The sequence below is a fragment of the Neoaquamicrobium microcysteis genome, from assembly GCF_008180155.1.
GTDB lineage: Bacteria > Pseudomonadota > Alphaproteobacteria > Rhizobiales > Rhizobiaceae > Aerobium > Aerobium microcysteis.
On the sequence record NZ_VSZS01000060.1, the window covers coordinates 1 to 55,562 of the forward strand.

The 55,562-nt window shown below is 63.6% G+C and carries 60 protein-coding genes (1 of these 60 running past the window's edge); 22 read left to right on the forward strand and 38 right to left on the reverse strand.

Annotation, left to right across the window (positions count from 1 at the left end; genetic code table 11):
- Positions 1-72 precede the first annotated feature (72 nt).
- From FY036_RS08285 to FY036_RS08325, 9 genes are all read right to left on the reverse strand, one after another.
- Complete coding sequence (locus tag FY036_RS08285) at positions 73-2,346, reverse strand: O-antigen ligase family protein (RefSeq protein WP_148914256.1); 2,274 nt, start codon at positions 2,344-2,346, stop codon at positions 73-75.
- 4 nt (positions 2,347-2,350) lie between these two features.
- Positions 2,351-3,052: a hypothetical protein gene (locus FY036_RS08290; RefSeq protein ID WP_148914257.1), complete on the reverse strand. Its 702-nt coding sequence runs from the start codon at positions 3,050-3,052 to the stop codon at positions 2,351-2,353.
- Positions 3,053-4,261: a DegT/DnrJ/EryC1/StrS family aminotransferase gene (locus tag FY036_RS08295; RefSeq protein WP_235897588.1), complete on the reverse strand. Its 1,209-nt coding sequence runs from the start codon at positions 4,259-4,261 to the stop codon at positions 3,053-3,055.
- 1 nt (position 4,262) lies between these two features.
- Positions 4,263-5,195, reverse strand: coding sequence for a GDP-L-fucose synthase family protein (locus FY036_RS08300; RefSeq protein ID WP_235897589.1), 933 nt, complete (start codon positions 5,193-5,195; stop codon positions 4,263-4,265).
- A gap of 11 nt (positions 5,196-5,206) precedes the next feature.
- Positions 5,207-6,295, reverse strand: a complete 1,089-nt coding sequence (gene gmd / locus FY036_RS08305; protein WP_148914258.1) for a GDP-mannose 4,6-dehydratase — start codon at positions 6,293-6,295, stop codon at positions 5,207-5,209.
- Positions 6,296-6,300: 5 nt separating this feature from the next.
- Positions 6,301-7,554 carry a hypothetical protein gene (locus FY036_RS08310; protein WP_148914259.1) on the reverse strand — a complete coding sequence of 418 codons (1,254 nt, stop codon included), beginning with the start codon at positions 7,552-7,554 and terminating at the stop codon, positions 6,301-6,303.
- Positions 7,551-8,870 (reverse strand): lipopolysaccharide biosynthesis protein, encoded by a 1,320-nt coding sequence (locus FY036_RS08315; RefSeq protein ID WP_161601117.1) that lies wholly within the window; start codon positions 8,868-8,870, stop codon positions 7,551-7,553. The genes FY036_RS08310 and FY036_RS08315 overlap by 4 nt, the downstream gene beginning before the upstream one ends.
- Complete coding sequence (locus FY036_RS08320) at positions 8,867-9,646, reverse strand: WecB/TagA/CpsF family glycosyltransferase (protein WP_161601118.1); 780 nt, start codon at positions 9,644-9,646, stop codon at positions 8,867-8,869. The genes FY036_RS08315 and FY036_RS08320 overlap by 4 nt, the downstream gene beginning before the upstream one ends.
- Positions 9,647-9,755: 109 nt before the next feature.
- A complete protein-coding gene (locus FY036_RS08325; RefSeq protein ID WP_148914262.1) occupies positions 9,756-10,361 on the reverse strand; it encodes a sugar transferase in 606 nt (201 codons plus the stop codon).
- Positions 10,362-10,921: 560 nt separating this feature from the next.
- On the opposite strand from FY036_RS08325, the gene FY036_RS08330 reads away from it, so the two are divergent.
- Positions 10,922-11,254, forward strand: coding sequence for a hypothetical protein (locus tag FY036_RS08330; RefSeq protein WP_148914263.1), 333 nt, complete (start codon positions 10,922-10,924; stop codon positions 11,252-11,254).
- 89 nt (positions 11,255-11,343) lie between these two features.
- Here the strand turns inward: FY036_RS08330 and FY036_RS08335 are convergent, their stop codons facing one another.
- On the reverse strand, positions 11,344-12,258 hold the full coding sequence (locus tag FY036_RS08335; protein ID WP_148914264.1) for a LysR family transcriptional regulator: 915 nt from the start codon (positions 12,256-12,258) through the stop codon (positions 11,344-11,346).
- Between the two features lie 174 nt (positions 12,259-12,432).
- On the opposite strand from FY036_RS08335, the gene FY036_RS08340 reads away from it, so the two are divergent.
- Together FY036_RS08340 and amaB are read left to right on the forward strand one after the other, a co-directional pair.
- Positions 12,433-13,611, forward strand: a complete 1,179-nt coding sequence (locus tag FY036_RS08340) for an acyl-CoA dehydrogenase (protein ID WP_148914446.1) — start codon at positions 12,433-12,435, stop codon at positions 13,609-13,611.
- A 73-nt stretch (positions 13,612-13,684) separates the two neighbouring features.
- Positions 13,685-15,193 (forward strand): L-piperidine-6-carboxylate dehydrogenase, encoded by a 1,509-nt coding sequence (amaB, locus tag FY036_RS08345; protein ID WP_148914265.1) that lies wholly within the window; start codon positions 13,685-13,687, stop codon positions 15,191-15,193.
- Between the two features lie 40 nt (positions 15,194-15,233).
- Here the strand turns inward: amaB and FY036_RS08350 are convergent, their stop codons facing one another.
- From FY036_RS08350 to FY036_RS08370, 5 genes are all read right to left on the reverse strand, one after another.
- The gene (locus tag FY036_RS08350) at positions 15,234-16,349 is read right to left on the reverse strand and encodes an ABC transporter ATP-binding protein (protein WP_148914266.1); all 1,116 of its coding nucleotides are present in this window, start codon (positions 16,347-16,349) and stop codon (positions 15,234-15,236) included.
- Positions 16,350-16,380: 31 nt separating this feature from the next.
- Positions 16,381-18,060, reverse strand: a complete 1,680-nt coding sequence (gene bglA / locus FY036_RS08355; RefSeq protein ID WP_148914267.1) for a beta-galactosidase BglA — start codon at positions 18,058-18,060, stop codon at positions 16,381-16,383.
- Positions 18,061-18,064: 4 nt separating this feature from the next.
- The gene (locus FY036_RS08360; RefSeq protein WP_148914268.1) at positions 18,065-19,219 is read right to left on the reverse strand and encodes a carbohydrate ABC transporter permease; all 1,155 of its coding nucleotides are present in this window, start codon (positions 19,217-19,219) and stop codon (positions 18,065-18,067) included.
- A gap of 1 nt (position 19,220) precedes the next feature.
- Complete coding sequence (locus FY036_RS08365) at positions 19,221-20,234, reverse strand: carbohydrate ABC transporter permease (RefSeq protein WP_148914269.1); 1,014 nt, start codon at positions 20,232-20,234, stop codon at positions 19,221-19,223.
- 145 nt (positions 20,235-20,379) lie between these two features.
- Positions 20,380-21,735 (reverse strand): ABC transporter substrate-binding protein, encoded by a 1,356-nt coding sequence (locus tag FY036_RS08370; RefSeq protein WP_148914447.1) that lies wholly within the window; start codon positions 21,733-21,735, stop codon positions 20,380-20,382.
- A 324-nt stretch (positions 21,736-22,059) separates the two neighbouring features.
- Here FY036_RS08370 and FY036_RS08375 point away from each other — a divergent pair, with 324 nt between their 5' ends.
- On the forward strand, positions 22,060-23,082 hold the full coding sequence (locus FY036_RS08375) for a substrate-binding domain-containing protein (protein WP_148914448.1): 1,023 nt from the start codon (positions 22,060-22,062) through the stop codon (positions 23,080-23,082).
- 6 nt (positions 23,083-23,088) lie between these two features.
- Here the strand turns inward: FY036_RS08375 and FY036_RS08380 are convergent, their stop codons facing one another.
- Positions 23,089-23,520, reverse strand: a complete 432-nt coding sequence (locus FY036_RS08380; protein ID WP_148914270.1) for a Fur family transcriptional regulator — start codon at positions 23,518-23,520, stop codon at positions 23,089-23,091.
- A 189-nt stretch (positions 23,521-23,709) separates the two neighbouring features.
- Between FY036_RS08380 and FY036_RS08385 the strand changes: the two genes are divergently transcribed.
- From FY036_RS08385 to FY036_RS08400, 4 genes are read left to right on the forward strand one after another with little or no spacing between them, the layout of a single operon-like run.
- Complete coding sequence (locus FY036_RS08385; RefSeq protein ID WP_148914271.1) at positions 23,710-24,597, forward strand: metal ABC transporter substrate-binding protein; 888 nt, start codon at positions 23,710-23,712, stop codon at positions 24,595-24,597.
- A complete protein-coding gene (locus FY036_RS08390) occupies positions 24,594-25,529 on the forward strand; it encodes a manganese/iron ABC transporter ATP-binding protein (protein ID WP_328593099.1) in 936 nt (311 codons plus the stop codon). Before FY036_RS08385 ends, FY036_RS08390 begins: the two co-directional genes overlap by 4 nt.
- On the forward strand, positions 25,523-26,383 hold the full coding sequence (locus FY036_RS08395) for a metal ABC transporter permease (protein ID WP_328593100.1): 861 nt from the start codon (positions 25,523-25,525) through the stop codon (positions 26,381-26,383). Before FY036_RS08390 ends, FY036_RS08395 begins: the two co-directional genes overlap by 7 nt.
- A complete protein-coding gene (locus FY036_RS08400) occupies positions 26,380-27,258 on the forward strand; it encodes a metal ABC transporter permease (RefSeq protein ID WP_148914273.1) in 879 nt (292 codons plus the stop codon). The genes FY036_RS08395 and FY036_RS08400 overlap by 4 nt, the downstream gene beginning before the upstream one ends.
- Here FY036_RS08400 and FY036_RS08405 read toward each other — a convergent pair.
- The 6 genes from FY036_RS08405 to FY036_RS08430 form a co-directional block, all read right to left on the reverse strand.
- Entirely contained in the window at positions 27,189-28,190 is a 1,002-nt protein-coding gene (locus FY036_RS08405) for a proline racemase family protein (protein ID WP_148914274.1), read from the reverse strand. The genes FY036_RS08400 and FY036_RS08405 overlap by 70 nt on opposite strands.
- Positions 28,187-28,996, reverse strand: coding sequence for an isocitrate lyase/PEP mutase family protein (locus FY036_RS08410; RefSeq protein ID WP_148914450.1), 810 nt, complete (start codon positions 28,994-28,996; stop codon positions 28,187-28,189). The genes FY036_RS08405 and FY036_RS08410 overlap by 4 nt, the downstream gene beginning before the upstream one ends.
- 190 nt (positions 28,997-29,186) lie before the next feature.
- Complete coding sequence (locus FY036_RS08415) at positions 29,187-29,750, reverse strand: type 1 glutamine amidotransferase domain-containing protein (protein WP_148914275.1); 564 nt, start codon at positions 29,748-29,750, stop codon at positions 29,187-29,189.
- A 77-nt stretch (positions 29,751-29,827) separates the two neighbouring features.
- The gene (locus FY036_RS08420) at positions 29,828-30,493 is read right to left on the reverse strand and encodes an HAD family hydrolase (protein WP_148914276.1); all 666 of its coding nucleotides are present in this window, start codon (positions 30,491-30,493) and stop codon (positions 29,828-29,830) included.
- A complete protein-coding gene (dut, locus tag FY036_RS08425) occupies positions 30,490-30,960 on the reverse strand; it encodes a dUTP diphosphatase (protein ID WP_148914277.1) in 471 nt (156 codons plus the stop codon). The genes FY036_RS08420 and dut overlap by 4 nt, the downstream gene beginning before the upstream one ends.
- Positions 30,961-31,032: 72 nt before the next feature.
- On the reverse strand, positions 31,033-31,503 hold the full coding sequence (locus tag FY036_RS08430) for an Lrp/AsnC family transcriptional regulator (RefSeq protein ID WP_148914278.1): 471 nt from the start codon (positions 31,501-31,503) through the stop codon (positions 31,033-31,035).
- Between the two features lie 114 nt (positions 31,504-31,617).
- Between FY036_RS08430 and FY036_RS08435 the strand changes: the two genes are divergently transcribed.
- From FY036_RS08435 to FY036_RS08455, 5 genes are all read left to right on the forward strand, one after another.
- Positions 31,618-31,866 carry a DUF6356 family protein gene (locus FY036_RS08435; RefSeq protein WP_148914279.1) on the forward strand — a complete coding sequence of 83 codons (249 nt, stop codon included), beginning with the start codon at positions 31,618-31,620 and terminating at the stop codon, positions 31,864-31,866.
- Entirely contained in the window at positions 31,838-32,638 is an 801-nt protein-coding gene (locus FY036_RS08440; RefSeq protein WP_148914280.1) for a class II glutamine amidotransferase, read from the forward strand. Before FY036_RS08435 ends, FY036_RS08440 begins: the two co-directional genes overlap by 29 nt.
- A 66-nt stretch (positions 32,639-32,704) precedes the next feature.
- Positions 32,705-33,643 (forward strand): glutaminase, encoded by a 939-nt coding sequence (locus tag FY036_RS08445; RefSeq protein WP_148914281.1) that lies wholly within the window; start codon positions 32,705-32,707, stop codon positions 33,641-33,643.
- 87 nt (positions 33,644-33,730) lie between these two features.
- Complete coding sequence (locus tag FY036_RS08450) at positions 33,731-34,831, forward strand: DNA alkylation repair protein (protein ID WP_148914282.1); 1,101 nt, start codon at positions 33,731-33,733, stop codon at positions 34,829-34,831.
- Between the two features lie 72 nt (positions 34,832-34,903).
- Positions 34,904-36,496 carry a peptide chain release factor 3 gene (locus FY036_RS08455; protein WP_148914283.1) on the forward strand — a complete coding sequence of 531 codons (1,593 nt, stop codon included), beginning with the start codon at positions 34,904-34,906 and terminating at the stop codon, positions 36,494-36,496.
- 55 nt (positions 36,497-36,551) lie between these two features.
- Here FY036_RS08455 and FY036_RS08460 read toward each other — a convergent pair whose 3' ends face one another.
- Positions 36,552-37,070, reverse strand: coding sequence for a hypothetical protein (locus FY036_RS08460; protein ID WP_235897590.1), 519 nt, complete (start codon positions 37,068-37,070; stop codon positions 36,552-36,554).
- 61 nt (positions 37,071-37,131) lie between these two features.
- On the opposite strand from FY036_RS08460, the gene FY036_RS08465 reads away from it, so the two are divergent.
- A complete protein-coding gene (locus FY036_RS08465) occupies positions 37,132-38,328 on the forward strand; it encodes an OpgC family protein (protein ID WP_148914284.1) in 1,197 nt (398 codons plus the stop codon).
- 9 nt (positions 38,329-38,337) lie between these two features.
- Here FY036_RS08465 and FY036_RS08470 read toward each other — a convergent pair whose 3' ends face one another.
- From FY036_RS08470 to FY036_RS08485, 4 genes are all read right to left on the reverse strand, one after another.
- Positions 38,338-38,658 (reverse strand): protease inhibitor I42 family protein, encoded by a 321-nt coding sequence (locus FY036_RS08470; protein ID WP_148914285.1) that lies wholly within the window; start codon positions 38,656-38,658, stop codon positions 38,338-38,340.
- 80 nt (positions 38,659-38,738) lie between these two features.
- The gene (locus FY036_RS08475; protein ID WP_148914286.1) at positions 38,739-39,164 is read right to left on the reverse strand and encodes a RodZ family helix-turn-helix domain-containing protein; all 426 of its coding nucleotides are present in this window, start codon (positions 39,162-39,164) and stop codon (positions 38,739-38,741) included.
- 76 nt (positions 39,165-39,240) lie between these two features.
- Entirely contained in the window at positions 39,241-39,453 is a 213-nt protein-coding gene (locus tag FY036_RS08480; protein WP_148914287.1) for a peptidase M6, read from the reverse strand.
- A 71-nt stretch (positions 39,454-39,524) separates the two neighbouring features.
- A complete protein-coding gene (locus tag FY036_RS08485) occupies positions 39,525-40,628 on the reverse strand; it encodes a C1 family peptidase (RefSeq protein ID WP_148914288.1) in 1,104 nt (367 codons plus the stop codon).
- A 450-nt stretch (positions 40,629-41,078) separates the two neighbouring features.
- Between FY036_RS08485 and FY036_RS08490 the strand changes: the two genes are divergently transcribed.
- Together FY036_RS08490 and FY036_RS08495 are read left to right on the forward strand one after the other, a co-directional pair.
- Positions 41,079-42,989: a DEAD/DEAH box helicase gene (locus FY036_RS08490; RefSeq protein WP_148914289.1), complete on the forward strand. Its 1,911-nt coding sequence runs from the start codon at positions 41,079-41,081 to the stop codon at positions 42,987-42,989.
- Positions 42,990-43,153: 164 nt separating this feature from the next.
- Positions 43,154-43,813 carry a peroxiredoxin gene (locus tag FY036_RS08495; protein WP_148914290.1) on the forward strand — a complete coding sequence of 220 codons (660 nt, stop codon included), beginning with the start codon at positions 43,154-43,156 and terminating at the stop codon, positions 43,811-43,813.
- A 4-nt stretch (positions 43,814-43,817) separates the two neighbouring features.
- Here the strand turns inward: FY036_RS08495 and FY036_RS08500 are convergent, their stop codons facing one another.
- Positions 43,818-44,873, reverse strand: a complete 1,056-nt coding sequence (locus FY036_RS08500; RefSeq protein WP_148914291.1) for a YeeE/YedE family protein — start codon at positions 44,871-44,873, stop codon at positions 43,818-43,820.
- Between the two features lie 195 nt (positions 44,874-45,068).
- On the opposite strand from FY036_RS08500, the gene FY036_RS08505 reads away from it, so the two are divergent.
- Genes FY036_RS08505 through FY036_RS08515 form a run of 3 tightly spaced genes read left to right on the forward strand, consistent with a single transcriptional unit; the run spans position 45,069 to position 47,294 of the window.
- The gene (locus tag FY036_RS08505) at positions 45,069-45,944 is read left to right on the forward strand and encodes a D-alanyl-D-alanine carboxypeptidase family protein (RefSeq protein ID WP_235897591.1); all 876 of its coding nucleotides are present in this window, start codon (positions 45,069-45,071) and stop codon (positions 45,942-45,944) included.
- An 11-nt stretch (positions 45,945-45,955) separates the two neighbouring features.
- Positions 45,956-46,642 (forward strand): D-lyxose/D-mannose family sugar isomerase, encoded by a 687-nt coding sequence (locus FY036_RS08510; protein WP_148914292.1) that lies wholly within the window; start codon positions 45,956-45,958, stop codon positions 46,640-46,642.
- A 34-nt stretch (positions 46,643-46,676) separates the two neighbouring features.
- Positions 46,677-47,294, forward strand: a complete 618-nt coding sequence (locus tag FY036_RS08515; RefSeq protein WP_148914293.1) for a nucleoside triphosphate hydrolase — start codon at positions 46,677-46,679, stop codon at positions 47,292-47,294.
- 5 nt (positions 47,295-47,299) lie between these two features.
- On the opposite strand, the gene ureG is transcribed toward FY036_RS08515, so the two are convergent.
- Genes ureG through ureC form a run of 6 tightly spaced genes read right to left on the reverse strand, consistent with a single transcriptional unit; the run spans position 47,300 to position 51,859 of the window.
- Positions 47,300-47,938, reverse strand: a complete 639-nt coding sequence (gene ureG / locus FY036_RS08520; protein ID WP_148914294.1) for an urease accessory protein UreG — start codon at positions 47,936-47,938, stop codon at positions 47,300-47,302.
- A complete protein-coding gene (locus FY036_RS08525) occupies positions 47,935-48,603 on the reverse strand; it encodes an urease accessory protein UreF (RefSeq protein ID WP_235897592.1) in 669 nt (222 codons plus the stop codon). Before FY036_RS08525 ends, ureG begins: the two co-directional genes overlap by 4 nt.
- Positions 48,596-49,180, reverse strand: coding sequence for an urease accessory protein UreE (ureE, locus tag FY036_RS08530; protein ID WP_148914295.1), 585 nt, complete (start codon positions 49,178-49,180; stop codon positions 48,596-48,598). Before ureE ends, FY036_RS08525 begins: the two co-directional genes overlap by 8 nt.
- Positions 49,177-49,779 (reverse strand): glutathione S-transferase family protein, encoded by a 603-nt coding sequence (locus FY036_RS08535; protein WP_148914296.1) that lies wholly within the window; start codon positions 49,777-49,779, stop codon positions 49,177-49,179. Before FY036_RS08535 ends, ureE begins: the two co-directional genes overlap by 4 nt.
- A gap of 35 nt (positions 49,780-49,814) precedes the next feature.
- Positions 49,815-50,111, reverse strand: coding sequence for a putative quinol monooxygenase (locus FY036_RS08540; RefSeq protein ID WP_148914297.1), 297 nt, complete (start codon positions 50,109-50,111; stop codon positions 49,815-49,817).
- Between the two features lie 35 nt (positions 50,112-50,146).
- Positions 50,147-51,859 (reverse strand): urease subunit alpha, encoded by a 1,713-nt coding sequence (gene ureC, locus FY036_RS08545; protein WP_148914298.1) that lies wholly within the window; start codon positions 51,857-51,859, stop codon positions 50,147-50,149.
- 188 nt (positions 51,860-52,047) lie between these two features.
- Between ureC and FY036_RS08550 the strand changes: the two genes are divergently transcribed.
- Together FY036_RS08550 and FY036_RS08555 are read left to right on the forward strand one after the other, a co-directional pair.
- A complete protein-coding gene (locus tag FY036_RS08550) occupies positions 52,048-52,506 on the forward strand; it encodes a hypothetical protein (RefSeq protein ID WP_148914299.1) in 459 nt (152 codons plus the stop codon).
- A 186-nt stretch (positions 52,507-52,692) separates the two neighbouring features.
- Positions 52,693-53,190: a hypothetical protein gene (locus FY036_RS08555; RefSeq protein ID WP_148914300.1), complete on the forward strand. Its 498-nt coding sequence runs from the start codon at positions 52,693-52,695 to the stop codon at positions 53,188-53,190.
- A gap of 22 nt (positions 53,191-53,212) precedes the next feature.
- Here the strand turns inward: FY036_RS08555 and FY036_RS08560 are convergent, their stop codons facing one another.
- From FY036_RS08560 to FY036_RS08575, 4 genes are read right to left on the reverse strand one after another with little or no spacing between them, the layout of a single operon-like run.
- A complete protein-coding gene (locus FY036_RS08560) occupies positions 53,213-53,518 on the reverse strand; it encodes an urease subunit beta (RefSeq protein ID WP_148914301.1) in 306 nt (101 codons plus the stop codon).
- A gap of 10 nt (positions 53,519-53,528) precedes the next feature.
- Positions 53,529-54,122, reverse strand: a complete 594-nt coding sequence (locus tag FY036_RS08565) for a HupE/UreJ family protein (protein ID WP_148914302.1) — start codon at positions 54,120-54,122, stop codon at positions 53,529-53,531.
- 36 nt (positions 54,123-54,158) lie between these two features.
- Complete coding sequence (locus FY036_RS08570) at positions 54,159-54,461, reverse strand: urease subunit gamma (protein WP_148914303.1); 303 nt, start codon at positions 54,459-54,461, stop codon at positions 54,159-54,161.
- 12 nt (positions 54,462-54,473) lie between these two features.
- A complete protein-coding gene (locus FY036_RS08575; protein WP_235897593.1) occupies positions 54,474-55,313 on the reverse strand; it encodes an urease accessory protein UreD in 840 nt (279 codons plus the stop codon).
- A gap of 186 nt (positions 55,314-55,499) precedes the next feature.
- On the opposite strand from FY036_RS08575, the gene FY036_RS08580 reads away from it, so the two are divergent.
- Positions 55,500-55,562 carry the 5' end (the start) of an acyl carrier protein gene (locus tag FY036_RS08580; RefSeq protein WP_148914304.1) on the forward strand. It continues 192 nt past the right edge of the window, so the window shows 63 of its 255 coding nt (coding positions 1-63); its start codon is at positions 55,500-55,502; its stop codon lies beyond the right edge, outside the window.

Here is a 55,562-nt window from a genome sequence, read left to right on the forward strand (position 1 = left end):
ACAGCGCCGCTTGCTTCATCGAGATGCAGCGGCCTAATGTGACAAACCTGATGGACCAGAGCCTCCGTTAGCTCACGCCGCCGGTTGTCCCAAAAACCCTGACGACGGACAAACTCTAGAATACTGCAGAATCTTAACGTTCCCATTAGCAAGCAACCTTGCAGCCGTAAGGCGGCCGGAACTGAAAGCTTCCGTGTCCAGACCTATACGGGCAGGCGAAACGAATGGTTGCGCAAGCGGCGTATGGCCGTGCACGAGGGTCAGCCCCTCACGCGCCTCGAAGCTGGCCTCGCTGAGCCGCACCGTCATGAGTTCGATGTCGCGATGGCGTTCGAGCGGGGTTGCCGGCAACAAACCGCCATGCACGAGAAGAAATCCCGGCAGGCTGACGCACACAGGCAGCCGTTCGACAAACTCGATATGCTGGCGCGGGATGAAGCTTTCCAGCACCTGTCGGCTCGATCTCGGCTCCTTGGCCAGCCGGTCTACCGTCGCGAGGTCGATGCCGTAGGATGCGAGCGTGTCGCGCCCGCCGAGGTCGAGCCAGACCCGTCCGGCGGCAGGATCGCGCAGGAAATTCATCATCATCTGCTCGTGGTTTCCCGCGATGCAGATCCGTCGAAAGCCTTCTGGAGGTGGCGCCAGAAGATAGTCGATGACTTGGGCCGAGCGTGGCCCCCTGTCGATGAGGTCGCCGAGCAGGACGATGATCTTCGAGCCGTCCGTGTCCGCGGCGTCGGCCGCGATGCGGGCCTCAATGCCTGAAAGCAGGTCAAGGCAGCCGTGAACGTCACCGATGGCGTAGAGGGCAGACGGCATCGTCTTGATTTGCAGGCGTTCGCGCGGCGAGGCCAATTCAGACGGTCCCGTCGGCGAGCCCCAGGACGCGAATGGCTGATTGATGACGGTGGGTTCCCGTCCTTGATGCCCCCCCTCCGCGCGATGGCTTTCGCGCGAAAGGCCGAATGCCAGCAGCATCGTGAACAGCAGCGCATTCGCCTGCATCTGCAGGCTGAAATCGACAAGGGAATGCAGCGTTGCGACGATCGCCACCCCGACCGCGATTAGCGGTGCGGCCTGTTTATCGGCCTCGGCAGCGTTCCATTGGCGGATGCAGCGCGCGACAATTACGCCAAGGATGAGAAGCGGGATCGAACCTATCAGGAGGCCGTGGTCGCTCCACAGTTCCAGATAAGTCGAATGCGCCTTGTCCCAGACGAGGCCGACATCGAGCGACGACTGGTGAAAGAGCGGAAACGCCAGCGCGAAGGTTCCACCGCCATAGCCGAGCAGCGGTCTCTCCCCGATCATCGCAACGATCTGCCGATAAAGCTCGAGCCGGACACCGGTCGACAGGTCGACGGACGAGAACCGTTCCAGCAGCCCGCCCCCCTGCGCCAGCACAAGCAGAACGCCGATGACAGCCAATGACACCGCGATCGTCCCGAGGGTTTGCCAGCGGCTGCGGCCCGACGCCGAGCGTCGCGCCTTGCTCCACCAAAGCAGGCATACGGCCGCGATGCCGCACAGCGCAGCGAAAACCCCCATCCGTGACTGGGTGGCGAGCAGGACGCTGAAGATCAGCAGGGTGCAGGCGGCATAGACCCAGGGAAAGTCGCTGAGCGACTGAGACAGGCGTCCGTTGCGCTCGCGTTGCAGCGAAGACAGGCTGAGCACAACGCCGATGATGCTGCCGAAGGCGAGGAAGGTCGCGAACGAGTTGCGGTTGACGAATGGTCCGGTCGCCGCACCGAGGTAGGTCCATTTGTCCAGAAAGAGGATCGTGTCGCCAAGATATGTAAGCGCAACGAGGCCGTAAGCGGCATAGCCTGCGATGATGAAGAGCAGGGCGGAAAGATAGGGCCGCAGGTCGCGGATCTTGGCAGCTACCTGTACGCCGACGAAAAACATCATCGCATAGCTGAGGAAGCGTAGCAGGCTGAACCACGTCTCGGGCGGCGACAGGCTGGGTGTGGAGGTGACGATGGCTTGTCCCGTCTGCGTCGTGACGGTGAAATCGCCGATGAGCCATCCAAGCATCGTCATCTGCCCGACGTGCCATGCTGCAAAGATCGCGGCCAGAATGCCGAGGAAACGTAACGATCTGGAAGAAAAGGCGAAACCACGGCCGGCGTTGGAAAGCATCAGCAGATAGGTTACGCAAAGCACGGCCGCCACGACGGCCATCATCGCCCAGAAGAAGGGTCTGTTGCCCGCAAAGGGCAGCGGCGCAAGCCCCACCACCGCGATCAGAGCCCATCCGAAACGCTTCGACGATTGCGTTGGCAGCCCGGAGCGTGCCCCGGGCCGATGGACCTTCTGCGGCTGCATGGCGGGAGCGTTCATCCGTTCACCCTCCAGCGCCGCGCGCCTGCTGGCCCGCGCGTTCGTCTACGGCGGTGCGCAGATAGTGCAGGAATGCTTCCCTCGTCTCGATCGGCACATTCTCCACCATCGCGGATATCCGCTCGCGTGACGCAGGCTTCGCCAGATAGCGCCTTACCAGGGCCTGCTGTCCGCGGTGATGCTGGAAGAGAAGCACCATGTCGGCGTCGGCGGCTTCCCGTGCTTGCGTGTCGAGGTTGTCGAGATCGTCTTCGAAGAGTTCGAACCGAAGCTCCGCCACCCAAAGTTCGTTGGGGCCGGTTGCGTGAGAAAGTGCGAGTTCCCGGTTCGCTGCGTCCCGATCGCCCAGCGAACGGCTGGCGAATGCTGCGATGAGATGGGCGTAGGCGTCTGTCGGCGCGCGCCGTAGCAACGTTTCCGACAGTTTGGCGCACCGCGCCGCAACGGCCTCACGGCGTGCTTCACTTTGAAGACGGCCATAGATCGATGTCATCGCGTTCAGGCAGTCGTCCAGCACGAAACGTCCCGAATAGGCGGAAAGGCCCGTTGCCAGCCGGTCGCCGGCGATGTTCTGAAACCGCTCCCTCTCGCCCTGTGCCTGTATCGAGAACGGCCGCAATTCGAGATAACCGGTCACGGTGCCGGCTCCGATTACCGCTCCGAGGAATGCCAGCGACAGCCAGAAGCCGGAAGGGCTCATCGCCATCTAGCTCGCGACGCGAACGGCGGCATCGAGCGCGCGTCGCAGAAGACGGAACTCCCGATCCAGCCCTCGATGGTCGTTGCCGATGAAGAACCCGTTGTGGTCGATGATCTCCGCATTGGTCATCGCGCCTGCAAGGCTGTAGTCCATGTAGCCGAGCACGCGCTTGTTCTTGGTAAAATTGCCCACCACGATCGGCCGCGTCTCGATTTCATGTTCTGTCAGAATGCGGATGACCGCCTTGCGGTCGATGCCGGACTGCGGCGCTATGACGACACTGAACCCGAACCAGCTGCTTTTGCCGATTTCGCGCTGGGTGATGAACTGCGGAAACTCGGCCATCAGCGCCTTGAATTTCTCAGCGTTGAGCCGGCGGCTTTCGATCAGGTAAGGCAACTTCTCCATCTGCGCGCGACCGATGGCGCCGCTCATTTCGAGTGGTCGCAAATTGTAGCCTGGAAGCGCGAAGTGAAACGATTCCTCGAACGGATCATCGGACTTCGTGCCCGTCACGTGGTTTTCGCGCGGAAGGTTTCGCGTCCAGCCGTGGGCACGAAGGCACAGCATGACGTGATACAGTTCCTCGTCGTCGGTGACGACCATGCCGCCTTCCATCGTGGAAATGTGGTGCGAGAAGAATGAGCTGTAGGTGCCGGCGAGTCCGAAAGTGCCAGTGAAGCGATTGCCGAATTCCGCACCCATCGATTCGCAATTGTCTTCCATCAGGATGATGTCCCGGTCACCGACGATTGCGCTTATGGCGTCGAAATCGTTCGGGTTGCCGAGCAGATTGACGGCGAGGATCGCCCGCGTGCGGTCACTGACCGCGAGGCGCAACGCGTCGAGGTCGAAGTTGAGGGTTTCGAGATCGATATCCACGAATTTCAGGTGCAGGCCGTATTGCTGCAACGGAAAATAGGTCGTGCTCCACGACACCGCCGGCACGATCACCTCGTCGCCAGGCATAAGCCGGGCTTCCTTGCGGTAGCGAAGAGCCGCGATCATCAGCAGGTTTGCTGACGACCCCGAATTGACCATCACGCAGTACCTGCTACCCATCGCAGTGGCGAACTGACGCTCGAATGCGGCGACTTCAGCCCCCATCGAGAAACTGCCGGATGCGGTGACACGCGCGATCGCTGCCAGTTCCTCCTCGTCCCATGACGAGGTGGCGAGGCGGTATCCACGTTCTGTCGGCGCCATTTGGTTCATGTCAGTGCCCTATAGTCAGATAATGGTCGTAGGTCAGGCGGATGCCCTCATCCAGAGAATGGCGCGGGGACCAGCCGAACGCGGCCTGTCGGTCCGTGGCGACAAGCTTGCGCTGCATGCCGACGGGTTTGCTTAGATCGTGGGTGAACCCGCCATCCCATTCGAGAACGCGCGCCACCGCCTCGTAGTATTCGTTGACGGAATAGTCCGAGCCGCAGCCAACATTCATCAGGTCGGGCAGGTCGTCAAAACGTTCGACGGAGGCCCAGACCGCATCGGCGAGATCGCCGGCGAACAGAAATTCACGCCGCGCCGTCCCGTCGCCCCAGATATCGACCGTCTCGCGGCCGTTCACACGGGCGTCGTGTACCTTCGCGATGACTGCGCTCACGAGATGCGAAACATTGGGGTCGAACTTATCGTAGACACCGTAGAGATTGCAGGGAATGAGCGTCTTGTACCGCAGTGTCGGCCGCGCCCGGGAAACATACAGGCAGAGCCGCGCGACCGCGATCTTGGCTATCGCGTAGCCCTCGTTGGTCGGTTCCGGTTTGCCCGACAGAATCAGGTCTTCGCTGAGCGGATTGGGCGCGTCGCGTGGATACATGCACGAACTGCCGAGATTGAGCAGCCGCGGAACACCTGCGTCTCGCGCCGCCATAACGACGTTCATCCCCATCTCGATGTTATCGACGAGCGCTTCGGTCTGATAGGCGGAATTGTAGTGGATGCCGCCCACCCTGCCAGCCGCGTGGATAACGAGATCCGGCTGGAGGTCGGCGATGTAGAGCGCAACGGCCTGCTTGTCTGTGAGGTCGAGAACCTTGCTGGAAGGCGCGACGACCTCATGCGTCGCCGCCGTGGCGTGGTCCAGCAGATTGCGCCCCACCATTCCCGAGCCGCCGGTCAGCAATATCTTCATGCGTCTGTTCACGGCGTCGACTCTCAGGATGCCGCCGCCAGCGCCGTGTCGGACGCGCCGCGCGCCAGATCATGCTGCGCCTCACGGAAATCGCTTTCCACCATCTCCGCCACCAGGTCCTCGAAGCTGGTGGCCGGGGTCCAGCCAAGGCGCTCGCGAGCCTTGGTCGCGTCACCCAGAAGCGTCTCGACCTCCGTAGGACGGAAATAACGTGGGTCCACGGCCACGATCACGCGGCCGTTCGCGTCCACGCCCTGCTCGTCCACGCCTTCTCCCTGCCAACGAATGTCCATGTCCAGCATGCGGGCGGCGATCTCGACGAACTGACGCACCGAATACTGCTTGCCTGTGGCGATGACGTAGTCGTCGGGTGTCTGCTGCTGCAGCATCAGCCATTGCATCTCGACATAGTCGCGCGCATGGCCCCAATCTCGCAGGGAATTCATGTTGCCGAGAAGCAGGCAATCCTGCATCCCCAGCTTGATCCGTGCCAGTGCCCGCGTGATCTTGCGCGTCACGAAGGTTTCGCCGCGCTGGGGCGACTCGTGATTGAACAGTATGCCGTTGCAGGCATAGATGTCGTAGGCCTCGCGATAGTTGACCGTGATCCAGTAGGCGTAGAGCTTTGCCACCGCATAGGGGCTGCGCGGATAGAACGGCGTCTTTTCCGACTGCGGCGTTTCCTGCACGAGGCCGTACAGTTCCGACGTGGAAGCCTGATAGAAGCGCGTGTGCTGGGCGAGGTCGAGGATGCGGATCGCCTCCAGCAGGCGCAGCGTGCCGAGCGCATCCGAGTTTGCCGTATACTCCGGCTCCTCGAACGACACCGCCACATGGCTTTGTGCCGCCAGATTGTAGATCTCGTGCGGCCGCGTCTTTGCGATGATGTGGATCAGGCTCGACGAGTCGGTCATGTCGCCGTGATGCAGCACGAACTGCCCGCTTTGCCCGTATTCGCCATCGAAGAGATGATCGATGCGGTCTGTGTTGAACAGCGAGGTACGACGCTTGATGCCGTGCACCTCATAACCCTTGTTCAGCAGAAACTCTGAAAGGTAGCTTCCGTCCTGCCCGGTTACGCCCGTAATCAGGGCCACTTTTCTGTCGACCATTTGGCTCACCCTCGTGTCGCGGGTTGGGGAAAGGCTTCGTGCAGCGCCGCTGCCCGCGCGGTGGGCGCCGCTTGCCCATGGCGGGCCTCGAAACGCTCCCGTTGGACCGCCAGCAGGGCGACGGCGAATGCACTGCCGAAGAGGAAGCTTATCGAGGACAGGCCGACATTGACGGCACTGTTGATCACCAGCAGCGCGGCCACGCAGGCGGCAAACCGCCTCTCGTGAAGTGTGGCGCGGGCGGGCATGCGGATCGCGTGGAAGAACCAGAAACAGAACAGAAGGAGCCCGATCACGCCCTCGCGCAGGAGTACGTCGTAGAAGGAACTGTGCGTGGCGACGAAGATGTCGTTGGGCCCCGTTCCGATCGTCCAGCCCCAAGGCATGATCTCCTCGAACCGGTGCTTGATGTATTCGGTGCCATATCCGACGCCGAGGCCGAAAGTGTCGGCCGTAGCCTGAAGCACGTCCCGCCACAGGATCGCCCGAACCGCCGTGTTGTGGTCGAGCGGATGCAACTGCACGGCAAAGAAGGGCGCGATCGCGATGAAGGACAGGCAGGCCGCCGAGATGCCGATCAGCATCAGCGTCGGGCGCCGGCTCAGCCGCAGTGCCAGCACGACCAGGCAGAAAAGCTGCGACTGGGCCGATGAACTCAGCGCGAACGCGAAAGCAATGATCGTCGCATCGACCAGCCAGTGCCTCTTCTCCCTGAACAGCAACACCAGGAAGAGCATCGCCACGATGGCGACGTCGTTCGTCAGTGTGTAGAAGAATACGTCCGTTTCAGGATCGTAGATGCCGTGCAGATGCTGGGACATCCGGCTCAGGACAGCCGCGATCAGCACCAGAGCCACGATGTTCTTTTGCAGAAAGGCGTAAGAGTATCGCAGGGCCAGTGTGAAATATGCGATCAGAATGGGCAGTACGGGCACGTAGAACCATTGACGCAGGGCCGCATTTTCGTCGTGGATTTTCGTCCACGAGGACGGCATCACCTGCGCAAGAGATAGCGTGAAGATGACCAGGCTGAACACGAAGAACGGCATGTAGCGCCCGCGTATCGGCCACACCCCGGCAAATGTCAGCGCTGCGGCGGCGCTTGCCACCGCGATCAGCAGCGGCAGTTCGCCCAGTTCGCGCAGCGAGAGCGACATCAAGCCGTAGAGGAGGCATGGAAAGCCGACCCAGAACGGCAGGGCGCCGCCAGCAAAGGGTGCAGTGGTTTTGTAGCCTAGACCTTGGGCGGAGGCGGTCATCGGCCGTTCTCGCGCAACAGCAAAGGCGATTTGCGTTCGGACATGAGAACGAGTGTGACTATGGCCGCGATCTGGGCGATAATTGTCCCCCACACGACTCCGTACGCCCCAAATTGGCCTATGAGCGGGATGCTCGTTGCAAGCGCCAGGCCTGCGGCAATGGATTGGCTGACGAGTACCGGGACTGTCCTTCCGCGCGCTCTGAATATGAAGCTCAGCATCTGGACGATGGGGTAAAGCAGCCAGAGCGCGCAATAAAGGCGAAGCAGCATCTCGTACCCATGCAGTTCTTCGCCCGAGACCTTGTCCAGTATGAATGGAGCAAAGAGGGCCACGATCGATAGAATGCTTGCCATTGCCAGCATTATCAACATCGACACCCTGCGATGGGCAACGAGTGCGTGCTCGGAGCCGTGTTGGCGAATGTCCTCGCCGAGCTTCTTCGGCAGCATGTGTTCCAGGGCCGACAGGATAGGGTTTACGACGCCTACGATAGCCTGACAGATTCTGATCGTGCCCGCGGCAAAGGGGCCGACCATGAAGGCTGCTATCAGCAATAGAGCATGGTCGCCGGCAAACTGCAGCATGCTTGACAGCGATAGCCAGCGGCCGCTGCGCGCGAAATGCGCGATATGGACTCGCGCCCGTTTATAGCTCCACGACGATGCGTGACCGGTCAGGTCAGGCAAAGCCAACACAGCAACGGCAAGTCCGTTTGAGACCGTCATCAGCAATACATACTGCGCGGTTGTTGCTTCCGCGTTAAACCATGCAAGCAAGGTGAAGACGACGAGAAGCAATCCGTAGCGAAGAAGGTCGAAACGCCATACTTTATCCGCCCTGCCGCTGAGAAAGCAGGCCCTGCGCAAGAACTCGGAAGCCGCCATCGAGGTACCGAAGGCGACGGCGAGCAGGGTCTTGTGCGCCGACCCGGCTACCAGCCACAAGACGAGATCCAGCCCCAGCGCGAGGAGCAGCAAGGCAAGGCTTATTGCCGTGATCGCAACCGACGCCGAGACGATCATGGCCGCCCTGACGCTTGCCGCCTTCTGCGAGGCGATTGACACCAGCGGCGAGGCGATCAGGGCGTTGACGACTGCGGAGATGCCGAAAGCGGTTGCGAAGTAGACGGCATAGATGCCGAATTCCGCTACGCCCAGCATCCGTATGAGATAGAGGGAGATCGCGAGATTGGCAGCACTGTTCAGCCCCTGGTTGCCGACCACGAGCCCCGCGCGGAGGAGGTAGTCAAGGCGCTCTCTGACACCGGCGACGAAAGACGGGGATGTCGGCAATATGGCGCCTGCTTCGCTCATGTGGGGACTTTGAAGCGCTGCAAAGCCATGAGTGCCACGAATTTCGGCGCCAGCACAAGATAGCGTCTCCACAAGCGCCGTGGCTCGGAGCACAGCCTGTGCAGCCATTCCAGCCCGTTTTTCTGCATCCACACAGGGGCGCGTTTGACGTTGCCCGTGTGAAAATCGAAGGTGGCGCCGACGCCGATGAAGGTCGCCGGCACTCTCTTGGCCAGTTCACCCATCAGGAATTCCTGCTTCGGCGTCGATATGCCGATCCAGACCACGTTTGCGCCCTTTGCGATCATGTCGCGGGAGACTGCTTCCAGTTCGTCTTCGGTAAGCGGACGAAACGGCGGCGTGCCGACGCCGACGATGTCGGCTTCCGGAGTAATGAGGCTGAACCTGTCGCGCAGCTCTTCCGCGACGCCGTCCTTGCCGCCATAGAAATAGTGCTTGAGCCCTGTGCCGCCGGAATGCTTGAGCACATGCATCATGAGATCGGCACCGGCGGTCCGCTCCACCGGAAGGCCGCGCGACTTGCCGGCCCATACGAGAGGCATCCCGTCGGGTGTGACGAGCGCGGCTTCGTAGTGGAGTTGACGCAGCCGCTCGTCCGTCTGCGCCTGCATGATGCCGTGCACGTCGCGGATGAAGACGAAACGCCCGCGATCGTCCCTGGCCCAGTTTACGAGTGCACGAAATGATCTGTCGACCGATGTAATCGATACCGGAACGCCGAGAACGTCGAATGTATCGAAGGCATCATCAGGCTTGGCGTGGATATTATTTTCCATTGTTGTTCTCTTTATTGTGGGTCGGCCTGCCATCACTTGATGGCGGTTGCGCCCGGGGACGCGACTTCCCGAAGGGTCTGCGGAAGTCGGGTCGGTTATTGTGACGTCGTCATAGACCTGTTCCGCCGCGCCACTCGGACGCGATGGTGCGGATGGCGATCTTGAGGTCCAGCCAGAGGCTGAACCGGCGCACGTAGATCAGGTCGAGCTCTATGCGGCCCCTTGCCTTTTCGGCATCGACCGTCGGGCCGCGATAGCCGCTGGCCTGCGCCAGCCCCGTGATACCGGGCCGCATATCGTGGCGCTGGTGGTATTCGGGCACCAGCTCTTCATAGGGCACGCCCCCGCCCAGCATGCCGATGGCGTGACAGCGCGGGCCGATCAGCGACATGTCTCCGCGCAGCACGTTCCACAGCTGGGGCAGCTCGTCCAGGTTCGTGCGTCGCAGCAGCCGGCCTAGCCGGGTGACCCGGGGATCGTTCGGGGCGGCCTGGATGATGCCCGCCGCGTCGCTGCGCTCGGCATGCATTGTGCGAAACTTCAGCACCCTGATCTTGCGGCCTCGGCGTCCCCAGCGCTCTTGCACGAAGAATGCAGGGCCAGGCGTGTCCGACATGACCAACAAGGCCAGAACGAGGAACAGGGGTGAAAGAACCAGCAGCGCCAGCGAGGAAACCGCCACGTCGATGGCGCGCTTGCACGCAAGTTGAAACATTCTCCCGCCGCGCGGTCGCAGCCGAATGCCGAAAAACCCTTCGACGTTCTGATTGGCCGGTCCGCGATGGGAACTCAAATGGCCAAGAGAGGGAGCCTGCGATGCAGCCGAGAAATCCTTATTCAGATCCCGGCTATGCTTTCCATGCGAACCCAACTCATCGTACGCAGTACCATGAAAACTCATTCTCAAGCCCGTTTAGGTCGAAGAACCTCCGCCGCACCTTGGGGGCATAAGGAGGGAAAGTAGAGGTTACTTCAGGCCGCCCGACATCCATTTACTATTTTTTAAGCAAGTGCGTCAATTAATGGCAGATTTAATTGATCGAACATCGTAAACGTGAAAGCTGTAAAACAGAGGCGGGTTAATAACTTAATTCATTCAAGAATTTTGGCGTATTTCCTCGCGACCTCATGTGATATTTTTTAGTATAACCCTCTGGCGGCAATGGTTACAAAAGGCAATACTAGAGTACGAAGCCGGCTTCGATTGCGGTCGGAAAATAGCAGCGGCGTAGAGGTGGAATTTTTGGTACGATGCCGGCTCCTGCGGAGCGTGTCGTGATCTACATTTTGCTGTATTTGGTCTTTGTTAGTGCGATCGGTATAGCTGCATCGTATTATTCGTCGGTATTTACTATAATCACAATTTCGTTTCTGATGGTGTTGCCTGCGCTTGTATCGGCGGTGCTGTACCTTGAGATTGGTGCTGGACTTATCTTGTTAATACTGTTTGCTATCGCGTATAGCGGTGGGGTAGGTCTTGGTCTCTTCGTGCGATCCCGATCCGAGGCAGTAGACTCGCAGCAGGTCGCCCCCGATGGGTCGGAGGACGCCGGCAAGGATCAGGTGATTCGTGACGGCCTCGTCCCGAATGGCGATCCCAAGACCTAAGCCCTGGTTCCCCGGTCGCGTCAGATCGAGCTGCTCTCCCGGCTAAGCGCGGGAATAATACTTGTACCTTCCCCCAACTGCCGGCCGTTTCACCGCAGTTCTGCGGTCTCCGCCTCCAGCCAGGCGCGGAAGGCTCGCAGCGGCGGGTGCTGTGCGCCACTCTGCGGCCAGATGAGGTAGTAGGCGCCCATGCCCGAGATGGGGCCGCCATGCGCGGCTACCAGCCGCCCCGCATCGATCTCGCCGGTCGCCAGAAACGCCGGCAGCAGCGCCACCCCCATCCCGTGGATCGCGGCCTGTATCATGGTCGCGAACTGATCGAACATCATGCCGCGCGCCGGCGGCGTGCCGCAGTCGTGCGCGGCGAACCAGCTCGTCCAGGCGTTGGGCCTTGTCTCGAGTATCAGCAGCGGTACCGACAGCAGATCCTCCGCCTGAGCAAAGGGATATCGCTCGTGAAAATCCGGTGAGCAGCAGGCGATCATGCGTTCATCGAAAAGCTTGAGTTGATCCGTCTCCGGCCAGTCCGGATCACCGAAATGGATCGCCGCATCGAACGTGCTCTGGGCGAAGTCGAAGCGCTGCAGACGCGTGCCGAGATTGATCGTGACGCCTGGATGGGTCGACAGGAACTGCGGCAGGCGCGGCGCCAGCCAGCGCGTCCCAAACGTCGGCAGGATGGCGAGCGACAGCGTCCCTCCGCCCGGGTTGGCGCGAAGCCCCAGCGTGGAGCGCGCGATAAGGTCCAGCGCCTTGCGCACATCCTGCGCATAGGCCTTGGCCGCGTCGGTGGGCTTGAGGCGCTTGCGCTCGCGCTTGAACAGACTGACCTCGAGCTGGTCTTCGAGCGTCTTGACCATGCGGCTGACGGCGCCCTGCGTCAGCGACAGCTCGCGCGCGGCGGCAGCGGTCGAGCCCGTCCGGCAGACCGCCTCGAAGGCGGCCAGCAGACTTATCGACGGCTGGAGCCGACGCGGTGTGCTCCAGATATGTGTATTGGACATGTTTGATCGACCAAAAAGCGTTTTTCCTGCATAATACGTGGCTCATAATATATCAAAGGCTCAGGCGCGCCGTTGGACACCCGTCTAGTGCGCCTTCTTCCAGACGATTCCGTTTCGCGAGTGATCGACATGAACATTTCCGCATCCGCAAAGCCCGCCAAGGGCGACACAGGCATGGCTCCGTTTTCCTGGGCCGACCCTTTCCTGCTTGACGACCAGCTGACGGAAGACGAGCGTCTCATCCGCGATGCGGCGGCCGCGTTTGCGGCGGAAAGCCTCGCGCCTCGCATTGAGGAAGCCTATCTGGACGAGAAGACCGACCCGGCCATCTTTGCCGAGATGGGAGCCGCCGGCCTGCTGGGCGTGACGATCCCCGAGGAGTATGGCGGCTCGGGTGCGGGATACGTCTCTTATGGGCTCGTGGCGCGTGAGGTCGAGCGTATCGACAGCGGTTACCGCTCTATGATGAGCGTCCAGTCCTCGCTGGTGATGCATCCCATCTACGCCTACGGCTCCGAAGAGCAGAAGAAGAAGTATCTGCCCAAGCTTGCTTCGGGCGAGTGGATCGGCTGCTTCGGCCTGACCGAGCCCGACGCGGGTTCCGACCCCGGCGGCATGAAGACGCGTGCGGAAAAAACCGACGGCGGCTACCGCCTCAAGGGTTCCAAGATGTGGATTTCCAACGCCCCGATCGCCGACGTCTTCGTCGTCTGGGCTAAATCCGCCGCCCACGAAAACCAGATCCGCGGCTTCGTGCTCGAAAAGGGCATGAAAGGCCTGTCCGCCCCCAAGATCGGTGGCAAGCTCTCGCTGCGCGCCTCCATCACCGGCGAAATCGTGATGGAAGACGTCGAGGTGGGCGAAGACGCCCTGCTGCCCAACGTCTCCGGCCTCAAGGGGCCGTTCGGCTGCCTCAACCGCGCCCGCTATGGCATCTCGTGGGGCGCGATGGGCGCCGCCGAGGATTGCTGGTTCCGCGCCCGCCAGTACGGCCTCGACCGCAAGCAGTTCAACCGGCCGCTCGCGCAGACGCAGCTTTACCAGAAGAAGCTCGCCGACATGCAGACCGAGATCGCGCTCGGCCTCCAGGGCTCGCTGCGCGTGGGGCGCCTCATCGATGAAGGTCGTTTCGCGCCTGAGATGATCTCGCTGGTCAAGCGCAACAATTGCGGCAAGGCTCTCGACATCGCACGCGCCGCGCGAGACATGCATGGCGGAAACGGCATCCAGATCGAGTACCACGTCATGCGCCACGCGCAGAACCTCGAGACGGTCAACACCTACGAGGGCACTCACGACGTTCACGCGCTGATCCTCGGCCGCGCGCAGACCGGTTTGCAGGCGTTTTTCTAAGTTTCGGATGACATTGCGTACGGCGCGCGCCGGTTAGGCGCGTGGCCGGCACGATATGAAAGGTTGAACCGACATGGACGTGAAGAAGGAAACGGCGGATCTGCTGGTGAAGCTGGGCGTGGACGCGGCAGCGTTGTCGGGCGGCACGATGCCTTCATACAGCCCGCTGACGGGCGAAAAGGTCGCCGATCTGTCTCCAGTCTCCTCATCCGATGCGGCAAAGGCCATCGAAGAGGCGGACGCGGCGTTCCGCCAGTGGCGTCTGGTGCCTGCGCCGCGGCGCGGCGAGCTGGTCAGGCTTCTGGGCGAGGAACTGCGCGCCGCCAAGAGCGATCTCGGCCGGCTGGTTTCCATCGAGGCAGGCAAGATCCCGTCCGAAGGGCTGGGCGAAGTGCAGGAGATGATCGACATCTGCGATTTCGCGGTCGGCCTTTCGCGCCAGCTTTACGGCCTGACCATTGCGTCGGAGCGCCCCGGCCACCGCATGATGGAGACGTGGCATCCGCTGGGTGTCGTGGGCGTCATCTCGGCCTTCAACTTTCCGGTCGCCGTCTGGTCGTGGAACGCGGCGCTCGCGCTGGTATGCGGCAATTCTGTGGTGTGGAAGCCTTCGGAAAAGTCGTCGCTCACCGCACTTGCCTGCGAGGCGATCTTCGCACGGGCGGTTGAGCGTTTCGGCGACGCGCCGGCGGGCCTCCTGAAGGTACTGATCGGCGACCGTGCCGTAGGCGAAGTGCTGGTCGACCATGCAAAGGTGCCGCTGGTTTCGGCTACCGGTTCGACGCGCATGGGCCGCGAGGTCGGGCCGCGCCTGGCGAAACGCTTCGCACGCGCTATCCTCGAGCTTGGCGGCAACAATGCCGGCATCGTCTGCCCCAGCGCCGACCTCGACATGGCCCTGCGCGCTATCGCTTTCGGTGCCATGGGTACGGCCGGCCAGCGCTGCACCACCATGCGCCGCCTGTTCGTGCATGAAAGCGTCTATGACGACCTCGTGCCGCGCCTGAAGAAGGCCTACGAGAGCGTCTCGGTCGGCAACCCGCTGGAAGGCGGCGCGCTCGTCGGCCCGCTGATCGACGAGGCCGCCTACAAGGGCATGACCGGTGCGCTCGAAAAGGCGCAGGCCGCGGGGGGCGCTGTCACGGGTGGCGAGCGTGTCGAGGTCGGTCCCGACACCGCTTTCTATGTGCGCCCCGCGCTGGTGGAGATGCCGAAGCAGGTCGCGCCGGTGACGGAAGAGACCTTCGCGCCGATCCTCTACGTGATGAAATATTCCGACTTCGATGCCGCCATCGCCGACCATAATGCCGTCGGCGCGGGCCTGTCTTCCTCGATCTTCACCCTCGACGTCCGTGAGGCAGAGAGGTTTCTCTCCGCCGACGGTTCCGATTGCGGCATCGCCAACGTCAACATCGGCACCTCCGGTGCCGAGATCGGCGGCGCCTTCGGCGGGGAGAAGGAAACGGGAGGCGGCCGCGAATCCGGCTCCGACGCGTGGAAGGCTTATATGCGCCGCGCGACCAACACGGTGAACTACTCGACGGTACTGCCGCTGGCGCAAGGCGTGTCGTTCGACATCTGACCGCCTGGCCCCGCCGTCGCCTTCTCCGTTCCGAGGAGGATCAGGCGGCGGTGGCCAGCCTCTCCCGTGCGAAGGAGCGCCCTTCGCCGTCGAAGATGTGCAGGTTTCCGACATCCGCCGTCAGTCGGATCGTCGAGCCCCGCTCGATCGGCGTGCTGCCGGGTAGCTTGGCCACCAGCGGCTCTCCATTGCGGCCGACATCGACATAGAGAAGCTGAACCTCGCCCAACTGCTCGAGATAGTCGATCCGGCCCTCGAACAGTACGCCGCCATCGGCATCGGTCGCGATGCTGAGATCTTCGGGCCGCACCCCGAAGCTGATGGCCGAGCCTTCGGCATCCTTCGGCGTCGCGGTGGGCACATGCGCAACCGTGCCGCCGGCAAGCCGCACCGCCGTGGGCGATCCTGCCCGTTCGATGGTTGCCGGCAGGATGTTCATCGACGGCGAACCGATGAACTGCGCGACGAAGAGATTGCCGGGATGGCAGTAGAGCTCCATCGGCGAGCCGACCTGCTCGACATAGCCGTCTTTGAGCACGACGATGCGGTCGGCCAGCGTCATGGCCTCCACCTGATCGTGGGTCACGTAGATCATGGTGGTTTCCGGCATCGACTCCTTCAGCTTGGCGATCTCGATGCGGGTCGCCACGCGCAGGGCGGCGTCGAGGTTCGACAGCGGCTCGTCGAACAGGAACACCTTCGGATTGCGGCAGATGGCGCGGCCGATGGCGACGCGCTGGCGCTGGCCGCCCGACAGGGCCTTGGGCAGTCGGTCCAGATATTTCGTCAGCTGCAGTATTTCGGCGGCCTGCTTCACCCGCTCGTCGATCTCCGCCTTGCTGGCCTTGGCGATCTTCATGCCGAAGGCCATGTTGTCGTAGACCGTCATGTGCGGATAGAGCGCATAGGACTGGAACACCATCGCGATGCCGCGCTTCGATGGCGGCACGTCGTTGACCAGGTCGCCGGCGATCTCCAGCCGGCCGTCGGTGATGTCCTCCAACCCCGCGATGGTTCGCAGCAGGGTGGACTTGCCGCAGCCCGACGGTCCGACGAAGACGATGAACTCGCCGGACTTTATGTCGAGATTGATGCCGTGCAGGATTTCGAGATTGCCGTAGGCTTTCCGGACATCCTTGAGCAGAAGATCGGCCATGGGTTCCTCCTCCCGTTTTTTCCCTTGTCGTTCAGGCGATCCTGCCGAACCACGCGTCGTAGGCGCCGAGCCTGATCGTTCCTTCGGCGCTTGCGCCCGAAAAGCCGTGCCCCGGTACCGATACCGGCGACATGCCGTCGGCCAGCGTCAGCGCGGCATCGCTGCCGCCCAGGTTGAAGACGCACAGCAGTTGCTCGTTGCCGTGGCGGCGTGTGAAGGCGACGATGTCTCCATCCGTGTCGAGAAAGCCGATCGACCCTTTCGAGAGCGCCGGGTGCGCCGCGCGAAACGCCAGCATGCGGCGATAGTGTTCCAGCAGTGAGCCGTCTTCACCCGCCTGCGTGTTCACTGCCAGCGTAAGGTGCTCGGCGGGCACCGGCAGCCAAGGTCGAGCGGTCGAGAAGCCTGCATTGGGCTGGTGCGAATCCCACGCCATAGGCGTGCGGCAGCCGTCGCGACCCTTGAACTCTGGCCAGAAGCGGATGCCGTAGGGGTCCTGCAAATCCTCGAAGGCGAGGTCTGCTTCCGGCAGGCCAAGTTCTTCGCCCTGATAGATGCAGACCGACCCGCGCAGGCTCATAAGCAGGGCCGACACCACCTTCAGATAGGCGGTGCGGTCTGCTTCCGTCGCAGCCCAGCGCGAGGCATGGCGCATCACGTCGTGGTTGGAGAACGCCCAGCACGACCAGCCGTCGCCGGCGACGCGGTCGAACTCCTCCAGCACCGTGCGCACCCGTGCGGCGCTGATCTTGTCTGGCGCGAGGAAATCGAAGGAGTAGCACATATGCACGCGGTCGCCGCCGGCGGTGTAGTCGGCCACAACCTGAAGCCCGCGCTGAGCGTCGCCCACTTCGCCGACCGCTGCTGCTGCCGGATACTCATCCAGAAGCGCGCGGAAACGCTTGAGGAAGGCGATGTTCTCCGGCCGGCTCTTGTCGAAGACATGGTCCTGCCAGTTGTAGGGGTTCACCGCCGGAGCGGTGGAATAGTCGCGCGATTCAGGTGCCAGCGGCGGGTTGTCCTCCAGCCCTTGGCTGTGGAAGTAGAAATTGATGGTGTCCAGCCGGAAACCGTCTACCCCACGCTCCAGCCAGAAGCGCGTCACGTCGAGAAGCGCGTTCTGGACTTCGCCATTGTGGAAGTTCAGGTCGGGCTGCGAGGCAAGGAAGTTGTGCATGTAATATTGTTGCCGGCGTGAATCCCACTCCCATGCCGAGCCGCCGAAGATCGACAGCCAGTTGTTGGGCGGCGTGCCGTCCGGCTTGGCGTCTGCCCAGACGTACCAGTCGGCGCGGGCGTTGTCGCGCGAGCCGCGGCTTTCCCTGAACCACGCATGCTGGTCAGACGTGTGCGACAGGACGAGATCGATCATCACCTTGAGGCCGAGCCTGTGCGCCTCCGCAATGACGGCGTCGAAATCCTCCAGCGTGCCGAAAAGCGGGTCGACGTCGCGATAGTCCGACACGTCGTAGCCGAAATCGGCCATGGGCGACTTGAAGAAAGGCGATATCCAGATTGCGTCCGCCCCGAGGCTGGCGATGTGCGGCAACCTAGTCAGGATGCCGCGCAGGTCGCCGACGCCGTCGCCATCGGAGTCCTGGAACGAGCGCGGATAGATCTGGTAGATGACGGCTCCGCGCCACCAGTCGCGATCTGGCTTTGCCATCGGCTCCGCGCCTTCCCTGTCCTGCATCTGGATTGCAGCCTGCATGTAATCAACCACCCTTGACCGAGCCCGCGAGCAGCCCGCGGACGAAATAGCGTTGCAGCGAGAAAAACACGATTAGCGGCACGATTATGGTGATGAACGCGGATGTCGTGAGAATTTCCCAATCGCCGCCGCGTGAGCCGAGCAGCGCGTTGAGCTTACCCGTCAACACCAGCTGGTTCGAACCGGAGCCCAGGAACACCATGGCGACGAGCAGGTCGTTCCAAACCCACAGGAACTGGAAGATGGCGAACGAAGCCAGCACCGGGAAGGAAAGCGGCAGCACGATCTTCACGAAGATTTCGAAATCGCTCGCCCCGTCGATGCGCGCCGATTCCATGATCTCGCGCGGCAGGCCGGCGATGTAGCTGCGCAGCAGATAGATGGCGAAGGGCAGGCCGAAGCCGGTATGCGCCAGCCAGATGCCCAGATAGGTCTTGGCCGGCACGCCGAAGAACGTGCCGACGCCGTTATAGAGCTTGAGCAGCGGTATCAGCGACATCTGCAACGGCACGACCAGCAGGCCGATCACCACCGCGATCAGGATCGCGCGGCCGGGAAATTTCATCCATGCCAGCGCATAGGCCGCGAAGGCCGCGATGAGGATCGGGATGATGGTGGCCGGGATCGTTACCGTCAGCGAATTGATGAAGGACCGGCCGATGCCCTCCGAGAACAGCACGGTTCGGTAGTTTTCCGTCGTGAAGCGCGGCGGCGTCGCCGCCTCGAAGAATATGCGCTGACCGCGATTGCCCTCGAAAGCCGTGGGCGAAGACTGTTCGTAGCTGCCGTCCTCGTTGACCTGCAGCGTCACCCCGTCGCCGAGGTCGGCGGCTGTTCCCGCCTCGTGCTCCGTTGGGTTCTGGATGCGCGTGCCGAACGAGCGGATGACGCGCGCATCGTCCTCTTCCAGCAGATTGCCGGCTATGACGAAGCGTCCGTTCTGTTCAACCTGGGCGTCCGCGCCTTCGGTGCGGCCCTGCCCGGTCTGGGCAGAGGTCGTCAGCGCGGTCCACCAGCCCGACACGGCGATCTGGTCCCTGTCGCGCAGCGAGGAGACGAGGATCCCAAGCGTCGGGATCGTCCAGACGATGACGATCAGCAGCACGGCGATATGCACGCCCCAGCGCGCGGCGAAACCCTTTCCGGCGGTTGCGGCCATCTCAGTGTCCTCCCGTCTCGCGCGTAGCGTTGCGGATGTTCCAGATCATGATCGGGATGACGGCCAGCATGATGACGATGGCGATCGCCGCGCCGCGGCCGAAATCGCCGCCGCCTCGGAACATCCAGTCGAACATGAGGTTGGCCAGCACCTGGCTGTTCCACTGGCCGTTGGTCATCGTCAACACGATGTCGAAGACCTTCAGCACGAGGATCGTGATCGTGGTCCATACGACGGCGATGGTTCCCCAGATCTGCGGCACCATGATCTTCCAGAATATCTGGAAGCCGTTGGCGCCATCGATGGTTGCGGCCTCGATCGTCTCGTCGGGAATGCCGCGCAGGGCTGCCGACAGGATCACCATCGCGAAGCCGGTCTGGATCCAGATCAGGATGACCATCAGGAAGAAATTGTTCCAAAACGGGATCGATATCCAGACCTGCGGGTCGCCCCCGAAAGACTGGACGATGGCGTTCAGCACCCCGATCTGCGTCTGGCCGACGCCGCGATACTCGTAGATGAACTTCCAGATCACGCTGGCGCCGACGAAGGAGATAGCCAGCGGCATGAAGATGAACATCTTGGCAATGTTGCCCCACCAGATGCGGTCGGTCAGCACCGCGATGACGAGGCCGAAGAAGGTGCAGGCGGCCGGCACCACGGCGAGCCAGAGGAAGTTGTTGAAGATCGCCTGTCTGAATTCGCGGTCGCCGATCGCCCATTGATAATTGGCGGTGCCGACGAAGTTCTGGCCCCCTCGATCCATGAAGGACAGCCTAGCCGTCTCGATTACCGGATAGACGAGGTAGATGGTGAGGATGATGAGTGCGGGGCCCAGAAACAGCCACGGCCTGATGAGGCCCTGCCGGCGCAGATTGTCGATCGCAGCGCTCCCCTGCACCCCGTGCGAGGGAAATATCAGGTCCAGCAGCCGGTTTGCGCCCCAAAAGTAGGCGACGCATCCTGAAACGCCCAGAACGACCGTCAGCAACGCAGAGATGATCTGGCCCGTCATTGCGTCCTCCCGCAATCGTCAGTGACTTGTTGGCTTTGCGCCCGGCGCGATCCGGCGCGCCTGGCATGCACCCTGAATACACTGGTTTTGCCGGTCCGGACCGCGCACGGCCCGGACCGCAATGGTCAAAGGGAGGAGCCCCGCCCTATTTGATGGCGTCCCAGCTCTGCTGGATTTCGGTCGCGACCTGCTCGGCGGGCTTGCCGCCCACCAGTTCGACCATGCCGGTCCAGAACGAGCCCGCGCCGATGCGGCCCGGCATCAGGTCGGAGCCGTCGAAGCGGAAGGTTGTCGCCTCGGCCAGGATTTCGCCCTGTCGCCGCAGCTCGTCATTGGCGTAGGCGTCCGGGTTGACGCCCTTGTGCGGCGTGACGAAGCCCGACTGCGCCATCCACAGCTCGTGCGTCAGCGGCATCTTCAGGAACTCGATGAACGCGCGCGAGGCTTCCGAATCGCTGGTGATCATGGCGAGCGTGCCCGCACCCAGGACAGGCCTGCCGAGATCCTTCTCGGCATAGGGCGGGAAGTAGAAGAAGTCCGCGTCGGTGCCCAGTTCCGTGCCCTCGGGGAAGAAGGAGGGGATGAAGGACGCCTGGTGGTGCATGTAGCATTTAGGCGGAATGTCGAAGAGCCCCTTCGGGCTGTCGCGGAAGTCGGTCGCCGCAACCGCAGCGGCACCGCCATCGACATAGTCATTGTTGGTCGCGATGGAGGCGAAGATTTCAAGCGCCTCAACAACCTGCGGATCGTTGAACGGAATCTCGTTGGTCGTCCACTGGTCGTACACCGACGGCTCGTGGATGCGCAGCATGATGTCCTCGACCCAGTCGGTTGCCGGCCAGCCGGTCGCGCCGCCGGAACCCAGCCCGATGCACCACGGCACGCCGCCGTCGGCCACGATCTGGTCCTGCAGGGCCAGCAGTTCTTCCATCGTTTCGGGGATTTCGTAGCCGGCATCCTCGAAATTGTCTGGCGAGTACCAGACCAGCGACTTCACGTCGGCCTTGTAGGGGAAGGCGAAGAACTGGTCTTCGCCGTTCTCATCCTTGTAGGTACCGAGATCGACCCAGGATTCGCCGGCGCCGTAGTTCTGCGCCACCCAAGCTTCGGTCTCGTCGCCCAGCGGCGTCAGCAGGCCCTTGGAGGCGAGATCCTGGATCAGGCCCGGCTGCGGCAGGATCGCTATGTTGGGCGGGCTGCCGGCCTGGGTGTCGATGACGATCTGCTGCTCGTAATTTTCCGACGAGGAATAGTTGACCGTGGCGCCGGTGGCCTCGCGGAAATATTCGAGGATCGACTGGACGAGGTCTTCGTCGGGCCCGCGCCACGGGCCGAACACGGTCAGCGTCTGGCCGGAAAGGTCGGTCTGCTGGAGCGTCTCGTAGTCGGACCAAGTGAACTGGTCGCCTTCGCCCGGGGCGAATTTGAGCTGTGCGGATGCAGGGGTTGCATAGGCGGCGATCACGGTTAGCGCGACGCCCGCAAGCAGGGTGTTCTTCATCATTTCCTCCCGTTCGTTTTCGTCTTCCTTCGAGGAGAGGCTCAGGCCTCAGCCGAAATTCAAAGCGCTTTGACTGGCGGCATCATCGCCACCGAATTGACGCAAAGTCAATAGCCGCTCAATATAAATCGATTTAATTCGGCGTTTCTTGTGCAATGCAGCGTGAATTTGCCGTGTTGCAGCGTAGAAATATCCTTTCCGATCGACGCGACTGTTCTTAATATATGCAGGGCTGGCGGTTCATTAGAGACGAAAAAGCGAATGGGATTCAAAGCGCTTTGAAGAAGAATGGCGCTGCCGGGCCGCCCGCACTGGAGCATGGATGTGAACCTCAAGCAGCTCTCCCGGATGCTGGAACTGTCGCAGACCACGGTAAGCCGCGCGCTCAACGGCTATCCCGAGGTGGCCGAGGAGACGCGTCGGCGCGTGGTCGATGCGGCTCGCAGGCATGGCTATCGCCCCAATCCGAGCGCCCGCCGGCTGGCCACCGGCAAGGCGGGCATGATCGGGTATGTGATGCCCACCGGCGCGAGCGTGGATATCGACCCGCATTTCGTCGAGTTCCTGTCCGGGCTTGGCGACTACGCCCGCACCCACGAGCTGGACCTGACCCTGTCGCCCTCGACCATCGAGGACGAGGAGATGACCTATCGGCGCATCGTCGCCAACAAGCAGGTCGATGCGGTCTACGTTTCTTCCCCCCGGCCGCGCGACGCGCGCATCGCGCTGCTCAACGACCTCGGCATTCCCTTCATCGTGCACGGCCGCTCCGAGGGGCTGGATTTCGACTATCCTTTCCTCGACATCGACAACGAGGCGGCCTTTCACGAGGCCGCAAGGCTGCTGATCCAGCTTGGCCACCGGCGCATCGCCCTCATCAATGGCAACGCCGACCAGACCTTCGCCATCCATCGCGAGCGAGGGTTGCGCCGCGCGCTCGCCGCCGGCGGGGTGGAATTGCCGCCGCACCGCGTGCGCGCGATGCCGATGACGGAGGAGAACGGCTACCGCGCCGCAAGCGACTTCCTTGCCGCCCGCGAACGGCCGACCGCCATCGTATGCTCAAGTCTGCTGATGACGCTCGGCGTCACCCGTGCGCTGCGCGACGCAGGGCTGTCGGTGCCGGGCGACGTATCGCTGATCGCCCATGACGACGTGTTTCCGTTCCTCAAGCCGGAGAATTTTCCCGTGCCGCTGGCCACAACGCGCTCTTCCATCCGCGCGGCCGGACAGCGCATTGCGGAGCGGCTGGCAGCGCGCATCGCCGGCGTTGAAGACGGCGCGCGCGGCGAGGTCTGGGCGGTCGATCTGGTGGTGCGTGCCTCGGTGGCGCAGGTAAAGGGCTGAGACTGCCTAACGCTTGCGGCGCTTTCGCCCGTAGAGCTCCAGCCGGTGGTGGACGATGTCGTAGCCCAGCGAGCGTGCGATCTCCTGCTGCAATTCCTCGATCCGGTCGGACTGGAATTCGATGACGTCGCCGGTGTCGATGTCGATAAGGTGGTCGTGATGCTCGCCCACCGCCGGCTCGAAGCGCGACGGTCCGCCCTCGAAGGCGTGGCGGTGGATGGCCCCTATGCCTTCGAGCAGTTTCATCGTGCGATACACGGTCGAAAGCGAGATGCCGGTATCGATCGCAACCGCCCGCTTGAAGATTTCCATCGCGTCGGGATGGTCGCCCGCGTCCGACAATATGCCCAGGATCACCCGGCGCGGCCTCGTGATGCGCACGCCTGCCTCGCGCAGTGCGGCCTCGTAGTCCGGCTTCGGAATCACGGTCTCGTTCATCGCGCGACTATGCGTCAGTTGCGAATGCGTTGCAAAGAATGATGCCGTGGCGTTGCCGTCCGCCGCCCCTCGATAGTCCTCAACGGCATTCCAGTTGCAAACGATTTGCAATTGCATTGACAGTGTATTCGAACGTCGCTATGTATGGGGCATCATCGCCGCAAGTCTCCTTCCCGGACCGGAGTGTTCATGCCTTTCCGACTGTTTCTCGCAGCACTCGCCCTGTGCCTCGCCGTCCCGCCAGCATCAGCGCAGGAAGAGCGGCTCAAGGTCGTCACCACCTTCACCGTGATCGCCGATATCGCCCGAAACGTTGCTGGCGACGCGGCGGACGTGGAATCGATCACCCGCCCCAATGCCGAAATCCACGAATACCAGCCCACCCCCGGCGACTTGCTGCGGGCCCAGGACGCCGATCTCATCCTGTGGAACGGCCTGAACCTCGAACTCTGGTTCGAGCGCTTCTTTCGCAATCTGCGGGACGTGCCCGGCGTCGTCGTCAGTGAGGGGGTCGAGCCGATGGGCATCACCGAGGGGCCCTATAGCGGCAAGCCCAATCCGCATGCGTGGATGTCGCCTTCCGACGTGCTGATCTATGTCGAGAACATTCGGGCCGCATTCGCCGAGCACGATCCCGACAATGCCGAAATCTACGCCGCCAACGCCTCGGCCTATGCGGCGGAGATCGAGGCAACCGTCGCGCCCAACCGCGAGCGTCTGGCGGCCATTCCCGAAGAGCGGCGCTGGCTGGTGACCAGCGAGGGCGCGTTCTCCTACCTGGCGCGCGATTTCGGCCTCAACGAGCTTTATCTGTGGCCGATCAACGCCGACTCGCAGGGTACGCCCCAGCAGATACGCAAGGTCATCGACCAGATGCGCGAGCACGCGATCCCGGCAATCTTCAGCGAGAGCACCGTGTCGGCCGATCCAGCCGAGCAGGTGGCGCGCGAGACGGGGGCGAAATATGGCGGCGTGCTTTACGTGGATTCGCTCAGCGACGAAGACGGACCGGTCCCCACCTATCTCCATCTTCTCAGGGTGACGACCGAGACGATAGCGAAGGGGCTTTCCGAGTGAACATCGAGGCACGCAGATCGCAGCCCGGTCAGGCCGGCGCCGAAAGCGCCGGCCTCGACGTGCGTGACGTCACCGTCACCTATCGCAACGGCCACACCGCGCTGGTGAATGCGGGCTTCGCCATCCCGCGCGGAACGATCACGGCGCTGGTGGGCGTCAACGGCAGCGGCAAGTCCACGCTTTTCAAGGCGATCATGGGTTTCGTGCCGCTTGCGGCGGGGTCCGTCTCCATCATGGGCGAGCCGGCCGACGCGGCGCTGAAACGAAACTTGGTCGCCTATGTGCCGCAGGCCGAGGAGGTCGACTGGGATTTCCCCATCCTCGTCGAGGACGTGGTGATGATGGGCCGTTACGGGCACATGAACTTCCTGCGCATCGCCTCGGCCCGCGACCGCGAGATGGTTGACTCCGCGCTGGAGCGCGTCGGCATGTCCGGCTTCCGCAAGCGACAGATCGGCGAGCTTTCCGGCGGTCAGAAGAAGCGCGTGTTCCTCGCCCGCGCGCTGGCGCAGGAGGGGCAGGTTATCCTGCTCGACGAGCCCTTCACAGGCGTGGACGTAAAGACCGAGGAAGCCATCATCGACCTGCTGCGCAGCCTGCGCGACGAGGGCAGGGTGATGCTGGTCTCAACCCACAATCTCGGTTCCGTGCCCGAGTTCTGCGACCGCGCCATCCTGCTCAACCGCACGGTTCTCGCCGCCGGCCTTACCCACGACGTGTTCACCCGAAACAATCTCGAGGCGGCATTCGGCGGCGTGCTGCGCCATTTCGTGCTGGGCGGTTCGGCACTCCATGACGACGCCGACGCGCGCGAAGTCACCGTGCTGACCGACGACGAACGTCCGTTCGTCATCTATGGCGATCAGGCGCAATCGGCCAGCAGCCCGTCCCCAGCCACCGCGGACGCCGACCCGGACAGGGGCGGATCATGAGCCTCCTGCTCGAACCCTTCTCCTACGGTTACATGGTCAACGCCATGTGGGTATCGGCACTGGTCGGGGCCGTGTGCGCCTTCCTTTCGGCCTATCTGATGCTCAAAGGCTGGTCGCTGATCGGCGACGCGCTTTCGCATGCCATCGTTCCCGGCGTGGCGGGGGCCTATATGCTTGGCCTGCCCTTTGCCTTCGGCGCGTTCTTTTCCGGCGGACTGGCCGCAGCGGCGATGCTGTTCCTGACGACGCAGACCCGGCTGCGCGAGGACGCCGTCATCGGCCTCATCTTCACCTCCTTCTTCGGCATTGGCCTTTTCATGGTGTCCCTGTCGCCGACCTCGGTGAACATCCAGACCATCGTGCTCGGCAACATCCTTGCCGTCACGCCGGCGGACACGCTCCAGCTCGTCATCATCGCCGGGGTGTCGCTGGCCGTCCTCATCCTGAAGTGGAAGGACCTGATGGTCGTCTTTTTCGACGAGAACCATGCCCGCTCCATAGGTCTGCGGCCGGGCCTGCTGCGGGTGCTGTTCTTCACGCTGCTGTCGGCCTCCACCGTGGCCGCACTGCAGACCGTTGGCGCGTTCCTCGTCATCGCAATGGTGGTGACGCCCGGCGCAACCGCCTACCTTCTGACCGACCGCTTCCCCCGCCTCATCGTCATTTCCGTAGCCATCGGCACGCTGACCAGCTTCGTCGGCGCTTACGCCAGCTATTTCATCGACGGCGCGACCGGCGGCATCATCGTCGTGCTGCAGACGCTGATCTTCCTTGCCGCGTTCGTCTTCGCGCCGAGGCACGGCATGCTTGCGGCCAGAAGGCAGGCGCGCGCGGCACTGGAGGCGGCGCGATGATCGAGACGCTGCTTCTGCCGTTCCAGTTTCCGTTCATGCAGCAGGCCTTCGTCATCGCCGTTCTGGTGGCCGCCCCTATGGGCCTTTTGTCCTCGTTTCTGGTGCTCAAGGGCTGGTCGCTGATGGGCGACGCGATCAGCCACGCAGTGCTGCCGGGCGTGGTTCTGGCCTATGTCGTCGGCCTGCCGCTCGCCGTCGGTGCTTTCGTGGCGGGCATGGTGTGTGCGTTGACCGTCGGCTTCCTCAAGGAGAATAGCCGCGTCAAGGAAGACACCGTCATGGGCGTCGTCTTCTCCGGCATGTTCGGCCTCGGCATCGTCATGTTCTCGATGATCGAGAGCGAATTGCACCTGCTGCACGTGCTGTTCGGCGACATGCTCGGGGTCACCTGGGCCGACGTGGCCGAGACCGGGCTGATTGCGCTCGTATCAGTGGGCTTCGTTGGCTTTCTGCGTCGCGACCTGCTGCTCCACGCCTTCGATGCGCAGCATGCGCGCGCGATCGGGCTGCCGGTGCGGTTCTATCACTACGGGCTGCTGGCGGTGCTCTCGCTGGTGATCGTCGGCGCGCTGAAGGCCGTTGGAATCATCATGGCGATCGCGATGCTGATTGCGCCGGGCGCGATCGCCTTTCTCCTGACGCGGCGGTTCGAGGCGATGTTGGCGGTAGCGACTTCGGTGGCGGTCGGCTGCGCGTTCTTCGGCGTCTACCTGTCGTTTTTCATCGACAGCGCGCCGGCGCCGACCATCGTCGTTCTGATGACGCTGGTCTTCGTCCTAGCCTTCGGATGGTCGCAGCTATCGCTTCACCGCACGAGGAAGCCACCCGAAAGCGGGTCGTCTTCTTCCACGATGAATTCGGCCCTGCCGCTGTAGAAGGCGCGGCCCGAAACGCGCACGGTTACGGCGTCGAAGGTGCCGGCTTTTACCTGCTTCTCCACGCGGCCCTCGAAGCGCGATCCTATGATGCCCTCAAACTTTCTTGGCTCGCCGCATCCAACCTCGCCTCGCGCATGCATTGCGGCCAGTCGCGCGGTGACGCCGGAGCCAGTCGGCGAACGGTCGACCTGACTGTCTGCGAAGACACAAACGTTTCTGGTCGGCGCGGTCTTGCCCTCGCCGCCGTCAGTCAGGATCGAGCCGTAGAGAAACGCGAGATCGTCATGGTGGGGATGGCGAAGGGGAATTTCCGTCTTCAACCGTTCAGTCAGCGCGGTAGCGGCCCTCGTGAACGCATGTGCAGGGTCGCGGCCAAATTCCAGCCCGAACTGCCGGCAATCGGCCAGCGCGTAGAAAGCGCCGCCATAGGCGATGTCGAAGGAGATTTCGCCGAAGCCTTCCAATTCGATGCGCTGGTCGGAGGCAAACAGGAAGGCCGGTACGCTTTCGAACGACACGGCCCCCGCACGCCCATTCTTCACCTCGACAGACGCGACCACCATGCCACAGGGGCATTCGATGTTGACGGTCGTGAACGGCTCCTGCTTCTCGACCAGCCCCTCATCGACCGCATAGCGCCCCAGCGCGATGATCGCGTGGCCGCACATGGTCGAATAGCCCTCATTGTGCATGAACAGCACTGCGAGGTCCGCGCCCGGCAGATCCGGCTCCACGAGCAGCGCGCCGTACATGTCGAAATGCCCGCGCGGCTCGAACATCAAAAGCTTGCGCAAATGGTCGAGATTGTCGCGCACGAAGGCACGCTTTTCGAGGATGGTGCCAGTGGGCAGCGGCGGATAGCCGGCGGTGACGATGCGCAGCGGTTCGCCGCCGGTGTGCATGTCGACGACGCGCAATGGTTCGATCATCCGCGCGCCTCTGAGAAAAGCGCCTGCAGCCGCGAGAAAGGTGTCGCCTGTCGCGCGAACTCGAACGTGCCTTGCGAGAGCATCTCGTTCGCCGCTGCCTCAACTGCGCCGAAAGCCGCCGTAGTCAGTTTCGAGCCGAGCGAGACGCGCCTTACGCCGGCCTGCGAAAGCGACGCGAGGTCGAAGCCGGCAATCGCCAGCACGTTCACCGGTCGCCCGACGCTGGAACAGACGGTGCGGACATTTTCGATGGTCGACAGGCCGGGCGCGTAGAGCACGTTGGCCCCAGCCTTTTCGAAGGCTTGCAGCCTGCGGATGGTGTCGTCCATGTCGGGCCGTTCCCAGAGAAAGTTTTCCGCCCGGGCGGTGAAAACGAAATCGTGCTTGAGTGCGCGGGCGGCCTCCGCGGCTGCGGCCACCCGCTCCACCGCGAGCGAGAAATCGTAGATCGGCTTCGCTGGATCGCCCGTCGCATCCTCGATGGAACAGCCGGCAAGCCCCGCCGCTGCCGCGCGTCGGATCGTCTCGGCGGCATCGTCGGGGCTGTCGCCCTTGCCTTTTTCGAGGTCTGCCGACACCGGGATAGCGACCGCGCCCGAAAGCTCGCGGCAATGTTCGATCATGGCATCGAAGGTCACCCCGCCGTCAGGCAACCCACGCGAAAAGGCAAAGCCGGCACTTGTGGTCGCCAGCGCCTTGAAGCCCAGTGACGAAAGGAACTTGGCGGTTCCCACGTCCCACGGGTTGGGGATGAGGAACGCGCCCGGTCCGTCGTGCAGTTTCCGGAAGGTTTCGCCCTTGTCCATCATGTCCTCCGCATGTCTCTGCGCGGAGGTTAACCCCCGAAGGGCTAAGGCTGCAAAGGTGGCGAATTGGTCCAGAACGAGCATGCTGACATATGCCCGCCAATGCAAAAGCGGCGCGGCAGCCCCTTCGGGCGCCTGCGCCGCCTTGCCCGGCCGCGAGACTGATCCGCTACTCAGCGGCCGAACCTCGTTACTCGGCTGCTGAGCGCTGCGCGGGGCCGTCCTCCACGGCTTCCACGATGGCTGCCGTGAACGCTTCCAGATCGTCAGGCTTGCGGGCGGTTATCACGTTGCCGTCACGCACTGTCTCGGAATCTTCCCAGCGTGCGCCGGCATTCTCCATATCCGTGCGGATCGATTGGTAGGATGTAGCACGCCTGCCTTTGACCAGCTTTGCTTCGATCAGCAGCCATGGAGCATGACAAATGGCAGCCACGGGCTTTCCGGTTGCGTGAAAGGCGTGGATGAAGCTGACGGCTGCCTTCTCGGCCCGCAGTATATCGGGGTTGATCTGGCCGCCCGGCAGTACCAGCGCGTCATAGTCGCTGACCTTCGCATCGCTAAGCGTGCGGTCGACCTTCACGGCCGATCCCCAATCCTTCTTTTCCCAGCCTGTGATCTCGCCTTCCTTGAGCGAAACGACATCGACCCTGGCGCCGGCTTTCTTCAGTTTCTTCAGCGGGAATTCGAGTTCGGACTGCTCGAAGCCGTCCGTTGCAAGGATCATGATGCGTGATTCAGCTATCGCGGGCATTGTTGTTGTCCTCTTCTCCCCGCTCCGGTGAGAAAACGCACGACCCCTTCAATCGTTCACGAATTTTCTCGGATTATTCAGGCGAACCCCAGAAGGCGCGGCAGGTCACGCATGTCGTCGAAAGGAACGCCGCCCGCCGCGACGAGCGCTTCGCGATCCGACATCGGGTCGGCATGATAGGAAAAGACGCGCATGCCGGCTGCAATGCCCGCGCGGGTTCCCGGCACGCTGTCCTCGATCACCACGCAGTCTTCGGGCTCGAAACCCATCTCGCGCGCGGCATGGAGGAACAGGTCTGGGAAAGGCTTGCCGCGCTCCACCATCGATGAACTGTAGAGCGCATGGCCGAAGTGCTTCAGCAGGCCGGTCGTGCCAAGGGTCAAGTGCATCTTCTCGACCTTGGCGGAGGAAGCGACGCACCACGGCACCTCGTTGGCGCGCAGGGCATCGAGCACATCCTCGATATGCGCGATCGGATCGACGCCGGCCCCGAAGATCTCGTCCAGCGAGGCATACCAGCGGGCAGTCAGATCGAAACCTAGGTCGCGGCCCGCCTTTGCGATTTCCTCCTGCACGCTCTTCATGCTGCGGCCGGAATAGACGCGCCGGCAGTATTCATAGGTGACGTCGTGGCCCGCAGCGCAGAACCATTCAGCCAGCACGCGGTTGGCACGCTCCTCGGTGTTCACGATGACGCCGTCGCAATCGAAGATGACGAGGCGTGGCGGCTTGGGCTCGCTCATGCCGTGCCCGTGGAGCCGAAGCCGCCCGCACCCCGCGCCGTCTCGCCGGCCAGAGCGCGTTCCTCGAGTTGCAACTGGGTGACGGGAGCCAGAACCAGCTGGGCTATGCGCATGCCGCGCGTGACCGCGAAATCCTCTTCGCCGAGATTGCAAAGCAGCACCTTCACTTCGCCGCGATAGTCGCTGTCGATCGTGCCGGGGGTGTTGAGGCAGGTGATGCCGTGCTTGGAGGCGAGACCCGAACGCGGCCGCACCTGGCCCTCGAAGCCGGCCGGTATTTCCAGGATCAGCCCCGTCGGCACCAGGGCGCGCTTGCCCGGCAGCAGGATCAGCGGGCGGTCGTCCGGCACGGCTGCGCGCAAATCCATTCCTGCCGCGCCGGCGGTCTCGTAGGTGGGCAGGTCGAGCCCCTGCGAATGCGGCAGGCGGACGACGCCGAGCGAAGGGAGGCGGGAAGCATTGGTCATGGGGCGCAAGCTATGGCGTCACCCGGGCCGGGGGTCAATCGACGCTCGATGACTTTCCAGCAGTTTCAGATGTCAGCGCACCTCGACCGGAATGACTGTCGTATCCTTGATCTCTTCCATGACGAAAGAGGCCGACACGTCGTCGAGCGGTACCTTCTCGATCAGCCGCTGATAGAGGCGGTCATAGGCTTTCACATCCGCCACCCGGGCGCGCAGCACATAGTCCAGATCGCCGGACATGCGGTAGACCCCGGTTATTTCGGGAAACGACGTGACGGCGTCCCGAAAGCGCTTCAGCCAGTCCGGGTCGTGATGCGAGGTGCGCAGCAGGATGAAGACCGAAAGGCCGAGCCCCAGCTTTTCCGGATCGACCAGCGCCACGCGGGCGGTAATCACGCCTTTTTCTTCCAGAATCCGCATGCGCCGCCAGCACGCGTTGCGTGACAGATTGAGCCTGTCTGAAAGCTGGTCGATCGTCAGGGTGGCATCGCGTTGCAGTTCTGCCAGCAATCGACGGTCTATCGTATCGATTTCATGCTTCATCGTGAGACAATGTCCCATCAATGCTGCAACGGCAAGAACACTTTGGGATTTTTACCACTGTTTCCGGGCTAAGATGTGATCCAATCGGCCTGAGACAAGACAACGGGGACAACCATGGCAGCGCGCATCGCAAAGCTCTTCACCTCCCATCCCGAAACCGTGGGCGAAAGCTATTTCGGCCATATGGCCTTTGCGGCCTGGTTTGCCTCGCGTCTGCTGATGGCGGCGGGTGCTGCCATCGTTCACGCTTTCTTGCCGTTTCTGTTCGAAACTACGGCGTCGAGGATCGTCCGCGAACTCTACGAGCGGACGCACAAGAGGGGGAGCAAGAACGATGTGCCGATGGGCGGCCTATCTCGGTGAACCGGTCTTTCTCGAAGACATCGTCACCGCTCCCTGCCATTCGCTGATCGCCCAGAGCCACTGCGCACTGGAAGCCAAGACAGCGACCAATGGCGACGGCTTCGGGGTCGCCTGGTATGGCGACAGGGCCGAACCCGGCCTCTACCGCGACGTGCTGCCGGCATGGTCGGACTGCAACCTCAAAAGCCTGTGCCGGCAAATCCGCTCCGGCCTGTTTCTCGCCCATGTGCGCGCCTCCACCGGCGGCGCCACCAGCCGAGACAACTGTCATCCCTTCGTGTGGGGCCGCTGGTCGTTTATGCATAACGGCCAGATCGGTGGCTTTGAAGCCATTCGCCGCAGGCTGGAGGAAAGCCTTTCCGACGAGCTCTACGCCGGGCTTCACGGCGCTACCGATTCCGAGCTTTTCTTTTTCCTCATGCTTGCTGAAGGGCTTGATCGCGATCCGCACGCCGCGGCGTCGAGAGCGGTGTCGCGGGTGATCGCCGCGTCGCAGCGCGCCGGCATCGAACCGGCGCTTAAACTTACCGCGGCCTTTGCCGATGGCGAGCGCCTGTTCGCGGTGCGCTACTCGACGCTGGGCACCGCGCCGACGCTTTATGCCGGCGCGTTCCGCAACGGGCCCGGCCGCTGCCTCGTCTCCGAGCCCTTCGACCGCGAGGGGCAGGATTGGCAGGCCGTTCCGCCCGGCAGTCTCGTGACGATGACGCACGAGACCATGAGCGTTCGCGCCTTCGAGCCCGCCGCAGCCCCGATGGCGATGGCCGGCTGACGGGATCGAAACCCGGCTCCACGCGTTGCGCTCCCGACCAATCGAGAGGCAAGGGCGGAGAAGCACATGGCGAAACGCAGCGTCAAGATCGACACCAAGGAACTGGAGGCCGCCGTAGAGGAGGTCGTCGGTCGCATGGGCGTGATCGAGCGGTTCGGCAAGGCGGCGGACCACATCGAAGGTCTGGCCGACATCGAGACCGACCGGTTCGGCATCGCGGTGGCCACGCATGATGGCGGCATGGTCATGGGTGGCGACGCCGAAACCCCGTTCCCCATCCAGAGCATCTCCAAGGTGTTCGCGCTGACCCTGGCGTTGCGCGCATTCGGTGACGATGTGTGGAAGCGCGTCGGTCGCGAGCCTTCGGGCGATCCGTTCAACTCCATCGTCGATCTGGAGCGCCACAAGGGCAAGCCGCGCAATCCCTTCATCAATCCCGGCGCCATCGTCGTCGTGGACATGCTTCTCGACATTGCGGCGAAGGACGAGACGCACAAGACCGTGCGCGACTTCCTGGCTGCCGAGATCGGCGAGGAGATAAAGGTCGATCGCACGATATTCGACAAGGAATCGTCGGGCGGCTTCAACAACCGCGCCATGGCCAACATGTGCAAGTTCTTCGGCAACCTCAATCATGAGGTCGATGCGGTGATGAAGCCCTATGTCAGCCAGTGCGCCATCGCCCTGACCTGCCGGCAGCTTGCGCTTGCCGGGCGCTATCTGATGGATGGCGGCGAAAAGCCGCTGGAAGATGAAAGCGTCCGCGCGCGCCGCGTCAATTCGCTGATGCTGACCTGCGGGCAATATGACGGATCGGGCGATTTCGCGTTCCGGGTCGGCCTGCCGGCCAAGAGCGGCGTGGGCGGCGGCATCCTCGCCATTGCTCCGGGTCTCGCCTCCATCGCCGTGTGGTCGCCCGGCCTCGACGAAAACGGCAATTCGCTTCTGGGCACGCTGGCACTAGAGCAGCTGGCCGAGCGCATGGGCTGGTCCGTCTTCGGGTAGGATTTGCGTGGATTTTGCGACACTCCTGACAGCGCCTGTCAGGGCTCGCGGCTATTGTCCGGCAAAGCCCGACTCGAGAGGTGCCGCTTGCCGGAAGAGCAATCCCCCGCCGCGCTGAAGGAAATCTTCGACAGGGCCCGCCTGCGCGCGTTCGCCGACCAGACGAAGGCGGTCTGGCCGCGCTTCGATGCCGAGCGGTTCTTCGCGCTGGCGACCCAAGGGCTTGACGATCTAGGCATCATGCAGCGCATGCGCTTGGCGGCTGACGCTTTCGACGCGACGCTGCCGGACGACTACGAACAGGCGCTGGACATCCTCGCCGCGCTCGCGCCGTCCATCCGGCATGGCTTTGCCTCGATCACGCTTTGCGAATTCGTGGTGCTGCGAGGCATGGACGACTTCGACCGTTCGATGCGGGCGCTGCACCTGTTTACCCGCTACGGGTCTGGCGAGTTCGCGATCCGCGATTTTCTCAAGCGCGATCCGGCACGCACCCTGGCCGTCATGCGCAAATGGGCGGACGACGACAATGAGCATGTGCGCCGGCTCGCAAGCGAAGGCTCGCGACCGCGCCTGCCATGGTCTTTCCAGTTCCGCGAGGCCGTCGCCGATCCGTCGCTGACATGGCCGATCCTCGATGCTCTGAGGGGAGACCCGAGCCTTTATGTGCGCAAGTCGGTCGCCAACCATCTGAACGACATCTCCAAGGATCATCCGGCCTGGCTGGTGGAGCGGCTGGCTCCGTGGCCGCGTGACGACACGCATACGGCGTGGATCGTGAAGCACGCGCTTCGGACGCTCATCAAGAAGGGCGATCCGGCCGCGCTGGCGCTGGTGGGCGCAACCGGCAAGGCGCAGGCCCACATCGACGGGTTCAGCGTTTCGCCGGCGCAGCTCAGGCTTGGCGACAGGCTGACGGTTTCCGCGCGCGTGGTCTCCACCGGTTCCGAACGCCAGCAGATCGTGGCCGACTACGCCGTGCACTACGTCAAGAAGAACGGTGCTGCCTCGCGCAAGGTGTTCAAGCTGAAGAGCTTCGCGCTGGAGCCGGGGGCGGTGCAGCCGCTTTCCGTTTCCCAACTGGTGCGCGACTTTTCAACCCGCACCCACAATGCCGGTTTTCACAAGGTGGAACTGATGCTCAACGGCGAATCGATGGCCGAGGGCGGCTTCGACCTTTCGACCTGAGCGCGGCGAATTACGGTTCGACAGCACGGCCAAGCGCGGCTATAAGCCCGCCATCCTGAAGGACTTCATCTCATGGCCGAGACGATCAGCAGCGCGGTTTCGCGCCGCCGCACATTCGCAATCATCGCCCACCCGGACGCGGGCAAAACCACGCTGACCGAAAAGCTGCTGCTGTTCGGGGGTGCGATCCAGCTTGCCGGCGAGGTCAAGGCCAAGAAGGACAAGATCCAGACGCGCTCCGACTGGATGAAGATCGAGCGCGAGCGCGGCATCTCGGTCGTCACCTCGGTGATGACGTTCGAGTATGGCGACAACGTCTACAACCTGCTCGACACGCCCGGCCACGAGGACTTCGCCGACGACACCTACCGCACGCTCTCGGCGGTCGACAGCGCCGTCATGGTCATCGACGCGGCCAAGGGCATCGAGCCGCGCACGCTGAAGCTGTTCGAGGTCTGCCGCCTGCGCGACATCCCCATTGTCACCTTCGTCAACAAGATGGACCGCGAGGCGCGCAACACCTTTGAAATTCTCGACGAGATCGAGGAGAAGCTTGCTCTCGACACCGCCCCCATCACCTGGCCGATCGGGCAGGGCAAGTCCTTTGCCGGTACCTACCATCTGGCCGAGAACGCGGTGCGGCGCGGCGATGACGAGGCGGAGCGCACCAAGGTGAACGGGCCGGATTCCAATCGGGTGGCAGGCCTGCTGCCGGAAAACCAGCGCGCCGAGTTCATCGAGGAACTGGAACTGGCGCGCGAGGCCTGCCGGCCGTTCGATCTCGATGCCTTTCGCGAAGGCCATCTCACTCCGGTCTATTTCGGCTCGGCCCTGCGCAATTATGGCGTGCGCGATCTCATCGAGGCGCTGGGCGCATTCGCGCCGCCGCCGCGCGCGCAGGAGGCCGACAGCCGCACCGTGCAGGCGACGGAGGACAAGATGACCTCCTTCGTCTTCAAGATTCAGGCCAACATGGACCCCAACCATCGCGACCGCATCGCCTTCGTGCGCGTGTGCTCGGGCGCGTTGCAGCGCGGCATGAAGGCCAAGCTGGTGCGCACCGGCAAGCAGATGTCGCTGTCCGCGCCGCAGTTCTTCTTCGCCCGCTCGCGCATAACCGCCGACGAAGCCTATGCCGGCGACGTGGTGGGCATCCCCAACCACGGCACGCTGCGTATCGGCGACACGCTGACCGAGGGTGAAGACATCCTGTTTCGCGGCGTGCCCAACTTCGCGCCCGAAATCCTGCGCCGCGTTCGCCTCGGCGACCCGATGAAGGCCAAGAAGCTGCGCGAGGCGCTCCAGCAGATGGCCGAGGAGGGCGTCGTCCAGCTCTTCATCCCCGACGACGGCTCGCCGGCGATGGTGGGCGTGGTCGGCGCACTGCAGCTCGACGTGCTGAAGGAACGGCTGAACGTCGAATACGGGCTGCCGGTCGATTTCGAAATGGCGCGCTTCTCGATCTGCCGCTGGATAACGGCCGACACGAAGCTGGAGCTCGAACGCTTCATCGACGCGCACAAGGGCGACATCGCTCGCGATCTCGACGGCGATCCCGTCTTTCTCGCCCCGCATGAATTCGGGTTGAACTACGAGGCCGATCGCTGGAAGCAGATACGTTTCGCGGCGATCAAGGACTATCAGGTTCGCGACGCGCCTTCCTGATCGGATCAGCCGGGAGATGGCGGCCGCCCCAGGGGGCTGACCGCCTCAAGCAATCTCAGGTGGACAGTGCCTCCTGGCACGCCTGCGCCAATGCGCGGTTGGGACGCTCCTCGTTTATCGGCGTCGCCCAGCCGGCCTTTTCAATCACCGTGCGACGGTTCATGGCGCGTGCTTCCTTGAGTTCCGCAAGCACGACCGACGCTTGGGGGTCGCTTTGCGCCTGCGCCAGGCAGTGCGGGACGAGTGCTGCAACGACCGCCTGGTTGGCAGCGGTGGTCGCCATCGTTTGGGCCGTGCCCGCTGTGACCCAGCCACCCATTGAAAATCCGAGGATTGCGAGTGCTATAGCCCCTCCTGCTGCGCCGCCAAGGGCGGGCTTAACCCATTCTGGTAACTGCATTTCTTTCCCCTTTTTTTGGTTCACCGCACCTCCTGCGGATGTGAAACCTAACACGGATTGTAACGGGGTGAAATAAATTGAGAGTGATCGTGCGGGTTTTGCGGTAAAACCGTCGGCTTGTGTCGTCAGGCAACCATTTGTGACGCCGGTCGTTCGCCTTTTAAGGTAATCCATTCTCACGGCTTCTAAGGTCGTCGTCCGGGCGGGACGGCGAGCGCAAGTAAACGGCATACGGGTGAAACGTCTCGATATCATTGACGGCATGCGCGGGTATTTTCTCGTTTTCATGCTCATCAATCATCTGGTTTTCGTTGGCGGTTACTGGCTGGTCGAGATCAACCATCGCCAGCTCGCTTTCGTCGAGGATGCGCAGGGTTTCGTGTTCCTGTCGGGCCTGCTGATCGGGCTGGTCTATGCCCGAAAGATGCTGAAATACGGCAGGTGGGAAGGATCGAAGAAGGTCTATTCCCGCGCATTCGAGCTCTATCGCTACGCAATGGGCCTGGTTGTCGCGGTGCTGCTGGCGCGCATGGTCCTGCCCGGTGGCTACGAGGCGTGGTGGAACTGGCTGGGCGACACCAGTTTTGCCGATCCCAAGCGGCTGGCCGCGGTCGCGACCTTCGTGTTCCAGCCGACCTTCATGGATATCCTGCCGCAATACACCGTCTACATGCTGTTTGCGCCGCTGGTGATCTGGTGGGTGCTGCACGGCAAATGGGCCGAGGTGGCGCTTGGATCGTTCATCGTTTGGATGGCAGCGCAGCTCGGCCTCCAGACCCTCGTCACCGAACCGCTCAACGCGTTCTTCATGGGCAGCGACGACCAGGGCGTGCGCGTCAGCTTCAACATGATGGGCTGGCAGGTGATCTTCTTTGCCGCGCTGGTGCTTGGCACCCTGACCGCTCAGGACAAGATCGACTGGGCCTACATCCTTTCACCCAGGCGAACGCTGCTGCCGAAGGCGGCGCTCGTGATCGTTCTGTTCTTCGTACCGCTGCGCGTCGCCACGGCCTGGGGCCTGATGCCCGACTTCATGATCGGCAAGTTCGCCACCATGGAGATCAGGGCCGATTTCGGTCCGGTCTATCTCGTCAATTTCGTAGCGGTCGCATACGGCATGGCGTGGCTGCTGGTGGCCGGGCCCAAGCATGAAAATGTCGTCGTGCGCCGTGTGGCCGACGCACTGGTCTGGGTCTTCACACTGCGCTTCCTCCAGTTTCTCGGCCGTCATTCGCTGCATGTCTATGTCTGGCACGTCGCCATCGTCTACGCGGTATACTATGTCGACCAGCGCACACCCGAGCTGTCGCAGCTTTCAAAAACGGTGATCGCCATCGCCTCTATCGCCCTGCTGGCGCTGCCGGCGGTGTGGCGGGAGCGCGACAGGCTCTTCGGCGAACGGGGCTTTTTCGCCGGCTATCTCTCCAGATAAAGCCGGCGATCAGGGGCTGACGGTGACGTGTATCGACAGCGCGCGTGCCGGCTCGCGCGGCCCCCACGGTCGTATCAGTACGAGCCTGATATCCTCTTCTCCGGCTTTCGTTGCGACGATCCGCAGCCGGCGCAACCCGCCTGCCCCTATGCCCGCACCCGCCTCGAACCGGTCGTCGTGCTCGCGCAGGCACGAGCCCTCGAAGGGCTGGAGATCCCAGCGGAAACCCGTGGTCGGGTTTTCTGCCAGTTCCAGAAGCACCGTCTCGCCGACCTTCAGCGAAACGTGCCCGCCATCGTCGGCATCGGTCAGAACCGCGGCATCCGGCATCTGTGCGTCCTTTCAAGGCTCAAGGTCCGGCGTCGGATGACGCCGGACCCTGCCTTCAACCAGTCTGGCCCGTCGGCCCCTCACTTTTTCTTGGAGCCGCCCTTGCCTTCATCGTCAAGCGCCTGCAAATCGTCGGGCGACATCGGCGCGGGCGCCTCGGTCTGACCTACGGCCACCTGGTCGAGTGACGGTGCGGGAGCGGCCCCCTGCGATTGCAAGGTTCCGAACGCCTCGGGCGAGGGCGCCTCGGAGACCTGCGCGGCGCTGAGGCTTTCGACGGCCATCGGCGGCGGCGGGCTCGCAGTGTCCCCGGAGGTAAAGCCGCCGGACAGTGCGGAAACGGATTGCGGGGCGGGCGCTCCATCGCCGCCGCTGCCTGTCTGGCCCAGTTGCTCGAACGCCATGGGCGGCGGCGCATCGCCGCCTGACGCAAGGCCCTGTGCGGCGGAATGCGAAGCCGCGCCGCCGGACGGCAGGTTCACATTGATCGTGATGTCGGGTTCCACGGGCGTCACTCCCTGCTCGCACCGCCCGGCCCCTTCGCCGGACGGCATGGCTGCATTTCAAACAGATTCGCCGGCATCACATGTAGACGGCGGTTATGTCAGCGCCGTTCTCGGTCGTGACATAGACCTGGCGGTCGGCGCCCTTGGCGGTGGCCAGGATGAGGAATGTGTTCGTCACCCCGTCCGGCGCGATCGGCTTGACCTTGTGCCACTTGTTGGTTCCCACCAGATGCGCCCAGGCGTTCATCTGGTGAGGGCTGGAATATACCTGGTTGATCTTCGTCCACATGGTCTTCTCCCTGAGGTTTGCGGCGTTTTCCCGAATGGGAGCGGCAGGGATGTCTCCCTGCGCCCCAAAGTTCACAGCAGATAGGCCTGGTAGATGAAGTCGCCGTCGGCATAGACGGTGACCCGCTTGTTCTTCGCCACCGCGTTGGCGAAGATCGCCAGCGTGTTGGTGACGCCGTCATTGGCGTTCGGGTGGATCTTGCGCCAGCCGATGCCCTGCAGATACGCCCATGCATTCTTGGAATGCGGGGTCGAGTAGACCTGCGAAACCGCGATGTTGCTGTACCACTGCGAGCTGATGACGACCTCGACGCTGTAGAACGCCCAGGACGTGTCGATCAGCAGGTCGGCCTGGTTGTAGCGTATGCGGCAGTAGCCGCCGTCGCCCCATCCCGTGCCCCAGCTGTTCTTCAGAATCCAGCATTGCTGGTTGTCGTCGTAACCGACGATGCAGATGCAGTGATAGCCTGCGAGCGTCGATGACGAGGTCTTGACGTAGACGCCGCTCGAATAGGCGAAGAAGTCGTTGTAGACGGCCATGCCCGCCAGAAGCGGGCCCTTGCCCGCAATGGCGTCCTTGCGTGCCTGCATCGAAGAGTGACCGGCATAGCTGCTGATCTTGGTCAGGCGGTTCTGCCAGTCGCTGCAGCGGCTTGCCGCGCAGTTCATGTTCTGCCCGCCGCCGGCCGTATAGGGCATGCAGGCCTCGTCGGTGACGCCGGTGCTCTTGGCGTAGTCGAGCCCCGATGTGAGGCCCCAGCCGCCGCAGCTTCCGCCGCCGCAAAACTGCATGAAACCTTCCGAAAGATCGACCGCGAAGCCCGGATTGTTTAGCTTGATGCGGATGGCCGACTCGATCGTCGCGCAGGAGCAGAACGACACGCACGAACCGCACGCCCCCTGGTCCTTGACCGAAGTGACCCAGTTTCCGCCCTTGTTGCGCCAGTCGATCGCCGTGGGGGCGGTGAAGGTTCCAAACTGCCCCGCTTCCGCGGCGGCGAGCTGTACTGCCTCGGCCTTGAGCCGGGCCATTTCCTCCTGAGATACGACGAGGCCGAGCCGCTTGAGCCGGTCTTCCTGCGAAAGCGCGGTCAGCGGGTTCGGCGCCGCCTGCCATCCGAGGTTTTCCTGCTGAACAGCAGTCTGGATTGCACTGACATTGAGCTCTTCAGCCATTACTTCCTCTCCTCTGGGCGTGCGTCGCCCTTTACTCGCGAACGCGAAGCGTCGGCGGCGCGGAATCAATGAAGATGCTGAGTGGTCGAGAGCTAAATTAGCATTGGGAAATAAACGAACAAGTAAAGAATTGTTACACGTCAACTTGTATTACAATAGTTTACCAAAAGTTAACTGTATTCGAGCTGCATACATCTGATTTAGCCGTTGGTTGAATTGCATACTTCTTTTGAGGTAAAGAAGAACCATAGAATAGAGTCCTGTTTCCGTTGTGGCCGCTTCGCCGAAACCCGTTTCTACGGTTTTGGCTTTTTCGCGATTTGTGTTCTCGCCATCGCGCGCCGATCAGCGTAAACAACCGCAACGCAAAGCGAAGCGAAGGAGCCGCAATACAGGCCTTCGCATCAACGAATTCCGCGACCGGCGCGGCACAGACCCGAAAGTTTTTAGATGAGCAAGTTCGAAGGCATCGTTCCTGCGCTGGCAGGCGCATTGGAGGCACGTGGCTATGAAGCCCTCACCCCGGTGCAGGCGGCGGTGATCGATCCCGCATTGGCGGAGGCCGACATGCTGGTTTCGGCGCAGACCGGCTCCGGCAAGACGGTGGCGTTCGGGCTCGCCGTCGCGCCCACGCTGCTGGAAGGCAGCGAGCGTTTCCGCACCGCGGCCGTTCCGCTGGCGCTCGCCGTCGCGCCGACGCGCGAGCTGGCGCTGCAGGTCAAGCGCGAGCTGGAATGGCTTTATGCGCCTACAGGCGCGGTCATCGCATCCTGCGTCGGCGGCATGGACATGCGCACCGAGCGCCGGGCGCTGGAACGTGGCGCGCACATCGTGGTGGGAACCCCCGGCCGCCTTCGCGACCACATCACGCGTGGCGCGCTCGACATGACAGAGCTTCGCGCAGTGGTACTCGACGAGGCCGACGAGATGCTGGATCTCGGCTTCCGCGAGGATCTCGAATTCATCCTCGATGCCGCGCCGGCGGAACGTCGTACGCTGATGTTCTCGGCCACCGTGCCGCAGGCGATAGCCCGGCTTGCAAAGAGCTACCAGCGCGACGCGGTGCGCATCAGCACGGCGGCCGAGCGCAAGCAGCATGTCGACATCGAATACCGCGCGCTTACCGTCGCGCCCAGCGACCGCGAGAACGCCATCATCAACGTTCTGCGTTACTACGATGCGCGCAACGCGCTCGTCTTCTGTTCCACCCGCGCGGCGGTCAACCATTTGACGGCGCGCTTCAACAATCGCGGCTTCGCCGTCGTCGCCATGTCCGGCGAACTCAGCCAGAACGAGCGCACCCATGCCTTGCAGGCGATGCGCGACGGGCGGGCCAGGGTGTGCATCGCGACCGACGTCGCGGCGCGCGGTATCGACCTGCCGGGGCTGGAACTGGTGATCCATGCCGACCTGCCGAGCAATCCCGAGACGCTTCTGCACCGCAGCGGGCGAACCGGCCGGGCCGGGCGCAAGGGCGTCAGCGTCCTGGTCGTGCCGAGCAGCCAGCGGCGCAAGGCGGACAGGCTGCTGCAGAGCGCCTCCATCACCGCAGACTGGGCGCGGCCACCATCGGCCGACGAGATCGTGGCGCGCGACGACGAGAGGCTTCTGGCCGATCCTGTGCTGGAAAACGAGCCGGCGGCGGAGGAGGAGGCGCTGGTGCGCACGCTGCTGGAACGCCACGGCGCGGAACGCGTCGCAGCCGCGCTGGTGCGCCTTTCGCGTGCCGGCAGGTCGGCGCCGGAAGATCTCATCGAACTGCAGGCCTTTGCCGCGCCGGCTGACCGGGGCGCGCCGCGCCACGAGCCTGCGGCAGGGCGCGAGGAGTTCGGCCCCAGCGTCTGGTTCTCGCTCTCCGTCGGCCGCAGGCAGAGCGCCGAACCGCGCTGGCTGATCCCGATGCTGTGCCGGGTCGGCAAGATCACCAAGCGCGAGATCGGCGCGATCAAGATGCAGCCGGAGGAAACCTTCGTGCAGATCGCCGCCGACAGCGCAGCAGCCTTTCTCGACGCGGTGGGGCCGGATCGCGAATTGCAGAACGGCATCATGGTGACGCAACTCGACGGAATGCCGGATTTCGGGCGGAGCGGACCCGGCAAGCCGCCTGCAGCGAAGAAGCCTCACCGGGGCAAGGGCTTCGACAAGCCCGCCGCCGCGGGCAAGCCCTACGCCAAGAAGGACCGCTCGCCGGACCGAGGGGCAGGTGACACGCGCCCCGCAAAGGCGCAGGATGGCGCTTGGCGGCAGGACAAGGATCGCAAGCCGTGGGCCAAAAAGGGCGAGAAGCCTGTGTCCGACCGGCCGGCCTTTGCGAAGCCGGAAGGCAAGAAGAAGTTCAAGCCCAAGCGGCCGCGCGACTGAGCCGCGCAATCCGAATCTCATATGCCGGGTTGCGGCAGAACGAAATTCTAGAGGCTCGGCAGATTTGCTGGCAGATGCCTCGCGCATGCCGGTCCTTGTCCTATGATGTCGCCAGCGCCATATCCGGCGGCGTGAAACGCCGTCCGACAGCAAGGGAGATCGCCATGGGCCTTCGCATCAACGACACAGCGCCTGATTTCACCGCCGACACCACGCAGGGCAAGATCAGCTTCCACGAATGGATCGGCGACGGCTGGGCCGTGCTGTTCTCGCACCCCAAGAACTTCACCCCGGTCTGCACCACGGAACTCGGCACGATGGCCGGGCTGGAGGGCGAGTTCAAGAAACGCAACGCCAAGATCATCGGCATCTCGGTCGATCCGGTCGAAAGCCACGGCAAGTGGAAGGACGACATCAAGACGGCGACCGGGTTCAACGTCGAATACCCGCTGATCGGCGACAAGGATCTCAAGGTCGCCAAGCTCTACGACATGCTGCCTGCCGATGCGGGTGACACGTCGGATGGCCGCACGCCGGCCGACAACGCCACGGTGCGCTCGGTCTACGTCATCGGGCCTGACAAGAAGATCAAGCTGGTGCTGACCTATCCGATGACCACGGGCCGCAACTTCGACGAGATCCTGCGCGCGATCGATTCCATCCAGCTCACCGCCAAGCATCAGGTGGCGACGCCCGCCAACTGGAAGCAGGGCGAGGATGTCATCATCACCGCCGCCGTCTCCAACGAGGATGCGACGAAGCGCTTCGGCTCCTACGAGACCATTCTGCCCTATCTGCGCAAGACGAAGCAGCCGAGCGCGTAACCGGTCATTTTCCCGGCGCGTCGACGATGCGATCCGTCGCCGCCGCGCCGGCCATCATGGCGGCCAAAGCCGTCAGCGACGACACCGCCAGCACCGAGCCGCCGGTAAGCCCTGCACCCACGGTGCAGCCTACCGCCAATATCCCGCCGAAGCCCATCAGTGCAGCGCCCGCCGCATAGCGCCAGATCGACGGCACGCCGGGTTCCGAAAACGTCGCTATCCGAAACTCGCCCGACGCCAGCGCGCCGATGGCCGCGCCTGCGACCGTGCCGATCAGCAGGCCCTGATCGAGCCCGGTGTCGGACAGGCTGCCGATCGCCAGCATCAGCGTGGTTGCGAACGGGCGGATGAAGGACAGGCTTTCGACCTGCACGGGATCGAACACCTGCTGCGAGAGCTGCCAGGTGAACCACCAGCCCCCGGCCAAGGCCAGCCCGACCACGACACCGCCGAAGAAGCGCCAGCCAGAGGCGCGGGTAACAAGCGCAAGCGCAACCGCCGCGCCGAGAAGCGCGCCGCCGGCCACCATGCCCGCAGTCCTGCCAAGCCCGGCATGCGCGAGAAGGTCGTTGCCGCCTATGGAGGCTGTGGTCCATAGCCCTGCTATGCTGTCGCGCAGCGGGATCAGCGCGCCCGCAAACGTCGCCCAGCCCGCCAGCGTGACGACTGCGAGGCAGAACACGGCGCGCAAATTTCCCGACGCGCCCAGCACCACCAACCGCGAGACGCAGCCGCGCGTCAGCGCCATGCCGACACCGAACAGCAGCCCGCCGATCAGCGCGCCAGAAAGGCTTTGGACCGAGGAGAAGAAGCGTGTCTCGGTGACCGACAACTCGCCGATATCGAGCATCGCCTGCACGCACAGCAGGGCGGTCGCGAACCCGGCCAGCCAGACGGCAAAGGCGCGCAGGTCGCCGTCGCGAACCGCCTCGATGATGGCGGAGCGCGTGCAGAAGCGGCTGCGCTGTGCCGCCAGGCCAAACACGGCGCCGAGCGCGATGCCGCCGATCATGGCGGTCGAGGGTTCTCCGACTGCATCAATGAGGGGGACGAAATCCATGCGATACGCTCCTGTCTAAACCTCTGATAAACCAAGCCGCAACCGGCGTCGATGCCGCCGCCGCTGTGCCTGCAATCGGCCACAATCGGCCCACAACCATGCCGTCCCGCATGCCTGCGGGATTGCGACGAGTGGGAGGCTGGGGCATCATCCGCCTGCTTCGGGCTTGGCCGGATAAGTGATTCAGGGGAAATCGTGCACGCCGCATTGAATGCAGCCACGGACGCAGCGCGCCGTCTGATCGTCTTGTTTGCAGTGCTGGCATTCGTGGCCGCCTGCTCCACGCAAAGCGTGATGGAAACGGCGGTTGCGCCGCTGCCGTCTGAGAAATACGCGTCCATCGTCGTCGACGCAAATACGGGCAGGGTGCTCTACGAGAGCAATTCGCGAGATGCGCGCTATCCTGCCTCGCTGACCAAGATGATGACGCTCTACATGCTGTTCGAGGCGCTCGACGACGGCCGGATGACGGGCGAGACCGCCATTCCCGTGTCGGCCTATGCGGCCGCGCGGCCACCGTCCAAAATCGGCTTCAGGGCCGGGCAGAGCATCGACGCGCGCTCGGCGATCCTGGCGCTGTGCGTGCGCTCGGCCAACGATGTCGCGGTCGCGGTTGCCGAGCATCTCGGCGGCACCGAAGAACGCTTCGCCGCGATGATGACCGCCAAGGCGCGCGAGCTCGGCATGCGCTCCACCACCTTCCGCAACGCCTCGGGCCTGCCCGATGCCGGCCAGCAGACGACCGCGCATGACATGGCCATCCTGTCGATGGCGCTGCGCAAGCGCTTCCCGCACCACTACCACTATTTCGCCAACCGGGAATTCGCCTATGCCGGCAAGGTCATCCGCGGCCACAACGACCTTCTGGGCCGCGTAAACGGCGTCGACGGGCTCAAGACAGGCTATATCCGCGCATCCGGCTTCAACCTCGCCACCTCCGTCGGCCGCGGCGGAAAGCGCATCGTGGCCGTGGTGATGGGTGGCGACAGCGCCGCCATCCGCAACGCGCATATGGAAGAACTGATCGAGACATATCTGCCGCGCGCTTCCATCGCCGGCGCCGCGGGCTGAGGAGAAGTCTGATGAAACGCTCCGAGGTCAACGACATCCTCGCCTGGGCCGAGGCCTTCATCCGCTCCTACGGCTATGTGCTTCCGCCCTTCGCCTACTGGTCGCCCGCGCAGATGAAGGCGCGCCGCGCCGATATCGCCGGCATCGTCGATGCGCGGCTCGGCTGGGACATAACCGACTACGGCAAGGGCGATTTCCCCGGCATGGGGCTTTTCCTGTTCACCGTGCGCAACGGCAACGCCGCCGACCTGCCGCGCGGAAGGGGCATGCTCTATGCCGAAAAGATCATGATTTCGCGCCGCGACCAGATCGCGCCGATGCACCGTCACGACGTGAAGGCCGAAGACATCATCAACCGGGGCGGCGGCACGCTGGCGCTCAAGCTCTATATGTCCGCGCCCGACGGCTCGATAGACAAGAGTGCGCGTGTGCACGTGCCCACCGACGGGGTCTGGCGGGAGCTGGAGCCCGGCGGCATCCTGCGGCTTGCGCCGGGCGAGAGCGTGACGCTGCTTCCAGGCGTCTGGCATGCCTTCTGGGGTGAGGACAAGGATGTGCTTATCGGCGAGGTGTCGACCGTCAACGACGACGAGACAGACAACGTCTTTGCCGAGCCCATCGCGCGTTTCTCGCAGATCGAGGAAGATGTGGAGCCGACCCACCTGCTTGTTTCCGACTACCGGAAGTGGCTAGGCTGACGCCGGCGAAGGGCGATACTTCCGGGAGGAGAAGATGTCCCAGATAGCCCATCTGGCCGCAACGCTGTTTCGCAAGGCCGCCGGCCGCAAGCGGCTGATCGTGGCGATCGCCGGCCCGCCCGGCGCGGGGAAATCCACCTTTGCCGAGGCGCTCCTACCGCTCCTGCCCGCAGGGTCCGCTTCCGTGGTGCCGATGGACGGCTTTCACTACGACAACCGGGTGTTGGAAGCGCGCGGCCTCGGCGCGCGCAAGGGCTCGCCTGAAAGCTTCGATTTCGACGGGCTGCGCCATCTGATCGAAAGGCTGGCACGTGCCGATGCCGACGTGGCGATCCCCGTCTTCGACCGGGAGGCAGACCTTGCCCGCGCAGGCGCGGTGGTGGTCGATGCGCAGACGAAGTTCGTTCTGGTGGAAGGCAACTACCTGATGCTGGACGAAAGCCCGTGGTACGGGCTGTCGCCGCTGTTCGACGTGACCGTCTGGCTCGATGTGCCGTCGGGCGAGCTGGAGCGTAGGCTGGTGCAGCGCTGGGTCGATCACGGCTTGTCGCCCGAGGAAGCGCGTGCCCGCGCATTCGCCAACGATCTTCCCAATGCAGAGCGTATCCTGGCGCACCGGCGGCAGGCCGACGTGACGATCACCGGCGCCTGAGGCGGCTATTCCGCCGCGGCGGCGCTCGCAGGCCGCAGGCCGCCCTGTTCCAGAATGTGGGCGATGACGGCTTCGAGCCCTCGCCCGCGCGACAGGTCGGTGAAGCCGAACGGCTTGCCCTTGCGCATGCGCCCGGCATCGTCGGCCATCACGTCGAGATTGACGTTCACATAGGGCGCGAGGTCTGACTTGTTGATGACGAGGAAGTCCGAACGCGTGATGCCCGGCCCCCCCTTGCGCGGGATTTCCTCGCCCTGGCAGACCGAGATGACGTAGAGCGTGATGTCGGCGAGGTCCGGCGAGAAGGTCGCCGCCAGATTGTCGCCGCCGGATTCGATGAACACGATATCGAGGTCGGGAATCTTGCGGCGCATCTCGGCGATGGCTTGCAGGTTGATCGAAGCGTCCTCACGGATGGCGGTGTGCGGGCAGCCGCCGGTCTCCACGCCCATGATGCGGTCTTCGGGCAGCGCCTGAAGCCGCGCCAGCATCAGCGCGTCCTCCTTGGTGTATATGTCGTTGGTGATGACGGCGATGGAGAAATCGTCGCGCAGCGCCTTGCAGAGCTTCTCCGTCAGCGTCGTCTTGCCGGAGCCGACGGGACCGCCGATGCCGATGCGGAGGGGGCCGTTGGGAGAAGTCATGAGCGGAACAGCCTCGAATATTGCGTTTCATGGTTCATGGCGGCGATTTCCGCCGTCAGCGTCGATGAGCCCAGATCGTCGAGCGACGAGCGTGCCGCGCGCTCCGCCGTCTTAATCAGCGCCGTTTCGAGCGCGGCCAGTATTCCGACCGCCTCGCTCTGCCCAATGACGGAAAGCCGGATCGCGGCCTGAAGCTGGTTCGAGACGAAAGCTTGCAGAAAGGCGGTGAGCACACCCTCGAGCGGCACGCCATGCGCGCCCGCGGCAGCGCCGACCGCGACGCAATAGGGGCAACTCGCCGGCAGCGCCTGCACCACGGCCGAGGGCCAGACTGATGCCGCCTGCAGGAATGCCGCGCCCTGAAGCGTGGATTCCATATGCCGCTCTGCAGAGCCTGCCAACGCTTCCGCCAGTTCAGCGACATCGCGGGGCGTCGCGCCTGCCGATGCCTGCCGGTGACTTTCCGCCAGAAGCACCGCGTCGTTCCAGCCGGAGCCTTGCTCCACCAGCGCCGCAATCCACGCGGCGAGGCTTTCGCCGTCCTCGACAAGCCCGTCATGCACCGCCCGTTCAAGCCCGTGGCTGTAGCTGAACGATCCCACCGGAAAGGCCGGCGACAGCCACGCCATCAGGCGCAGAAGCGAGGCCTGCCCCGGTTCAGGCATGGTTGTGCCCGTAATGCGGGTCGCCCGGCATCCGCCCGAACTTGTCGGGCTCGCCATGCCCATGCTCATGGTCGCCATGGTGATGGCCGTGCCCGTGCGCATGGCCATGACCGGAATAAGCCCCGCGCACCGGCACGAATGGCGCGACGATCTCCTTCACGGAAGCGCCGAGCCCCTCCAGCATCGCCTTGATGACATGATCGCGCAGGATGAGGATGCGACCGGTTTCGATCTGCGCTGCCAGATGGCGGTTGCCGATATGCCAGCATAGCTCCGAAAGGTGCAGCGGATCCCGGGCGAGGATTTCGTAGACCTCTTCTTTGGCAGCGACGATGCCCGCGCGGCGGCCGTCGTCCAGCACCAGCACGTCGCCGTCTTCGAGCGCGGTCGGCTCGGGCAAATCCACCAGCACCTTCTCGCCCTGTGCAAGTTCGAGAACCTTGCGGCGCAGATGACGTTCGTCATGCGCGAGCATCGTGACGTCGAACGGCGAAGGTCCGTCTGTCGCCTCTGCCGCGCGTAGGAACGACCCGGCGCGCGGCAGCTTGGTGAAGTCCTGATTCATCTCCAGCTTCAATTTACGGCCTCTTCCCTTGCCCTGGCGCGGGCCAGCGCGGGCCGCGCCAGCACCCTGTCGAAATAGGCGTTCACGCGGTCGGAATCGATGGTGAAGCGCGCGTTGCGCGCCCACTGGCCGCAATGGCCGAGGATCACGTCGGCCGCGGTGAAGCGGTTGCCCATCGCATATTCGTGCTCGCCCAGCCGAAGTTCCAGCGAGCGGATTTCGCGGGTGAACTCGGCCGTCGTCCACGGACCGACATCGACGCGCTCGTCTTCCGACAGCAGCATGCGATGCTTCAGCTTGTTCCACAGCGGCGCTTCCAGTTCCGACTGGGCGAAGAACAGCCAGGCGTTGAGATGCGCACGCTCGGCGGGCGTCTGCGGCGCCATGCCCTTCTCGGGATGGTTTTCGGCCAGATAAGCGCAGATGGCGGCCGAATCCGTCACAACGACGTTGCCGTCCACCAGCGCCGGACCCTTGCCGGAAGGGTTGTAGCGGCGCATCTCGTCGGTGTGCTGTTTCGCCTTGATGATCTGGTAGGGCTGGCCAAGCTCCTCCAGCATCCAGGTGACCCGGATGAGGCGCGAACCGGGCGATCCGATTGCCTGATACATGTCTGTCTCTCTCCCCTTGGCGATTTCGAGCGTGCTCAGAACTGCTCGATTCGCTCGGGGTGCACAATCTCTATGCGCCGTTCGACCAGATGCGGTGCGCTGGCGTCGCGCCATGCCACGAGATGCGGCTGCTTGGAATGGGCGGTCAGGTCCTCGCGCGTTTCCCACCGCTCCACGAAGACGAGCTTTTCCGGATCGTCCAGGCTGGCGAAAAGCTCGTAGGAGATGCAGCCCTTCTCCTTGCGGGTTTCCGCGACGCAGGCGGCGGCCGGCGCGCGCAGCGCCTCCAGCGATCCGGGCTTTATGGTGAGCGTGGCGACGACATAGATCATGAAGAACGGCCTCCCTGTTCATTGGCGCGGCCACGCTAGAACAGAAAATACCGCTGCGCCATCGGCAGCACGGTTGCCGGCTCGCAGGTCAACAGTTCGCCGTCCGCGCGCACTTCGTAGGTTTCGGGATCCACTTCGACATGCGGGGTGGCGTCGTTGAGCATCATGGAGCGCTTGCCGATCCCGCCGCGCGTATTTGAGACGGCGACCATGCCCTTTTCAACGCCGAGCTTCGCGCGCAGGCCGGCGTCGAGCGCGGCCTGACTGACGAAGGTCACGGAGGAATGCGTTACCGCCTTGCCGTATGCGCCGAACATCGGCCGGTAATGCACCGGTTGCGGCGTCGGGATCGAGGCGTTGGGGTCGCCCATAGGGGCGGCGACGATCATGCCACCCATCAGCACCATGTCCGGCTTCACGCCGAAGAAGGCCGGATTCCAGATCACAAGATCGGCGCGCTTGCCGACCTCGATGGAGCCGATCTCCTTCGAGATGCCGTGCGCGATGGCTGGGTTGATCGTGTATTTGGCGATGTAGCGGCGGACGCGGAAATTGTCGTTGTCGCCGGTTTCCTCCTTCAGCGCGCCACGCTGGCGCTTCATCTTGTCTGCCGTCTGCCAGGTGCGGATGATGACCTCGCCGACGCGGCCCATCGCCTGGCTGTCCGACGAGATGATGGAGAACGCCCCGATGTCGTGCAGGATGTCCTCGGCCGCGATGGTTTCCTTGCGGATGCGGCTTTCTGCAAACGCGATATCCTCGGGGATAGACGGCGAGAGGTGGTGGCACACCATCAGCATGTCGAGATGCTCGGCTATGGTGTTTTGCGTATAGGGCCGGGTCGGGTTGGTGGAGGAGGGGATGACGTTGTCGAACCCGCACACCTTGATGATGTCGGGCGCGTGGCCGCCTCCCGCGCCCTCGGTGTGGAAGGCATGGATGGTGCGGCCCGCAATGGCGGCGATCGTGTCCTCCACGAACCCGCTCTCGTTGAGCGTGTCGGTGTGGATCATCACTTGCACGTCGTAGTCGTCGGCAACGTTCAGGCAGCAGTTGATGGCCGCCGGCGTCGTGCCCCAGTCTTCGTGGAGCTTCATGGCGCAGGCGCCTGCAAGCACCATCTCCTCCAGCGCCGCGGGTAGAGACGCGTTGCCTTTGGCCGACAGGCCGATATTCATCGGAAACGCATCGAAAGACTGGATCATACGGCCGATATGCCAGGGGCCGGGCGTGCAGGTGGTGGCCAGCGTTCCGTGCGCGGGGCCGGTGCCGCCGCCCAGCATGGTGGTGACTCCCGACATCAGCGCTTCCTCGATCTGCTGCGGGCAGATGAAGTGGATGTGCGCGTCGAAGCCGCCGGCGGTGACGATCTTGCCCTCGCCGGCAATCGCCTCCGTGCCGGGACCGATGGTGATGGTCACGCCGTCCTGCGTGTCGGGGTTGCCGGCCTTGCCGATCGCTGCGATGCGCCCGTCCTTCAGGCCGATGTCGGCCTTGTATATGCCTGACGCGTCCAAGATCAGTGCATTGGTGATGACGGTATCGACCGCGCCTTGCGCGCGCGAAACCTGGCTCTGGCCCATGCCGTCGCGGATCACCTTGCCGCCGCCGAACTTCACCTCCTCGCCGTATACAGTCAGGTCCTTTTCGACCTCGACGAACAGTTCGGTGTCGGCGAGGCGAACCCTGTCGCCCACTGTCGGGCCGAACATGCGGGCATAGGCGGGGCGTGAGATTCGAGCAGCCATCAGTCTGTTTTCCCCTGGAAGTGTGCCGCGGGGGTCGCTTGCACATTGCCGCCACCAAATGACCCCCAAATGGACGCGGCATTCATGAAACCCGAAAGCGACGAGCGCATTCCTCCCTTGGTCGTCTCAAAGCGACCGCACCGAAAGAAGGGATGAACCCCAACGGAACGACGACGAAAGGTACAGCCATGAAACGCATTATCGGTATCACCACCGCAGCCCTCATGAGCGCTTCGGTCCTCGCCGCCCCTGCCTTCGCGCAGGTCGATCTTGACCTGTCGGGCGGTGCCGACGCCACGACGAACACGACGATGCCGGACATTGACACCGGCACGACGGCAGCGATCGATGCCGACTTCGGTACCGCGCTCTCCGCGCTGACCAACAGCTCCGGCAACGCCGAAGCCATCGCGATGAGCGACGGCGCCAATGTCAGGGTCGTGAGTGTAAGCGATCTGGAAGGTCATGATGCGACCGCGCTGGATGAGGCTATCACGCAGCATGAGGATGGCGTGGAAGCTCTGCGCACCTCGGTGGAGGCCAATGCGGCTCTCAAGCAAGAGCTTCAGACGCAGGGCGTTGACGTGTCCTCCATCGTAGCCGCCCAGGTCGAGGCGGATGGCGAGGTTACCGTCTACGTCAGGTAAGTTTGATACCAGAATAACCGTCGGCGCGGACACAGTTCCGCGCCGACTTTTCGTTGCGGGAATCTGCCACGGTTCCATAGTGCTGCACGGAGCGTTAGGCTTATCGTGAACCGAACGCGCCGGTTGCGCGTTGATAAAATCGATCCGCGCGCGACGCGTACGCTTAAAGGAAAGGGAGCCTAACTCTTGTTGATTTCGACCGATTCGGACAAGCCAGCCTGGATTCATGCCGCGGCGGCGGCCGCCTTCCTGCTTGCCTCCGCGCCCAACGTGGCGCTGATGGCGCAGGGTCTGGACGCCGAAGGCGCCATTGATGCCATCGTCGGCTCCGACATCAATACGGGCGAGGAGGCGGTGACCGCCGACGAAGAGCGCATCGTCGCCGCCATAGAGCAGACCGCGGAAAACGCCGCGGAAGTCCGCAAGCGCTTCAGCATCGACCGCGTCGATATCGTCTTCCTGCCGGATTTCGGCGATGAGGAGACCGCGGTCGATGCCAAGATGGCGGAGTTCGAGACGGAGATCGGCGAACTGCGCAACGAGATCCAGGGCAGCGCGATCTTCTACCACGCCGTCAACTCGCACCGTATTCTCGTGACCGACGTCATCGCGATGGAATTCGGCGACGACAACGTCGCGACCATCTTCGTCGCCGGCCGCGAGCCGGGCACCGGGCTCGAGTGAGCTTGGCCGCGACGGGCGCACCCTAGAGCTTCCCCATGACCTGCTGGCGAAAGCCGTAGACGGCGCGCCCGCCGCCCAGCGGCACTAGCGTGACGTCGCGTTCCTGCCCCGGCTCGAAGCGCACGGCCGTGCCCGATGCGATGTCGAGGCGCATGCCCCGCGCCCTCTCGCGCTCGAACGATAGCGCGCCGTTGGTCTCGTAGAAGTGGTAGTGGCTGCCCACCTGTATCGGCCGGTCGCCGGTATTGGCGACCCGCAGGGTGACAACGGGCAGGCCGGCGTTGAGCTCGATCTCGCCTGCAGCGGGGATGATCTCGCCTGGTATCATGCGCGCCTCCCTAACCGGCAACCATCAGCCACACGCCAGCCAGTGCCGTAACACCTCCTGCCGCGCGCGTTACCATCTGGCCGGTCGTGCCGCTGAACAGGCGTGCGACGCTCAGGCCCGCTGCCATGCCGACCGCATGCAGCAGCGCGGTCGCCATCGCAAAGCCTGCCGCATAACCGGCAGCGCCTGCCTCTCCCATCTCGCCGCCATGGGCATATCCGTGAAAAAGCGCAAAGAAGCCGACGACAACCATTACCGCGCCCACCGGCATCGGCACTGCCAGGGCCACCAGCAGGCCGATGGCTACGACCGAGGCGAGGATCGTAGGCTCCACAAAGGGAAGCGGCACGCCCACCATCGAGGCGAGGAAACCCAACGCCATGACGCCGACGAAGGCCGCCGGCACCGCCCAGATCGCCCGGCCCCCCAGCAAGGCTGCCCACAAGCCTACGGCGACCATGGCCAGCACGTGGTCCGTGCCGAAAAGCGGGTGGGTGAAACCCGCCATGAACGAGCCGTGCTCGCCCGGATCGAGATGGGCGAATGCGGGGCTCGCGCTCGCTGCCAGCAGTGCCGCGCCGAGGCCCAAGGTTTTTCTGTTCATCGTCCGGGTTCCCCTGTCTTTCATCGTTCGCCGGATTCAGCGTATCGGTTCGTGCACGGTCACCAGCTTGGTGCCATCCGGAAACGTCGCCTCCACCTGCACGTCGTGGATCATTTCGGCCACGCCCTCCATCACCTGTTCGCGGGCAACGACATGAGCTCCCGCTTCCATCAGGTCGGCAACCGTGCGGCCATCGCGCGCGCCTTCGACGACGAAGTCGGTGATGAGCGCTATCGCTTCGGGATGGTTCAACTTCACGCCGCGCTCCAGCCGCTTGCGCGCGACGATCGCGGCCATGGCGATCAGCAGCTTGTCCTTTTCGCGCGGCGTCAGGTTCATGGTTCGCAGTCCCTACAGTGACCAAGTTTTAGGCAGGCCTGCTCGCCCGTTGAGCATCGTCACGAGCGGAGTCAGCCGTTCGCGTAGCGCGTAGCCGTCGGTTGCGACCAGCCTCGCAAGAAGCTTGCCAGTCTCTCCCACCTTCCAGAACGACGCGCCTCCGCTCTCGCCGACAATGGCGCGGACAGCGTCCATTCGCTCTGCGGCGTCCGGCGCGATCAGAAGCAGGGTCGCGAACGCCTGCCCGCCACCGAACGCCGCCCTCTTGGACAGGGATGCCGACACGTCCGGACCGATGGCGAAATCTTCCGCGTGAACGAGCCGACCGCCCACGCGCACGCGCCAGCGATCGCGGAACGTTGCCGCCGCCACGCTCTCGCCCATCGCGTGCCTGCCGAAGACGGCCGCTTCCACCAGCAGAACCGCGGCATTTGGGGCCACATCCACGTCGAGCCTGCGCAGGAAGGCCGAACGGTCGAAGACGATGGTTTCCTGCGGCAGCCAGGCGACGCGTGCTCCGGCACCCACTGCTATCGAGCAGGTGGTTTCGGCGTGGCCGCCCGACGACCGGTAGACCTTTTCGCAGGCTTGCGTCGTAACGGCCAGCGATGCTCCGGCCCGCGCCTCGATGTGCCAGCCGATCCGGTCGCCGCCGGTCAGTCCGCCGGCGGTGTTGATGAGGATGGCTTCCAGCGCCTCGCCGTCGCGTGCCGGCAGGCGGATCTTGGCCGCACCCTCCTGGAACAGCCGTTCCACGCGCGTCTGCCCGTCACGCAGCCGCGCGACGAGCTCTCCCCGCGCCGAGACGCGCTGCATGGATGGCCTGTGGATACCTGCGAAGGGACCGTTCATGACTGCGAACTCCTGCCCCGGCTGGAAGCAACGCCCATGCCATGTCGCCGGCTATCGCATAGGCACTGTGCTTCAGCGATGAGCGGTTGCGCAACGGCTAATGGCTTCCTATAGGTGTTCCGAGGAGCGTAGAAAGTCACGTTTAGTGTAGTTTCGCGCAGGTCTTCTGGTTGGGTGAGGTGTTGTATGAGCGACGATGTGGCGGCGAAGATTGTCGATAAGATCAAGGCGCACGCCAGCCCCGACGTG

Coding starts and splice junctions, on each gene's coding strand:
- FY036_RS08285 (WP_148914256.1), bottom strand. CDS start 2,346: ATGAACGCTCCCGCCATGCAGCCGCAGAAGGTCCATCGGCCCGGGGCA.
- FY036_RS08290 (WP_148914257.1), bottom strand. CDS start 3,052: ATGGCGATGAGCCCTTCCGGCTTCTGGCTGTCGCTGGCATTCCTCGGA.
- FY036_RS08295 (WP_235897588.1), bottom strand. CDS start 4,261: ATGAACCAAATGGCGCCGACAGAACGTGGATACCGCCTCGCCACCTCG.
- gmd (WP_148914258.1), bottom strand. CDS start 6,295: ATGGTCGACAGAAAAGTGGCCCTGATTACGGGCGTAACCGGGCAGGAC.
- FY036_RS08310 (WP_148914259.1), bottom strand. CDS start 7,554: ATGACCGCCTCCGCCCAAGGTCTAGGCTACAAAACCACTGCACCCTTT.
- FY036_RS08315 (WP_161601117.1), bottom strand. CDS start 8,870: ATGAGCGAAGCAGGCGCCATATTGCCGACATCCCCGTCTTTCGTCGCC.
- FY036_RS08320 (WP_161601118.1), bottom strand. CDS start 9,646: ATGGAAAATAATATCCACGCCAAGCCTGATGATGCCTTCGATACATTC.
- FY036_RS08325 (WP_148914262.1), bottom strand. CDS start 10,361: ATGTTTCAACTTGCGTGCAAGCGCGCCATCGACGTGGCGGTTTCCTCG.
- FY036_RS08335 (WP_148914264.1), bottom strand. CDS start 12,258: ATGTCCAATACACATATCTGGAGCACACCGCGTCGGCTCCAGCCGTCG.
- FY036_RS08340 (WP_148914446.1), top strand. CDS start 12,433: ATGGCTCCGTTTTCCTGGGCCGACCCTTTCCTGCTTGACGACCAGCTG.
- amaB (WP_148914265.1), top strand. CDS start 13,685: ATGGACGTGAAGAAGGAAACGGCGGATCTGCTGGTGAAGCTGGGCGTG.
- FY036_RS08350 (WP_148914266.1), bottom strand. CDS start 16,349: ATGGCCGATCTTCTGCTCAAGGATGTCCGGAAAGCCTACGGCAATCTC.
- bglA (WP_148914267.1), bottom strand. CDS start 18,060: ATGCAGGCTGCAATCCAGATGCAGGACAGGGAAGGCGCGGAGCCGATG.
- FY036_RS08360 (WP_148914268.1), bottom strand. CDS start 19,219: ATGGCCGCAACCGCCGGAAAGGGTTTCGCCGCGCGCTGGGGCGTGCAT.
- FY036_RS08365 (WP_148914269.1), bottom strand. CDS start 20,234: ATGACGGGCCAGATCATCTCTGCGTTGCTGACGGTCGTTCTGGGCGTT.
- FY036_RS08370 (WP_148914447.1), bottom strand. CDS start 21,735: ATGAAGAACACCCTGCTTGCGGGCGTCGCGCTAACCGTGATCGCCGCC.
- FY036_RS08380 (WP_148914270.1), bottom strand. CDS start 23,520: ATGAACGAGACCGTGATTCCGAAGCCGGACTACGAGGCCGCACTGCGC.
- FY036_RS08385 (WP_148914271.1), top strand. CDS start 23,710: ATGCCTTTCCGACTGTTTCTCGCAGCACTCGCCCTGTGCCTCGCCGTC.
- FY036_RS08400 (WP_148914273.1), top strand. CDS start 26,380: ATGATCGAGACGCTGCTTCTGCCGTTCCAGTTTCCGTTCATGCAGCAG.
- FY036_RS08405 (WP_148914274.1), bottom strand. CDS start 28,190: ATGATCGAACCATTGCGCGTCGTCGACATGCACACCGGCGGCGAACCG.
- FY036_RS08410 (WP_148914450.1), bottom strand. CDS start 28,996: ATGGACAAGGGCGAAACCTTCCGGAAACTGCACGACGGACCGGGCGCG.
- FY036_RS08415 (WP_148914275.1), bottom strand. CDS start 29,750: ATGCCCGCGATAGCTGAATCACGCATCATGATCCTTGCAACGGACGGC.
- FY036_RS08420 (WP_148914276.1), bottom strand. CDS start 30,493: ATGAGCGAGCCCAAGCCGCCACGCCTCGTCATCTTCGATTGCGACGGC.
- dut (WP_148914277.1), bottom strand. CDS start 30,960: ATGACCAATGCTTCCCGCCTCCCTTCGCTCGGCGTCGTCCGCCTGCCG.
- FY036_RS08430 (WP_148914278.1), bottom strand. CDS start 31,503: ATGAAGCATGAAATCGATACGATAGACCGTCGATTGCTGGCAGAACTG.
- FY036_RS08435 (WP_148914279.1), top strand. CDS start 31,618: ATGGCAGCGCGCATCGCAAAGCTCTTCACCTCCCATCCCGAAACCGTG.
- FY036_RS08440 (WP_148914280.1), top strand. CDS start 31,838: ATGTGCCGATGGGCGGCCTATCTCGGTGAACCGGTCTTTCTCGAAGAC.
- FY036_RS08445 (WP_148914281.1), top strand. CDS start 32,705: ATGGCGAAACGCAGCGTCAAGATCGACACCAAGGAACTGGAGGCCGCC.
- FY036_RS08455 (WP_148914283.1), top strand. CDS start 34,904: ATGGCCGAGACGATCAGCAGCGCGGTTTCGCGCCGCCGCACATTCGCA.
- FY036_RS08460 (WP_235897590.1), bottom strand. CDS start 37,070: ATGGATTACCTTAAAAGGCGAACGACCGGCGTCACAAATGGTTGCCTG.
- FY036_RS08470 (WP_148914285.1), bottom strand. CDS start 38,658: ATGCCGGATGCCGCGGTTCTGACCGATGCCGACGATGGCGGGCACGTT.
- FY036_RS08480 (WP_148914287.1), bottom strand. CDS start 39,453: ATGTGGACGAAGATCAACCAGGTATATTCCAGCCCTCACCAGATGAAC.
- FY036_RS08485 (WP_148914288.1), bottom strand. CDS start 40,628: ATGGCTGAAGAGCTCAATGTCAGTGCAATCCAGACTGCTGTTCAGCAG.
- FY036_RS08490 (WP_148914289.1), top strand. CDS start 41,079: ATGAGCAAGTTCGAAGGCATCGTTCCTGCGCTGGCAGGCGCATTGGAG.
- FY036_RS08495 (WP_148914290.1), top strand. CDS start 43,154: ATGGGCCTTCGCATCAACGACACAGCGCCTGATTTCACCGCCGACACC.
- FY036_RS08500 (WP_148914291.1), bottom strand. CDS start 44,873: ATGGATTTCGTCCCCCTCATTGATGCAGTCGGAGAACCCTCGACCGCC.
- FY036_RS08510 (WP_148914292.1), top strand. CDS start 45,956: ATGAAACGCTCCGAGGTCAACGACATCCTCGCCTGGGCCGAGGCCTTC.
- FY036_RS08515 (WP_148914293.1), top strand. CDS start 46,677: ATGTCCCAGATAGCCCATCTGGCCGCAACGCTGTTTCGCAAGGCCGCC.
- ureG (WP_148914294.1), bottom strand. CDS start 47,938: ATGACTTCTCCCAACGGCCCCCTCCGCATCGGCATCGGCGGTCCCGTC.
- FY036_RS08525 (WP_235897592.1), bottom strand. CDS start 48,603: ATGCCTGAACCGGGGCAGGCCTCGCTTCTGCGCCTGATGGCGTGGCTG.
- FY036_RS08535 (WP_148914296.1), bottom strand. CDS start 49,779: ATGTATCAGGCAATCGGATCGCCCGGTTCGCGCCTCATCCGGGTCACC.
- FY036_RS08540 (WP_148914297.1), bottom strand. CDS start 50,111: ATGATCTATGTCGTCGCCACGCTCACCATAAAGCCCGGATCGCTGGAG.
- ureC (WP_148914298.1), bottom strand. CDS start 51,859: ATGGCTGCTCGAATCTCACGCCCCGCCTATGCCCGCATGTTCGGCCCG.
- FY036_RS08550 (WP_148914299.1), top strand. CDS start 52,048: ATGAAACGCATTATCGGTATCACCACCGCAGCCCTCATGAGCGCTTCG.
- FY036_RS08560 (WP_148914301.1), bottom strand. CDS start 53,518: ATGATACCAGGCGAGATCATCCCCGCTGCAGGCGAGATCGAGCTCAAC.
- FY036_RS08565 (WP_148914302.1), bottom strand. CDS start 54,122: ATGAACAGAAAAACCTTGGGCCTCGGCGCGGCACTGCTGGCAGCGAGC.
- FY036_RS08570 (WP_148914303.1), bottom strand. CDS start 54,461: ATGAACCTGACGCCGCGCGAAAAGGACAAGCTGCTGATCGCCATGGCC.
- FY036_RS08575 (WP_235897593.1), bottom strand. CDS start 55,313: ATGAACGGTCCCTTCGCAGGTATCCACAGGCCATCCATGCAGCGCGTC.